Raw genomic sequence first — 56,448 nt, 5'->3', positions numbered from 1 at the left:
TGACAATCATTAATTTCTCGCCGCGCAACGGGCGCATATGGCTTAACGTTTCAACGGCGGAAAAAAGCTCGTGCGTATCCTGCACCCGCAGCAAACCCGCGCGCTGAATAGCGGCGTCCCAGGCGGGATCCATGCCGGAATGCGACTGCAGCAGACGCTGAGCCGCAGGGCTGCGCCCACTTTTGATTACCAGGATCGGCTTATTGCGCGACGCGCTTCGCGACGCCGAGACAAAACGACGCGCGTCGCTGAGGTGCTCAAGATAAAGCAGAATCGCACTGGTTTTACCGTCGCGCGCCAGAAAATCCAGCAGCTCATCAACGTCGATATCCAGACTGTCGCCGAGAGCAATGAAGTAGGAGAATCCCATTTCACGCTGCTGCGCCCAGTCGAGGATGGTGTTCGATACCGCAGCCGACTGCGAGATAAACGCGAGCTTGCCTTTGCGGATCGGAACCGGAGAGAAGCTGGCATTTAAGCCCTGCCAGGGGGCGAGCAGGCCGAGACTGTTTGGTCCAAGAATGCGCATTTGATAGCGGCTGGCGCAGGCCAGAAGCTCGGCTTTCTGTTCAGGCGGAGACGAGAGAATAATGCAGGTTTTACAGCCTTTCTTGCCTAGCGATTCCAGCAGCTCCGGATTCCGTTTCGCGTTTGTACACAGTACGGCCAGATCCGGTACGAAAGGCAGGCTCTGTACATCAGGCCATGCAAGCACTCCCTGAACTGCCTTATACGCGGGCGTGACGGGCATGACGGGTCCATTAAATCCTCCGGCCAGCAGGTTGCGCATCATCAGATAGCCAGCACGATCCGGTTTCATTGATGCGCCGATGACGGCAATGGATTTAGGACGAAGTAGCGCTTCTAACCCTCGCTGGCTCATGCAGGCCTCCTGTGAATGCAAGCGACCTGATGATTTTAAACGCTTTCCGTCTCGGCTGCTGTGACGCTGCCCTTATGAACGGTTTTTCCTGCCAGATAGCGTTCCCGGAAACAGGAGAAATGGTTGCCCAGGGCGCCAGCCGCAGCGGTATCACCCGCCAGATCCAGAAGCGCAATGGCCACTTCGGCGGTGCAGTATTGCCCGTCAGCATGCGCTTCACGCAGACGATAGGCGGAGACGCGGGAAAGATCGACAGAAATCACCGGCAGTGCGTCGAGATAAGGGCTTTTGCGAAACATTTTTCGCGCTTCGGTCCAGGTGCCGTCCAGCATAATAAACAACGGCGGTTTACCGGATGGCGGCGTCGAAAGCACCTCGCGATCGACACCTGCATATGACGCAGGGAAAACGACCATCGGCTGATAGTCCGGGTTTGCCACTAAGTCGAGCAGGGCCTGAGGGGGCTCCGTGCGGGACCACTGAAACGCCGCGGTATCCGGCAGAATATCGGCAATCAGGCGACCAGTATTGCTGGGCTTCATCGGCTCGGTATCAAACATGACCAGACAAAAACGGCTCTGGGCCGTACTCGGCGCCAGCGTCTCGCACAGGCAAACCTTCAGCGGCAGCAGGCAACGCTGACAGCGGCGAATACGGTTTCCGCGCGCGAGGAACGGACGGGTGGCGCGCGCAAGGCGTTCGGCGCGTAATTGAAGAACAGCGTTATCAGTCATGGGCGAAATGCAGGAAAAACCCTATTTTCGCAGAGGCGGGAACGGGGCACAAGATGTGCCCCGTGAATGTTACAGCGACTCGTTTAACCAGCTGTCAAAAGGTGCTTTAGGCACCGCACCGTTGAGCATGTCGACCACTTCACCCTTTTTGAAAATCATAATCGTCGGGATGCTGCGAATGCGAAAACGGGCGCTCAATTCAGGTTCAGCTTCAGTATTGACCTTAACGAAACGTATTTTCCCGCTGCGTTCTTCGGCCACGTCTTCGAAGATCGGCGCGAAGCTTCGGCATGGGCCACACCAGGGCGCCCAGAAATCCACTACGACAGGCAGATCGTCCTTGAGGAGTTTGTCCAGCGTAGCACCCGTCGCGTTAATGACATCGCCATCAAACAATTCATGGCCACAACGTCCGCATTTCGCACCATCTTCAATCCGATCGTCCGGAATGCGGTTAAGAGCCTGACAGTTGGCACATACGGTATTCATAACTAACCTCTGATAGAGCCGTGGGACAGCGGCAAGACGCCGATAATGTTTCTAATATGTTACATATTATCAATGAGCCTGTTTGAAACAACAATGCGTTTTATTCAATGAGAACAATAGTCACAGGCTTTTGTACGAAATTATGGCTATGCGCTGGCACATCGGGTAATCTGCGCGCTTCGCGCAGCGCTGGTGGAGAAAAGCATGAACGACGAAATGAAAAACAAAAGCGGCAAGGTCAAAGTGATGTATGTCCGCAGTGATGATGACTCTGATAAACGCACCCAAAATCCGCGTACCGGAAAAGGTGGCGGGCGTCCGGCGTCTTCTCGTGCAGACGGTGGCCGTCGCCCCGCCCGCGATGACAGAAACAACCGCGGTGATGACCGCAAACGTGATGACCGCAAGCGTGACGATCGCAAACGCGATGACCGTCCGCGGGATGACTTCTCACGTGATAACGCCTCCCCGTGGCGCACCGTTTCTCGAGCCCCTGGCGACGAAACGCCAGAAAAGGCCGATCACGGCGGTATCAGCGGTAAAAGCTTTATCGACCCGGAAGTGCTGCGCCGTCAGCGTGCGGAAGAGACCCGCGTGTATGGCGAGAACGCCTGCCAGGCGCTGTTCCAGAGCCGTCCTGAATGTATCGTCCGCGCCTGGTTCATCCAGAGCGTAACCCCGCGCTTTAAAGAAGCGCTGCGCTGGATGGCGGCAAACCGCAAAGCCTACCACGTGGTTGATGATGCCGAGCTGACCAAAGCATCCGGTACCGAACACCACGGCGGCGTCTGCTTCCTGATCAAAAAACGTAACGGTACGACCGTTCAGCAGTGGGTCAGTCAGGCGGATGCCGATGACTGCGTGCTGGCGCTGGAAGACGTGGGCAACCCGCATAACCTGGGCGCAATGATGCGCAGCTGCGCGCACTTTGGCGTGAAAGGCGTGCTGTTGCAGGATGCCGCGCTGCTTGAATCCGGTGCCGCGATCCGTACTGCGGAAGGCGGAGCCGAACACGTACAGCCGATCACCGGCGACAGCGTGCTGGATGCCCTTGAGCAGTTCCGTAAAGCGGGTTATTCCATCGTGACCACCTCGAGCCATGCCGGTACGCCGCTGTTTAAAGCGACGCTGCCACGCAAAATGGTGCTGGTGCTGGGTCAGGAACGCGATGGTCTGTCTGATGCGGCCCTCTCCAGTGCGGATCTGAGCGTCTCTATTGATGGGACAGGCAATGTGGAAAGTCTGAACGTATCCGTTGCTACCGGTGTACTGCTGGCCGAGTGGTGGCGTCAGAATAAGGCATAAGCCTCTTCATGTGCCGGGGCCGACCCGGCACATTCAAATACTATTCGCTCTCTGCCGGTAACACAGGCATCCAGTCAATGGGCGTTTCGCCACGTTTTTCCAGCCATTCGTTCGCCAGAACAAAATGATTACTGCCAAAGAAACCGCGATGTGCAGACAGCGGTGACGGGTGCGGCGCTTTCAACACGTGATGACGCTGACGGTCAATAATCGCCCCTTTCTTCTGCGCGTGCGATCCCCACAGTAAAAACACGACCCCTTCACGGTGTTCGTTGATCAGGCTGATGACTTTATCGGTGAACGTCTCCCAGCCCAGGCTGGCATGCGAGTGCGCCTGGCCGGCCCGCACGGTGAGTACCGTGTTCAATAACAGCACGCCCTGGCGCGCCCAGCTTTCCAGGTAGCCGTGGTTTGGTCGGGTAAACCCGGGCACGGTTCCTTCAAGCTCTTTATACATATTGAGCAGAGAAGGGGGGATCGCCACGCCCGGACGTACGGAAAACGCCAGCCCATGCGCCTGGCCCGGACCGTGATAGGGATCCTGGCCAAGAATGACCACTTTCACATCGCTCAGCTCGGTGTAGCGAAAGGCGTTGAACACATCTTTCTGCGGCGGGTAAATCGTCTGTCCGGACTGACGCTCAGCCGCAACGGTGTTGAGCGTATTGATAAAATAGGGCTGCTGCTTTTCTTCTGCCAGCACGTCATGCCAGGTTAAAGGTGTCGTCATCTCGCTCTCCTGCGAATCTCAATCTCTGACTAGCTTACCTGCTAAAGCCCGGTGAGCAAAATTCCACGCCGAAATGTGCGCTAAGTAGCTAAATTTATGTTGAAAATGTGCAGGATAAATTGAATTGGTAAGGTCATAAAATTGATCTAAAGCAATAAATTCAAACCACACTCTTTATGTGGTTGGCATTTTTATTGATTTAAATCAATAAATCGCCGGGGTGTGAATGATATATATACACACAAGAAACAATGGTTTTACCAATTGGCCGCGAGAGGCCGACATCAGTTAATGTAGCCTAAGGGAGGCAACACATGATTACAGGTATCCAGATTACTAAAGCTGCAAATGACGATCTGCTCAACTCTTTCTGGCTGCTGGACAGCGAGAAAAACGAAGCGCGCTGTGTCGTCGCGAAAGCGGGTTTTGCTGAAGATGAAATCGTGCCGGTGAGCAAACTGGGCGAAATCGAGTACCGTGAAATTCCAATGGAAGTGAAGCCAGAAGTGCGCGTGGAAGGTGGTCAGCACCTGAACGTAAACGTACTGCGTCGCGAAACGCTGATGGACGCGGTTGAGCACCCAGAAAAATACCCGCAGCTGACCATTCGCGTGTCCGGCTATGCGGTACGCTTCAACTCTCTGACCCCAGAACAGCAGCGCGACGTTATCGCGCGTACCTTTACTGAAAGCCTGTAAGGCTTCAGCTACGGGGGTGAATAAAAAAGCCGGGGATTGTCCCCGGCTTTTTTTTACTCTTCCGTTTTTGTCTCTGATGCGGCAGAGCTTGGCTTACGGCGTTTACCAATATTTTTGGTATCGCGGTGACGCTGCTTCACGCGCGGTTTCTCTTTTTCTTTCTCTTTTCTCTCAGCACGTTTCGCGAGCGCTTTCTTGGACGGTTTACCCGTCATTTTTTCACTCGGCGCACGTGTGGTTGGGCGCAAGCCATCAATAACCCGCGCTTTCAGCGGCTCGTCAACATAGCGGCCAATTTTCTGCAGCAGCAGGTAGTCATGCGCTTCGACCAGTGAAATCGCAATACCTTTGCGGCCCGCGCGGCCGGTACGGCCAATACGGTGCAGATAGGTATCGCCGCTGCGCGGCATATCGAAGTTAATGACGTGGCTGACGTCCGGAATGTCGATCCCGCGAGCGGCCACGTCTGTGGCAACCAGCACGTTAACGCGACCGTCGGTCAGACGCTTAATGCCTTCGGTACGCTTGATCTGCGCCATCTCGCCTTCAAGATAGCAGTTATTGATCCCGGCGTTACGCAGCATTTCTGCCAGCTCGTGCACGCGCTCGCGCTTACGCACAAACACGATTGTGCGCAGCGCATCTTCCTGCTTCAGCAGGTGTTTCAGCAATTCGACCTTGTGCTCAAGGTTGTCCGCGCGGTAGTACCACTGGTGGATTTTCTTACGCTCACGGGTAGACGGCGTGGCTGATACTTCCACCGGATCTTCCAGCAGACGCTCTGCGAAGTCTTTAATCGCTTCCCCTTCAAGGGTGGCAGAGAACAGCATGGTCTGGTTACGCCAGCGCGTTTCACCCGCAATATGCTCGATATCCTGTGCGAAGCCCATGTCCAGCATGCGGTCGGCTTCGTCGAGGATCAGCGTTTCAACCGCGCGGCAGTCGAAGTTCTCTTCTTTAATATACTGCAGCAGGCGGCCCGTCGTCGCAACGACGATGTCCTGGTTTTCGCTGAACACTTCGGCGTGGTTCATATACGCAACGCCGCCGGTGATGGTAGCGATATCCAGATGGGTATTTGCCGCGAGTTCACGCGCGTGATCGGCCACCTGCATGGCCAGTTCGCGCGTCGGCGTCAGGATTAAAATACGCGGCGGGCCAGATTTTTTGCGTGGGAAGTCGAGCAGATGCTGCAACACAGGCAGCAAATAGGCTGCAGTCTTCCCCGTACCGGTTGGCGCAGAACCGAGCACATCGCGGCCCTCAAGCGCAGGCGGAATGGCCGCTGCCTGAATGGCGGTCGGGCGTGTGAAGCCTTTGCTCTCAAGTGCATTGAGCAGGCTTTCATCGAGTTCAAGTTCGGAAAAAGTCGTTACAGTCATGTTCTACCTCTGTGTGGGGCGCTGATTATAGACGTTACGGCTGTAATCTTCATCTGTTTGTATGGATATCGCTTTTCGGCCACTTCGCTTTCCCCTATGCTACTCCAGTTTCACTTAGAAGGTTGCCCCGACATGTCTCAACTCAAAGCGCAGCTGCGCCGCGATGGTTTTACGTTTAAACAATTTTTTGTCGCTCACGATCGCTGTGCCATGAAGGTCGGTACAGACGGTATTTTACTGGGGGCGTGGGCGCCTGTCGCAGGGGTTAAGCGTATTCTTGATATCGGTACCGGCAGCGGGCTGGTGGCATTGATGCTGGCGCAGCGCACGGAAGAGCATGTCACCATTGATGCCGTCGAACTGGACGCGCAGGCGGCAGAGCAGGCGAGTGACAATATGGCCGAATCGCCCTGGGCAGCCCGCATGAAAGTGGAATGTGCGGATGTACTCGCCTGGGCGCCTGAACAAACCGCGCGTTACGACCTGATCGTCAGCAACCCTCCCTACTACGAGCCCGGCGTTGAGTGCGGGACACCCGAGCGCGAACAGGCGCGTTATACCCGTTCCCTCGATCATAAAGCGCTGCTCACCAGCGCGGCCGAGCTTATCTCCGAAGAGGGTTTTTTCTGCGTGGTCCTGCCTGAGAGTACGGGCAACACGTTCATCGGTATCGCGCAGGAGATCGGCTGGACGTTGCGTCTGCGTACCGACATTTCGGATACGGAAGGCCGACTGCCGCACCGCGTGCTGCTGGCGCTCTCGCCGAAAGAGGGGGAATGCTTTAACGATCGAATGGTGATCCGTGGGCCAGACCAGCGTTATTCCGAAGATTACACTGCCCTGACCCAGGCGTTTTATCTGTTTATGTAAACCTGCGGGGCGAGGATCGACGGGCCGGATTCAGCAAGCTGATCCGGGTAGTCCAGGGTATAGTGCAACCCGCGGCTCTCTTTACGCATCATCGCGCAGCGAACGATTAGCTCGGCAACCTGCACCAGGTTGCGCAGCTCCAGCAGATTATTCGATACGCGAAAATTGGCATAATACTCGTCAATTTCCTGCTGCAGCATAGTGATGCGGCGCAACGCGCGTTCAAGACGTTTCGTGGTGCGCACAATCCCGACGTAATCCCACATGAATAACCGTAGCTCATGCCAGTTATGCTGGATCACGACCAGTTCGTCCGGATTTTCCACACGGCTTTCATCCCAGGCAGGCAGGCGCTCTGTTTCGCGGGCGTAGGGCATGCGTTTCGTGATGTCTTCTGCGGCAGACCAGCCGTAGACCAGGCACTCCAGCAGCGAGTTAGAGGCCATACGGTTCGCGCCGTGAAGTCCGGTATAGCTGACCTCACCAATAGCATAAAGACCATCCACATCGGTACGCCCATGATCGTCAACCATCACCCCACCGCAGGTGTAGTGGGCGGCTGGCACAATGGGTACCGGATCGCGGGTTAAATCGATGCCAAGGTTGAGCAGTTTTTCGTAAATCATCGGGAAGTGCTGGCGAATAAACTCTGCTGGCTTGTGGCTGATATCAAGATACATGCAGTCCACGCCAAGACGCTTCATTTCATGGTCGATGGCGCGGGCAACGATATCGCGCGGGGCCAGTTCGCCACGGGCGTCAAAGTCCGGCATAAAGCGGGTGCCGTCAGGGCGTTTCAGATAGGCGCCTTCGCCGCGCAGAGCTTCCGTCAGCAGGAAGTTGCGCGCCTGAGGATGGAACAGGGCGGTTGGGTGAAACTGATTGAACTCAAGGTTCGCCACCCGGCAGCCGGCGCGCCAGGCCATCGCGATACCGTCTCCGGAGGCAATGTCCGGGTTCGTGGTGTACTGATACACTTTAGAGGCGCCGCCCGTAGCCAGCACCACAGCCTTCGCCTGGCAGGTTTCCACCTTCTCTTTATTGCGGTTCCACACCCAGGCGCCCACCACGCGACGCGTGCCCGGCAGGCCAATCTTGTCGGAGATAATCAGATCAACGGCATTGCTTCGTTCTAGCACCCGAATATTAGGATGGCTCAGCGCCTTGCCGACCAGCGTGGTCTCCACTTCTTTTCCGGTAGCATCCGCCGCGTGCAGGATGCGGCGGTGGCTATGGCCGCCTTCGCGCGTCAGGTGGTAGCTCTCTTCACCGTTGGGTTGAACCTGCGTATCGAATAAGACGCCCTGGTCGATGAGCCACTGCACGCAATGGCGGGCATTGCTGGCGACAAACTCTGCGGCGTGCGCATCCACGATCCCGGCCCCGGCAATCAGCGTATCGTCGACGTGGGAGGCAATGCTGTCTGTCTCATCAAACACGGCGGCAATCCCGCCCTGGGCATAAAACGTGGAACCCTCGCTTATCGGCCCTTTACTCAGAACGATAACGTTTTGATGCTCGGCCAGGCGTAGCGCCAGAGAGAGACCGGCAGCGCCGCTGCCGATGATCAGTACATCACAATGGAGTTCAGGTGTTGTGTTCATGATTGTTGTTTAATTTACTAAACAGTGTTGGCTCAGAATAGCACCTGAATGCGATTTATCGCACGTTTTTTTTAACGAGTGTTGCAATGGCTAAACGCATAAGCGGAGGTAAACGGAGGGTAAATGAGTGAAATTATTTTGCGAAGCAGATCGTTAGCGTCAGATTTTGTGATGAAATAAAGACTGGGTTGCGTTACTCTTCTGGCGGGAAAAAGATGTTTCTTGTCAGAAAGTGGTGCGTATCGTGAACAGACTTATAATGAGAGAAAATGAACAGTCTGCGGCGCGATGAACAAAAACAAAGGCGTTACGGAACTTATTGAAGATCAGACACTCTAATTCGGTGCTTGCTCAAAGTGCGGTATTTTTAGAGTGGCGTTTCGATAACGCGTGGAATTTAGGTTTGGGGAGACATTACCTCGGATGAGCGAGCAGTTAACGGACCAGGTCCTGGTTGAACGGGTCCAGAAGGGAGATCAGAAAGCCTTTAACTTACTGGTGGTGCGCTACCAGCATAAGGTGGCGAGCCTGGTTTCCCGCTATGTACCGTCAGGCGATGTGCCTGATGTGGTGCAAGAGTCTTTTATTAAGGCCTATCGCGCGCTGGATTCGTTCCGGGGAGATAGTGCTTTTTATACCTGGCTGTACCGTATTGCGGTCAATACGGCAAAGAATTATCTGGTCGCTCAGGGCCGTCGTCCGCCTTCTAGTGATGTGGACGCAATCGACGCCGAAAACTTCGAAAGTGGCGGCGCATTGAAAGAAATTTCGAACCCTGAGAACTTAATGTTGTCAGAAGAACTGAGACAAATCGTTTTTCGCACGATCGAGTCGCTCCCGGAAGATTTACGCATGGCAATTACGTTACGGGAGCTGGATGGTCTGAGCTATGAAGAGATAGCCGCTATCATGGATTGTCCGGTCGGCACGGTACGTTCACGAATTTTCCGTGCGCGAGAAGCTATTGATAATAAAGTTCAACCGCTTATCAGGCGTTGACGATAGCGGGATACTGGAAAAGGTATTAGGCATGCAGAAAGAAAAACTTTCCGCTTTAATGGATGGTGAAACGGTGGATAGTGAGCTGCTCAACGAGCTGTCTCATTCTCCCGAAATGCAAGAGACCTGGGAGAGTTACCATCTCATCCGTGACACCCTTCGCGGTGACACCGGCGAGGTTCTCCATTTCGATATCTCAGCCCGCGTCATGGCGGCGATTGAGAATGAGCCTGTTCATCAGACCACTCCGCTGATTCCTGAAGCTCAACCCGCACCTCACCAGTGGCAGAAAATGCCATTCTGGCAAAAGGTGCGTCCGTGGGCCAGCCAGCTTACCCAAATGGGTGTGGCTGCATGCGTATCGCTTGCAGTTATCGTTGGCGTCCAGCACTATAATACTCAGTCTGAAACTAATCAGCAGCCAGAAGCGCCAGTGTTTAACACACTGCCGATGATGGGCAAAGCCAGCCCGGTAAGCCTGGGCGTACCGGCTGATGCTTCCGCCAGCGGCGGCCAGCAACAGCAGGTTCAGGAGCAGCGCCGTCGCATTAATGCGATGTTGCAGGATTACGAGTTGCAGCGTCGTCTGCACTCTGAACAGCTTCAGTTTGAGCAGGCGCAGACACAGCAAGCTGCTGTGCAGGTGCCCGGAAACCAAACTTTAGGAACGCAATCGCAGTAATGAAGCAACTTTGGTTCGCCATGTCTCTGATGGCGGGTAGCCTGTTCTTCTCTGCCAACGCCTCGGCTGATGTATCATCCGGGGCGTTGTTGCAGCAAATGAATCTGGCCAGCCAGTCACTCAATTACGAGTTGGCATTTATCAGCATCAATAAGCAGGGCGTCGAGTCGTTACGCTATCGCCATGCCCGTCTTGATAATCAGCCGCTCGCCCAGCTTTTACAGATGGATGGCCCGCGTCGGGAAGTTGTCCAGCGTGGTAACGAAATCAGCTATTTCGAACCCGGCCTGGAGCCTTTCACGCTCAATGGCGACTATATCGTTGATTCTCTGCCGTCACTCATTTACACCGACTTCAAACGGCTTGCCCCTTACTACGATTTTATTTCGGTAGGGCGTACGCGTATTGCGGACAGACTGTGTGAGGTGATCCGCGTTGTCGCCCGGGATGGAACGCGCTACAGCTATATTGTCTGGATTGACGCGGAAACCAAACTCCCCATGCGTGTAGACCTGCTTGACCGTGACGGTGAAACGCTGGAACAGTTTCGCGTTATCTCCTTTAGCGTGAACAACCAGGTTGGCAACAGCATGCAGAATCTGGCTAAGGCCAGCCTGCCGCCGCTGCTTTCCGTTCCGGCAGGCGATTCCGTTAATTTCAACTGGGTACCTGCCTGGATCCCGCAAGGATTTAGCGAAGTGTCCAGCAGCCGTCGCCAGCTGCCAACGATTGAAACGCCGGTGGAATCACGCCTCTATTCCGATGGTTTGTTCAGCTTCTCGGTGAATATCAATCGCGCAACGGCAAACAGCACTGAACAAATTCTGCGTACCGGGCGCCGTACGGTGAGCACAACGGTGCGCGATAATGCAGAGATCACCATTGTGGGGGAACTTCCTCCGCAAACGGCGAAGCGCATCTCCGACAGCATTAAATTCAGGGCCGCACAATGATCAAAGAATGGGCGACGGTAGTCTCGTGGCAAAACGGCATTGCGCTGGTGAGCTGCGATGTAAAAGCCTCATGCAATAGCTGCGCTTCCCGAGCCGGTTGCGGCAGCCGCGTGCTGAATAAGCTCGGGCCGCAAACCTCGCACACGATTTCTGTACCGAGCGAACAGCCGCTGATGGCCGGGCAGAAAGTTGAACTCGGCATCGCGGAAGGCAGCCTGCTCAGTTCCGCCATGCTGGTCTATCTCTCTCCGCTGCTCGGGCTGTTTATCATGGGCGGCGTTTTCCAGATGCTGTTTGGCACCGACGGTGCCGCCATGTGCGGTGCCGCATTAGGGGGGCTGGGGGGATTCTGGCTTGCCAAAGGCCTCTCCCCGACGCTTGCCGCGCGCGAGGAGTGGCAGCCTGTCATTCTCAGCGTTGGGCTGGCGCCAGACCAGCTTCGCGTTGAGACGCTCTCTTCTGAGGCCCGGTGATTCATCGGGCTTTGTCATTTTTACGTCTTAAAACAGAAAACGTCCTTTCTTCACGCTATACCTGGCGCTAAGTCCATTTCCAGGTAGCGGAGATGTAGTGTAGAATGCTGCGTTTTCGCACTGAAAAACGTCAGGCTAAGAACAGCGGCCTCCAGGAATTCGTAAGGCATAATTATTTAACTATATGAAGAACATACGTAACTTTTCGATCATTGCTCACATTGACCACGGTAAGTCGACGCTGTCTGACCGTATTATCCAGATTTGCGGTGGCCTGTCTGATCGTGAAATGGAAGCCCAGGTTCTGGACTCCATGGACCTGGAACGCGAACGCGGTATCACCATCAAGGCGCAGAGCGTCACGCTGGATTACAAGGCGGCTGATGGCGAAACCTATCAGCTGAACTTTATCGACACCCCAGGCCACGTTGACTTCTCCTATGAGGTTTCACGCTCGCTCGCGGCCTGTGAAGGCGCGCTGCTGGTAGTCGATGCCGGGCAGGGCGTAGAAGCCCAGACCCTGGCAAACTGCTACACCGCGATGGAAATGGATCTCGAAGTTGTGCCGGTTCTGAACAAGATTGACCTGCCAGCCGCCGATCCTGAGCGCGTCGCGGAAGAGATTGAAGATATTGTCGGTATTGACGCGACCGATGCCGTGCGCTGCTCTGCGAAAACCGGCGTCGGCGTGACCGACGTTCTGGAACGTCTGGTACGTGATATTCCGGCCCCGGAAGGCGATCCGGATGCCCCGCTGCAGGCGCTGATTATTGACTCCTGGTTCGATAACTATCTGGGCGTTGTCTCCCTGGTGCGTATTAAAAACGGCACCATGCGCAAAGGCGACAAAATCAAGGTTATGAGTACCGGACAGGTCTATAACGCCGACCGTCTGGGTATCTTCACGCCAAAACAGGTTGACCGTACCGAGCTGACATGCGGCGAGGTAGGCTGGCTGGTGTGCGCCATCAAAGACATCCTCGGTGCGCCGGTGGGCGATACCCTGACAGGTGCGCGTAACCCGGCAGAAAAAGCGCTGCCAGGCTTTAAAAAGGTGAAACCGCAGGTTTACGCGGGCCTGTTCCCGGTCAGCTCTGACGACTACGAAAACTTCCGTGATGCGCTTGGCAAGCTGAGCCTGAACGATGCCTCCCTGTTCTACGAGCCAGAAAGCTCAACGGCGCTGGGCTTCGGCTTCCGCTGCGGCTTCCTCGGCCTGCTGCACATGGAGATCATTCAGGAACGTCTGGAGCGTGAATACGATCTGGACCTCATCACCACCGCGCCGACGGTAGTGTATGAAGTTGAAACCACCTCGAAAGAAGTGATCTACGTCGACAGCCCGTCCAAGCTGCCGCCGCTGAACAATATTCACGAGCTGCGTGAGCCTATTGCCGAATGTCACATGCTGCTGCCACAGGAATTCCTCGGTAACGTCATTACGCTGTGTATTGAGAAGCGCGGCGTGCAGACCAATATGGTTTACCACGGTAACCAGGTCGCACTGACCTACGAAATCCCGATGGCGGAAGTGGTACTCGACTTCTTCGACCGTCTGAAGTCCACCTCCCGTGGCTATGCGTCACTGGATTACAACTTCAAACGCTTCCAGGCCTCCAACATGGTGCGTGTGGACGTGCTGATCAACGGCGAGCGTGTGGATGCGCTGGCGCTGATCACCCACAACGACAATGCGCCATACCGTGGCCGCGAGCTGGTTGAGAAGATGAAAGATCTGATCCCGCGTCAGCAGTTCGATATCGCGATTCAGGCGGCCATTGGCAACCACATTATCGCGCGTTCTACCGTGAAACAGCTGCGTAAAAACGTTCTGGCGAAGTGCTATGGCGGTGACGTCAGCCGTAAGAAAAAGCTGCTGCAGAAGCAGAAAGAAGGTAAGAAGCGTATGAAGCAGGTCGGTAACGTCGAGCTGCCGCAGGAAGCATTCCTTGCCATCCTTCATGTTGGTAAAGACGGCAAATAACCCTAAGGAGTTGGCATGGCGAACATGTTTGCCCTGATCCTGGTCATTGCTACCCTGGTGACAGGTCTGCTGTGGTGTCTGGATAAGTTTATCTTCGCCCCAAAACGTCGTGAACGTCAGGCTGCCGCACAGGCAGCCACTGGCGATGGTATTGACGCGAAAACCCTGAAGAAAGTCGGTCCGAAACCGGGCTGGCTGGAAACGGGCGCCTCGGTGTTTCCGGTGCTGGCGATTGTGCTGGTGGTACGTTCGTTTATTTACGAACCGTTCCAGATCCCATCAGGTTCAATGATGCCAACGCTGCTGATTGGTGATTTTATTCTGGTAGAGAAGTTTGCCTACGGCATTAAAGATCCGATCTACCAGAAAACGCTGATCGAGACCGGTCATCCGAAACGTGGCGACATCGTGGTGTTCAAATATCCGGAAGATCCGCGCCTGGACTACATCAAGCGCGCGGTAGGTCTGCCGGGTGACAAAGTGACTTACGATCCGGTTGCGAAAGAAGTCACCGTTCAGCCAGGCTGCAGCTCCGGTACTGCATGTGAAAACGCGCTGCCAATCACTTACTCGAACGTTGAGCCAAGTGATTTTGTGCAGACCTTTGCCCGTCACAACGGCGGCGAAGCGAGTAGCGGATTCTTCCAGGTACCGAAAGGCGAAACCAAAGATAACGGTATTCGTCTGGTTGAGCGCAAAGAGACGCTGGGTGACGTGACGCACCGTATCCTCACCGTGCCAATCGCGCAGGATCAAGTGGGTATGTACTATCGTCAGCCGGGCCAGCAGCTGGCAAGCTGGATTGTACCGCCAGGCCATTACTTCATGATGGGTGACAACCGCGATAATTCTGCGGACAGCCGTTACTGGGGCTTTGTGCCGGAAGCGAATCTGGTCGGTAAAGCGACCGCAATCTGGATGAGTTTTGAGAAGCAGGAAGGCGAATGGCCGACCGGCGTACGCCTGAATCGTATTGGCGGAATCCATTAATTCTCACTAAATGAACGTGTAGCCGCGAATTAACGCGGCTACACGAATTATTTCACCGATAAATCTCTTCGAACTAACGACATCCCCTGTCGTTGTGTATAGAATATTCCCCCGAAGTTTAAGGTTGGCCCTGCAAGGGTGCCACGGCACACGAAACCGCGTTGGTTTTCTCAGGTCGGTTTCGTGTGCTGCATTTTTGACGCATTCATTTATTGGTATCGCATGAACCCCATCGTAATTAATCGGCTTCAACGGAAGCTGGGCTACACTTTTCATCATCAGGAGTTGTTGCAACAGGCATTAACCCACCGCAGTGCCAGCAGCAAACATAATGAGCGTCTCGAGTTTTTAGGCGACTCTATTTTAAGTTTCGTGATTGCGAATGCGCTTTATCATCGTTTCCCGCGCGTGGATGAAGGTGATATGAGCCGCATGCGTGCCACGCTGGTTCGGGGAAATACCCTTGCGGAAATCGCGCGCGAATTTGAGCTGGGCGAATGTCTGCGTCTTGGGCCGGGTGAACTGAAAAGCGGCGGCTTCCGTCGTGAATCTATTCTTGCCGATACGGTCGAAGCATTAATTGGTGGTGTGTTCCTGGACAGCGATATCCAGACCGTCGAAAAGCTGATCCTGAACTGGTATCAGACCCGTCTGGACGAAATCAGCCCGGGCGATAAACAAAAAGATCCCAAAACGCGTCTGCAGGAATATTTGCAGGGCCGTCATCTGCCGCTGCCATCTTATCTGGTGGTGCAGGTTCGTGGCGAAGCGCACGATCAGGAATTTACCATCCATTGCCAGGTCAGTGGCCTGAGTGAACCGGTGGTGGGCACAGGTTCAAGCCGTCGTAAGGCTGAACAGGCTGCCGCCGAACAGGCGTTAAAAATGCTGGAGCTGGAATGAGCGAAGAAAAGACCTATTGCGGATTTATTGCCATCGTCGGACGTCCGAACGTCGGCAAATCCACCCTGTTGAATAATCTGCTTGGGCAGAAGATTTCTATCACCTCGCGTAAGGCACAGACCACGCGTCACCGCATCGTCGGTATCCATACTGAAGGCGCGTATCAGGCGATCTACGTCGATACACCGGGCCTGCACATGGAAGAGAAGCGTGCCATCAACCGTCTGATGAACAAGGCGGCGAGCAGCTCGATTGGCGACGTGGAGCTGGTGATTTTCGTTGTGGAAGGCACCCGCTGGACGCCGGACGACGAGATGGTGCTGAACAAGCTGCGCGACGGCAAAACGCCGGTCATCCTCGCCGTTAACAAAGTGGACAACGTGCAGGAAAAGGCCGATCTGCTGCCGCATCTGCAGTGGCTCGGTAGCCAGATGAACTTCCTCGACATCGTTCCGCTGTCTGCGGAGACGGGGCTGAACGTGGATACCATCGCGGGCATCGTGCGCAAACATCTGCCGGAAGCGATTCATCACTTCCCGGAAGAGTACATCACCGATCGCTCTCAGCGCTTTATGGCGTCTGAAATCATCCGTGAAAAGCTGATGCGTTTCCTGGGCGCTGAACTGCCGTACTCTGTGACGGTGGAGATCGAGCGTTTCCAGAGCAACGAGCGCGGCGGCTACGACATCAACGGCCTGATCCTCGTTGAGCGTGAAGGGCAGAAGAAGATGGTGATCGGCAATAAAGGCGCCAAGATCAAAACCATCGGCATCGAAGCCCGAAAGGACATGCAGGAGATGTTCGAAGCGCCGGTTCACCTTGAACTGTGGGTGAAAGTGAAATCTGGCTGGGCCGATGATGAGCGAGCTCTGCGCAGCCTCGGTTACGGCGAAGACCAGTAACACAAGACGACGAGCATATGGATGGATGGCAGCGCGCCTTTGTCCTGCATAGTCGTCCCTGGAGCGAAACCAGCCTGATGCTGGACGTCTTCACGGAAGAGTCGGGCCGCGTGCGCCTGGTTGCAAAAGGCGCACGTTCAAAACGTTCTAACCTGAAAGGTGCCTTACAGCCTTTCACGCCGTTGCTGGTCCGCTTTGGTGGGCGAGGGGAAGTCAAAACCCTGCGCAGCGCCGAAGCCGTCTCCCTGGCGCTTCCTCTCTCCGGCATCACGCTCTACAGCGGTCTGTATGTCAACGAACTCATCTCACGCGTTCTTGAACATGAGACCCGCTTCTCTGAACTTTTCTTTGATTATCTGCACTGTATCCAGGCGCTGGCTGGCGCAACCGGTACGCCCGAGCCTGCGCTGCGGCGTTTTGAACTGGCGCTGTTGGGCCATCTTGGGTACGGGGTCGATTTTCTGCACTGTGCGGGCAGCGGTGACGAAGTGGAAGACACCATGACCTACCGCTACCGTGAAGAAAAAGGCTTCATTGCCAGCGTCGTGATCGACAACAGCACCTTTACCGGGCGTCAGCTCCGGGCGCTTTATGAGCGCGAGTTTCCCGATCAGGATACCCTGCGCGCAGCAAAACGCTTTACCCGGATTGCCCTCAAGCCGTATCTTGGCGGCAAGCCCTTAAAGAGCCGCGAATTATTCAGGCAGTTTGTGCCGAAACGTTAGACCACAGAATCGAAAAGAAAACCGAGGATTGTCATGGCTGAATTACTGTTAGGCGTCAACATCGATCACATCGCCACGCTGCGTAATGCGCGCGGCACGGCGTATCCCGATCCGGTTCAGGCGGCGTTTATCGCTGAACAGGCTGGCGCCGACGGCATTACCGTTCACCTGCGTGAAGACCGTCGCCACATCACTGACCGCGACGTTCGCATTCTGCGTCAGACGCTGGACACCCGTATGAATCTGGAGATGGCAGTCACCGAAGAGATGCTCGCCATTGCCTGTGAGACCCAGCCGCACTTCTGCTGCCTGGTGCCGGAAAAACGCCAGGAAGTCACGACCGAAGGCGGTCTGGACGTGGCCGGCCAGCTCGACAAAATGCGCGATGCCTGCAAGCGCCTGGCTGATGCCGGTATCCTGGTTTCGCTGTTTATTGACGCCGACTTCACCCAGATTAAAGCGGCAGCCGACGTGGGCGCGCCGTATATCGAAATTCACACCGGCTGCTATGCCGATGCCAAAAACGATGCCGAGCAGGCGAAAGAGCTGGAGCGTATTGCTAAAGCGGCCACCTACGCGGCGAGCCTGGGTCTGAAGGTCAATGCCGGTCACGGCCTGACCTACCATAACGTGAAGGCCATTGCCGCCATCCCGGAAATGCACGAGCTGAACATCGGTCACGCGATCGTTGGGCGCGCGGTGATGAGCGGCCTGAAAGAGGCGGTCGCGGAAATGAAACGCCTGATGCTGGAAGCGCGTCAGTAATGGCCATTCTGGGCTTAGGCACCGATATCGTGGAAATAGCCCGCATTGAAGCGGTGATCGCCCGCAGCGGCGATCGCCTCGCAAGGCGCGTGCTGAGCGATAACGAATGGGCCATCTGGGAAGCGCATCAGCAGCCGGTGCGTTTTCTGGCGAAGCGTTTTGCGGTAAAAGAGGCGGCCGCCAAAGCCTTCGGGACCGGCATTCGTAACGGTCTGGCGTTCAACCAGTTTGAAGTGTTTAACGATGAGCTGGGTAAGCCAAGCCTGCGTTTATGGGGCGAGGCGCAAAAGCTGGCAGAGAAGCTCGGCGTGAATCACGTCCACGTGACGATCGCGGATGAGCGTCACTATGCCAGCGCAACGGTGATCATCGAAAGTTAAAGTTTGTCCGCGTGGTGCATCAGGACAAACTTATCCCACAGCTGCTCTTCGCTCTCGACGTGTGCCGGATCCTTCAGGATGGTATTGGGGATCGGGCACACTTTCTGACAGGTCGGCGTCTCATAGTGGCCGATGCATTCGGTGCAGCGGTCGCTGTTAATCTCATAAATGCTGTCGCCCATCGAAATGGCCTGGTTCGGGCATTCGGGCTCGCACATATCGCAATTAATGCATTTTTTGGTAATTAACAGCGCCATCAGGAAATTCTCAGAAACAACACAAACTGGGCGGGCATTATACGCGTCAAACCAGTTTCTTTACCAGTTCTTCGCTGTGGCGAATGCGCTCGGGCGCACGCTCCAGATCCTGCTGCACCAGTGCCATAAACAGCAGGTCCGTCAGCATCATTTGTGCGCTGGTGGACGAGATAGCCGCGCTGCGCGTGGCCTGTTCCTCGGCAATGGTATATAAACAGCGCGTGGCCCGCTGCTGTAGGGCATTCGGCGTAAAACCGGTGATCGCCAGAATTTTACCGCCGACGCGCAGGACTTCGTCGGTGGCCATGTTGATCTCACGGCGCTCGCCGGAATAGGAGATCGCCAGCAGCAGATCGTCAGGATCCATCGCCTGTACGGTCGCCAGCAGGGCGTGCATATCCTGCTCGACGATGGCGTTAAGGCCAATTTTTGTCAGCTTCCAGCCAAAGTTACGCGCCACAAGTCCGGACGCGCCGATGCCGGTCAGAACGATCCGCCGCGCGCCGCGCAGCATCGCCACGCTCTCCAGCAGCTTCTCTTCCGTATTCACATCGAGCGTCGCATGCATGGCCGCCACGTTCTCTTTGATCAGATTTTCGCCGACCAGCCGCATCGGATCGTCTCCGCGGATCTGATTATGCACCGGCATGGACTGCGGGTTAGGGTTACTGACCAGCGCTTCACTGATCGCCAGCTTGAGGGCAGGGAATCCCTTAAAGCCAATCTTCTGCGCAAATTTCACCACGCTGGACTGGCTCACCCCGGCTTCACTCGCCAACTGCTGCGAGCTGAGATGGCGCGCGTGGTCGGGTTGAGAAAGCAGAAAATCCGCCAGCTTCTTGTCGCTTTGGGCAAAGCCTGCGTAGCGCTGACGAATGCGAATTAAACAGTTCATACGGTCTCCTGGCGAAAATGTGATTATCTGCGCAAATACGGATTTTGCTCGCCTGAATGAATTTTATATTCCATTATAGTGTGATTATTATGAATTAAAAATTCTTGAGGTACAAAAATGAATCTTGGCTCACTTGTTTCTGAAACACGTAACCCGCAAACCATGGATCTGGATGCGCTCTCCACCCTGGAGCTGGTTAACCGCTTTAATCAACAGGATACGCTGGTCGCGCAGGCAGTGAAAGAGACATTACCCGAGGTGGCGAAAGCGGTCGATGCGGCTGCGGACGCCCTCAAGGCCGGTGGACGCATTATTTACATGGGGGCGGGGACCAGCGGGCGTTTAGGGGTCCTGGACGCGTCAGAATGTCCGCCAACCTTTGGGGTCCCGCATGGTCTGGTAGTTGGGCTGATCGCCGGTGGCCCCGGTGCGCTGCTGAAAGCCGTTGAAGGGGCGGAAGACAACAAACAGCTGGGCGAGGATGACCTGAAGGATCTTAATCTGACCGCGAAGGATCTGGTGGTCGGGCTGGCGGCATCCGGGCGTACGCCGTACGTGATTGGCGGGCTGGAATACGCCAACCAGACCGGCTGCACGACGGTCGCCATCTCCTGCAACCCTGGCTCACCGATTGCGCAGGTGGCCACAATTGCTATCTCGCCAGTTGTCGGGCCGGAAGCGCTCACCGGCTCCACGCGCCTGAAATCCGGGACCGCGCAAAAGCTGGTGCTCAATATGATCTCCACCGGCGCGATGGTGAAGTTCGGCAAGGTGTATCAGAACCTGATGGTGGATATGCAGGCCACCAACGTCAAGCTGGTGGACAGAGCCTGCCGCATGGTGATGGAGGCGACGGGCGCAGGCCGCGAAGAGGCGGAAGCGGTACTCAAACAGACCGATCACGATGTTAAACCGGCCATTTTGATGATCTTAAGCGGGCTGGATGCGGCGGCCGCAAGAGCCAAACTCGATGCGCATAACGGTTTCTTACGGGCGGCATTAGAACACTAACAGAGGCGTGTATGGACAAAACAGCAGCGCTCGCCAGCGGTATCCTGCGGGGGATTGGTGGGGAACAAAATATTCAGCGTCTCGAAAACTGCATGACGCGCGTGCGCGTCGAGGTGCATGACGACGACCAGCTTGACGTGCCGGGTCTGAAGCAGCTTTCCGGCGTCAGCGGCTACGTGAAACAGGGGCAGCAGCACCAGCTGATCGTCGGCCCAGGGAAAGCGGCGCAGGTTGTCGATGCCATGCGCGCGCTGATGGGCGTGAGTGCGAGCGTATCGATTGACGATGCTGAGCGCACCAAAGCCCAGGCAAAGGCGAAATACAAAGCCCCGATGAGCGACGCGCTGCGACAGCTGGCAAACGTCTTTATTCCGCTGATCCCGGCGTTTATTGCCTCAGGCCTGATCACCGGGATCATCAATATCCTCAAGCGGCCGGATATTGTGGGGGATTTCGCCACGCAGTATCCGAACCTGCTGGGGATTCTCGGGATCTTCGGCAGCGCGGTGTTCGCCATCATGAACATTCTGGTCGGGGTGAATACCGCGAAGGTGTTTGGCGGATCGCTGGCGATGGGCGGGGTGATGGCGGGCATCTTGTCCAGCCCGCAGCTGGCGCAGATTACGCTGTTTGGTGAGGCGCTTCAGCCGGGCCGCGGCGGGGTGATCGCGGTGCTGCTGGTGGTCATACTGATGTGCTGGATCGAGAAACGGCTGCGCGCGGTTCTGCCCGGCTCGATTGAGCTTATCCTCAACCCGCTGCTGACCACGCTGATTACCGGTAGCGTAGCGATTGTGGCCCTCCAGCCGTTAGGCGGGTGGATCTCTGAAGCCATCGCCCACGGTGCTTCGCTGGCGATTGACCGCGGCGGCCTGTTAGTGGGCGCGGTGCTGTCGGGTACTTTCCTGCCGCTGGTGCTGACCGGCCTGCATCAGGGGCTGGTACCGATCCACGTCGAGCTGGTGCAGGCGCACGGCTATAACGCGCTGCTGCCTATCCTGTCGATGGCGGGTGTAGGGCAGGTCGGTGCGGCAATTGCGGTACTGATGAAAACCCGCAACGCGCGTCTGAAAAAAATGATTAAAGGCGCACTCCCGGTCGGGCTGCTCGGCATTGGCGAGCCGCTGATTTTCGGCGTTACGCTGCCGCTGGGTAAACCGTTCCTCGCGGCCTGTCTGGGCGGCGCGGTAGGCGGGGCGCTGATCAGCTACTGGAAAGTTGCCACCGTCATCACCTTTGGTCTCTCGGGGTTACCGCTGGCATTAACCATCGTGACCGGAAAAGTGGTGCTCTATCTGTTAGGCTATTTAGTAGCGGTGATCGCCGGGTTCCTGTTTACCTGGCTGTTAGGTTTCAACGACCCAGAGGAGTAAGGTTTGGCAAATCACGGGCGTCGCGTTGTCTTTTTCGACCTGGATGGCACGCTGCATCAGCAGGATATGTTTGGTACGTTTATGCGTTACCTGCTGCGGCGTCAGCCCCTGAATGCGCTGCTCGTGCTACCGCTCTTACCGGTTATTGGGATCGCGCTGCTGGTGAAAGGCCGTGCGGCGCGATGGCCGATGAGCCTGCTGCTGTGGGGATGTACGTTTGGGCACAGCGAAGCGCGGCTTAAACAGCTCGAGCAGGATTTTGCGCACTGGTTCCGCGGCCACGTTGCCGCATTCCCGGTGGTGCAGGCGCGCCTGACCGGCTACCTCGACGCGAACGATGCCGACATCTGGCTTATTACCGGCTCCCCGCAGACGCTGGTGGAGCAGGTCTACTTTGATACCCCCTGGCTTCCGCGCGTGAATCTTATCGCCACGCAAATTGCCCGCGGCTACGGCGGTTGGGTGCTGACGATGCGCTGCCTGGGGCATGAAAAAGTGGTCCAGCTGGAAAAACGTATCGGCACGCCACTGCGCCTGTACAGCGGCTACAGCGACAGCAAGCAGGACAACCCGCTGCTCTATTTTTGCCAGCACCGCTGGCGCGTCACGCCATCAGGTGAACTTCAGCAACTCGAATAGTCTTATCCATAAGGGGTGTGTATAATGCCGCCCGCTTTTCGACTGGAGTATCAACCGTTGTCCAACCCTGAATTCTCGCATGAATACTGGATGCGCCACGCGCTAACGCTCGCTCAGCGTGCCTGGGACGAGGGCGAAGTGCCCGTGGGCGCCGTGCTGGTCCACAATAACCAGGTGATTGGTGAAGGGTGGAACCGTCCCATTGGCCGCCACGATCCGACGGCGCACGCCGAAATCATGGCGCTTCGTCAGGGCGGTCTGGTGCTGCAAAACTATCGCCTGCTTGATACCACGCTGTATGTGACGCTGGAGCCGTGCGTAATGTGCTCCGGGGCGATGGTACACAGCCGGATCGGAACTCTGGTCTTCGGTGCGCGGGATGAAAAAACCGGTGCGGCCGGTTCGCTGATGGACGTGCTGGGTCACCCGGGGATGAACCACCAGGTGAAGACTATCGGCGGGGTGCTTGCACCAGAGTGTTCGGGGCTATTAAGCGATTTCTTTCGAATGCGCCGTCAGCAGAAAAAGCAGCAAAAGGCAGAATTGAAGCCGACGGACGGTTAAGCTCGTCCGGCGCCACGACAGGGTAGCTTTGGGCCAGCCGTTTGGCCTCTGTCGCCTCTTTCTCTTTCTCCAGCAGATAACCGACCAGGCTAATCTGATATTTACGGATATTTTCCACGTAGGCGTAGGCTTCATGCCCGCGCGCGTAGCCGTACGTCAGCTTGTGATACCATGGCTTCTGGCTCAGCAGCGGCAGGCGCTGCTTTACGTCTGACCAGCTGTCCGGGTTGCCTTTCGTTTTGGCCGTCAGCGCTCGCGCATCCAGCATATGCGCATAGCCCATATTGTAGGCCGCCAGCGCGAACCAGATCCGCTCCTCTTCCGGCACCGTTTCCGGGACTTTGGCCATCATATCCTGCAGGTAACGCGCGCCGCCGCTGATGCTCTGTTCCGCATCGGTACGGTCATTGACGCCCAGGCTCAGCGCGGTATTTTTGGTTAACATCATCAAACCACGTACGCCAGTCGGAGACGTGGCCTGGGTATCCCAGTGGGATTCCTGATAAGAAATAGCCGCCAGCAGTTTCCAGTCAATTTCCTGGGCGTATTTTTCGAACAGCGGCTGCAGGTCCGGCAGGACGCTGTCTACCGCACGCAGGAAGCTGCGGGTATCAACGTAGTCAAAGTCATCACCATGCCCGAGGTACTTCTCCTCCAGGCGCGCCAGCGTACCGTCTTCATTCATGGTGTTGAAGAAATCGAGCATCGCGGCAGAGAGGGTCTGATCGTCGTCGAGCTGAGTAAACCAGGTCACTGGCTGCTCGTCGGTGACGTCCAGCGCCACGGCGATTTCAGGATGCACCCGCTGGAACAGGCTGATCGCGACCGAATCGGCGATGGTGTAGGGGACTTTCTGATCTTTTACCTGCTCCAGCAGCTCCGTCGTGCCGAGTTTCGCATCCACCGTCCAGCTCAGGTCGGGATATTTCTTCTCCTTGAGCTCGCGCAGATCGTCAATCACCACGTGGCCGGGGGCAATCGTCAGCTGCCGATCGTTAATCGACGCCAGCGAGCGCGGGCGCAGGCTCCCGACGCGGTAAACCAGCTGCTGCGAAACGGAGTAGTAGGTCGGGCCCGGCTGATAGTTTTTGCTGCGCTCGCTGTTATACACCAGCCCGGCGGCCAGCATATCGGCATCGTCGTTATCGAGGTCGTCAAACAGCTGGTTGATATTCTGGCGGACGGTGATTTTTAGCTTCACGCCAAGATAATCGGCGAACTGTTGTGCCAGTTCATAATCCAGACCAATGATTTTGCCGTTGATGTCGCTGTAAATCAGCGGAGAGTTAAGGGTACTGACGCGCAATTCCCCCCGCTCCTGAATGGCGGCGATACGGTTTTCGGCTTTGCCGATCCAGGGGATGGAAGGCCAGAGGGCCACTGCCAACAGCAACGTTACAATGCCGATGAGCAGATAATTAATCTTTAATTTTTTCAATTAGTTAATTCTCTGCGACGCCGGTTGCCTCAGTCTGCTGTAGCCATGTTAACAATAAGGTTTGCCATTGAATGAGCGGCATTTTGCGTAAACTTGCGCCACTTGGCAACCAATTAGAGAGACAGGTCACATCTATTGTTAAATCTCTTTGCCAATTTTATTTCGACGCAAACGGTTTCGTCGGCGCTCAGGATTCTCTATAATGACGCCCGTTTTCCCCCCTTGCGCACACTGTAAGCGCCCCGGCGCTTCGAAGACGAGAGACTTATGATGGAAATTCTGCGTGGTTCGCCTGCACTGTCTGCCTTCCGTATTACCAAACTGCTGGCACGTTTTCAGGCGGCCGACCTTCCGGTAAGCAATATTTACGCTGAGTATGTCCATTTTGCTGACCTGAATGCCCCCCTGAATGCAGAGGAGCGCGTACAGCTGGAACGCCTGCTCAAGTATGGCCCAAGCCTCAGCAGCCATACGCCAACCGGCAAACTGATCCTTGCGACGCCGCGTCCGGGCACCATCTCCCCCTGGTCTTCCAAAGCCACCGACATCGCCCACAACTGTGGCCTGAGCCAGATTAACCGTCTGGAGCGCGGCGTAGCGTACTACGTGGAAGCCTCTACCCTGAGCGACGCGCAGTGGCAGGCGGTTGCGGCTGAACTGCACGACCGCATGATGGAGAGCGTATTTGCCTCTCTTGATGACGCGCAGAAGCTTTTCTCCCACCATCAGCCTGCGCCGGTACAGAGCGTGGACCTGCTGGGACAGGGCCGTCAGGCGCTGATTGACGCCAACCTGCGTCTCGGCCTGGCGCTGGCAGAAGACGAAATCGACTACCTGCAGGATGCGTTCGTTAAGCTCAACCGTAACCCGAACGACATCGAACTTTATATGTTCGCGCAGGCGAACTCTGAGCACTGCCGCCACAAGATTTTCAATGCCGACTGGATTATTGACGGCGAACAGCAGCCAAAGTCGCTGTTCAAAATGATCAAAAACACCATGGAGCAAACCCCTGACCACGTGCTGTCTGCCTATAAAGACAACGCCGCGGTGATGGAAGGTTCCGAGGTGGGCCGCTTCTTCGCCGATCGCGAAGCAGGGCGCTATGACTTCCATCAGGAGCCCGCGCATATCCTGATGAAGGTTGAAACCCACAACCACCCGACGGCGATCTCCCCGTGGCCGGGTGCGGCGACCGGCTCCGGCGGTGAAATCCGTGACGAAGGGGCGACCGGTCGTGGTGCAAAACCCAAAGCGGGTCTGGTCGGTTTCTCCGTCTCCAACCTGCGTATCCCGGGCTTTGAACAGCCGTGGGAAGAAGATTTCGGCAAGCCAGAGCGCATTGTGACCGCGCTGGATATCATGACCGAAGGCCCGCTGGGCGGCGCGGCGTTTAACAACGAATTTGGTCGTCCGGCGCTGAACGGTTACTTCCGTACCTATGAAGAGAAAGTGGACAGCCACAACGGCGAAGAGCTGCGCGGCTACCACAAACCGATCATGCTGGCGGGCGGGATCGGCAACATCCGTGCCGATCACGTGCAGAAAGGCGAGATCGTCGTCGGCGCGAAGCTGATCGTGCTCGGCGGCCCGGCGATGAACATCGGTCTGGGCGGCGGTGCGGCCTCTTCGATGGCCTCAGGCCAGTCTGATGCGGATCTCGACTTCGCGTCCGTGCAGCGTGACAACCCGGAGATGGAGCGTCGCTGCCAGGAAGTGATCGACCGCTGCTGGCAGCTGGGCGATGCTAACCCGATCCTCTTTATCCACGACGTGGGCGCGGGCGGTCTGTCCAACGCCATGCCGGAACTGGTGAGCGACGGCGGCCGCGGTGGCCGTTTCAATCTGCGCGACATCCTGAGCGATGAGCCTGGCATGAGCCCGCTGGAAATCTGGTGTAACGAATCCCAGGAGCGCTACGTGCTGGCCGTTGCGGCGGATCAGCTGCCGCTGTTTGACGAGCTGTGCCGCCGCGAGCGAGCGCCGTATGCCGTCATCGGTGAAGCGACCGAAGAGCAGCACCTGACTCTGAGTGACACCCATTTCGACAACCAGCCGATCGATCTGCCGCTCGACGTCCTGCTCGGAAAAACGCCGAAGATGACCCGCGACGTGCAGACCCGTAAGGCGGCGGGCAAAGCGCTGGATCGTCAGGGCATTACCGTGGCTGAAGCCGTTAACCGCGTGCTGCACCTGCCAGCTGTGGCGGAGAAAACCTTCCTGGTGACCATCGGCGACCGTACCGTGACCGGTATGGTATCCCGCGATCAGATGGTTGGCCCGTGGCAGATCCCGGTGGCGAACTGCGCCGTGACCACCGCGAGCCTCGACAGCTACTACGGCGAAGCGATGGCGCTGGGTGAACGCACCCCGGTCGCGCTGCTGGACTTCGCGGCTTCTGCCCGTCTGGCGGTCGGTGAAGCGCTGACCAACATCGCCGCGACGCAGATTGGCGATATCAAACGTATTAAGCTCTCCGCAAACTGGATGGCCGCTGCCGGTCACCCAGGCGAAGACGCGGGCCTGTATGAAGCCGTGAAGGCGGTGGGTGAGGAGCTGTGTCCTGCCCTCGGCCTGACCATTCCGGTGGGCAAAGACTCCATGTCGATGAAAACCCGCTGGCAGGAAGGCAACGAGCAGCGCGAGATGACCTCTCCGCTGTCGCTGGTGATCACCGCGTTTGCCCGCGTGGAAGACGTGCGCCACACCGTTACGCCGCAGCTGGTGACCGAAGATAACGCCCTGCTGCTGATTGACCTGGGTAAAGGCCACAACGCGCTGGGCGCCACCGCGCTGGCGCAGGTTTACCGTCAGCTCGGCGATAAGCCAGCCGACGTGCGCGACGTGGCGCAGCTGAAAGGCTTCTACGACGCGATTCAGGCGCTGGTGGCGCAGCGTAAGCTGCTGGCCTACCACGACCGTTCCGACGGCGGCCTGCTGGTGACCCTGGCAGAGATGGCCTTCACCGGCCACTGTGGCGTGGAAGCGAACATTGCGACGCTTGGCGAAGACCGTCTGGCTGCGCTGTTTAACGAAGAGCTGGGCGCCGTGATTCAGGTGCGTGCGGCGGATCGCGATGCGGTTGAAGCGATTCTGGCGCAGCATGGCCTGGCTGACTGCGTGCACTATCTGGGTAAAGCCGTTCAGGGCGACCGCTTCGTCATTGAAGCTGACGGTCACGCCGTGTTCAGCGAAAGCCGCACCACGCTGCGCATGTGGTGGGCGGAAACCACCTGGCAGATGCAGCGCCTGCGTGATAACCCGGAATGTGCCGATCAGGAGCACAACGCGAAGGCCAATGACCAGGATCCTGGCCTGAACGTGAAGCTCTCCTTCGACATCAACGAAGACATCGCCGCGCCGTACATTGCGACCGGCGCGCGTCCGAAAGTGGCGGTGCTGCGCGAGCAGGGCGTTAACTCCCACGTTGAGATGGCGGCTGCCTTCCACCGCGCGGGCTTTGACGCTATCGACGTCCACATGAGCGACCTGCTGGCCGGACGTACCGGTCTGGAGGATTTCCATGCGCTGGTAGCGTGCGGCGGTTTCTCCTACGGGGACGTGCTGGGCGCGGGCGAGGGCTGGGCGAAGTCCATTCTGTTCAACAGCCGCGTGCGCGATGAGTTCGAAACCTTCTTCCACCGTCCGCAAACGCTGGCGCTGGGCGTGTGCAACGGCTGCCAGATGATGTCTAACCTGCGCGAGCTGATCCCAGGCAGCGAAGCCTGGCCGCGCTTTGTGCGTAACCAGTCAGACCGCTTCGAAGCGCGCTTTAGCCTGGTGGAAGTGACCCAGAGCCCGTCTCTGCTGCTGCAGGGGATGGTCGGGTCGCAAATGCCAATCGCCGTTTCCCACGGTGAAGGTCAGGTAGAGGTGCGTGATGCTGCGCATCTGGCTCAGCTGGAGAGCAAAGGTCTGGTAGCGCTGCGCTTTGTCGATAACTTCGGCAAGGTAACAGAAACCTATCCGGCTAACCCGAACGGTTCCGTCAACGGTATTACGGCGGTGACCAGCGAAAGCGGTCGTGCCACCATCATGATGCCGCACCCGGAACGCGTGTTCCGCACCGTGAGCAACTCCTGGCACCCGGAAAACTGGGGCGAGGACAGCCCGTGGATGCGCATCTTCCGCAACGCCCGTAAACAGCTGGGTTAAGTTTCAGCATCCTGACTGTAGGCCCGGTAGGCGCGAGCGCCACCGGGCTTTTTTGTCTCTGTCGCAAAATCGCGACAACCCTCCGGTTTGAGTGTCTCCAAAAGGAGACATTTAACCTATTGATTTATATGTGGCAGAAAAGGTTCCCGTTAAGGTGTTGCTGAACAGCGACACTTAGCCTGGAAATCATTCAACCGATAATGAACGGGTTAAGCGAATAAAAAGCATACATTTCAATGTGTTAATATTTTGTTTTGCATTTTGGCATGGGTGTTGCATAATATTAACCAGTGGCTCATTCACCTTCTTATGTCAGCCCCTTCGGGACGTGCTACATAAACTTCGAATGACGCACAAAAAGGTGCCTGCCGTCCAACTACTGATCATAGCGATGCTTTATCAGGCCAGGGCGAAACGTCGAGTTAGGCACCGCCTCATTTCATGACAAAGCCGGGTTTTTACCCGGCTTTGTTGTATCTGAAGGGCAGACTCAGTTACGCTCTGCGTATATCCCCATTAAGAGAGTAATGCGTTGAAACGCTGGCCCGTTTTTCCCCGTTCCCTGCGACAGCTCGTGATGATGGCCTTCCTGCTGATCCTGCTGCCGTTGCTGATCCTTGCCTGGCAGGCCTGGCAAAGCCTGAACGCGTTGAGTGCCCAGGCGGCACTGACGAACCGCACGACGCTTATTGACGCAAGACGCAGTGAAGCCATGACCAACGCCGCGCTTGAGATGGAGCGTAGCTATCGTCAGTACTGCGTGCTTGACGATCGCACGCTGGAAAAGGTGTACCAGAGCCAGCGCAAGCGCTACAGCGAAATGCTGGACGCTCACGCGGGGGTACTGCCTGACGACAAACTGTATCAGGCGTTACGTCAGGATCTGAACGATCTTGCGCAGCTGCAGTGCCACAACAGTGGACCCGATGCCGCCGCCGCCGCGCGCCTGGAAGCCTTCGCCAACGCCAATACCGAGATGGTGCAGTCAACCCGCACGGTAATTTTCTCTCGTGGCCAGCAGCTTCAGCAGGAGATTGCCGAGCGCGGCCAGTTCTTCGGCTGGCAGGCGCTGGTGCTGTTCCTTGTGAGCCTCGGGCTGGTGCTGCTCTTTACCCGCATGATCATCGGCCCGGTGAAGGGTATCCAGCGGATGATCAACCGCCTGGGGGAGGGGAAATCGCTCGGGGATACGGTCGCTTTTAAAGGTCCCCGCGAATTGCGTTCCGTCGGTCAGCGTATTATCTGGCTGTCCGAGCGCCTGGCGTGGCTTGAATCACAGCGTCATCAGTTCCTGCGCCATATCTCCCATGAGCTTAAAACGCCGCTGGCCAGCATGCGCGAAGGGACGGAGCTGCTGGCGGATGAAGTGGCTGGGCCGCTTACGCCCGAACAGAAAGAAATTGTCGAGATCCTGGATAACAGCAGCCGCAATCTGCAGAAGCTGATTGAGCAGCTGCTGGATTACAACCGCAAGCTGGCTGACGGAGCGGTCGTACTGGAAAACGTCGACATTGAACCGCTGGTGGATATGGTGATCTCCGCCCATAGCCTGCCAGCAAGAGCTAAAATGATGCATACCGGTGTAGAGCTGAATGCGCCGACCTGTCTTGCTGAACCCATGCTGCTAATGAGCGTGCTGGATAATCTTTATTCCAATGCGGTGCACTATGGTACTGAATCCGGTAACATTTATATCCGAAGCTATACGAAGGGTTCCCGGGTGTTTTTAGACGTCGCTAACACCGGCACCCCGATCCCCGATGACGAAAAAACCATGATCTTCGAGCCCTTTTTCCAGGGGAGTCATCAGCGGAAAGGTGCGGTGAAAGGCAGTGGTCTGGGCTTAAGCATCGCCCGGGACTGCATACGACGCATGCAGGGTGAGCTTAACATCGCCACGGACGAACGTTCGGATGTTTGCTTCCGTATTGAACTGCCCCTGAGCCGGAAAAATCAATAAAATGAATCTATGTCTGGTGAGTATGTCACACGTCTTTTCCCGCGCCGTACGCGCGGTGTTTTCCCGCAGCACGCTTCGCCTGAGCCTGCCCTGTGTATTTCTGGCAGGGTGTGTTTCCCATGTGCCGCAAAGTGCGATTAGCGATAAACAAGAAGATAAATGGCCCGATAACCAGTTGGCTGATTTCCTCTCAACCCGCTGTGACGACATCTGGAACCTCTCAGGCCATGACATCGAAACTAACCCGCTGTTCTGGCTGCGCGGGATAGATTGCGCGCAGCGTCTGGCGCCGGTCGACGCCCGCGCGAAAGCGGCGATGCTGGATGATGACACCTGGCAGGACGCGTTCAAGCGTGGGATTTTGCTGGCGGATGCGAAAATCACTCCCGTCGAACGCCGCACCAACGTGACCCGGCTGGACACGTTTGTCGTCAATCTTCCGGTACAGATCCGCCCGGTATACCAGCTCTGGCGCGAGGGACAGACGCTACAGCTTCAGCTTTCTGAAGAGCGCTCCCGCTACAGCAAGCTGCAACAGTCAACCGACAGCGAGCTGGATACGCTGCGTCAACAGCAGCAACATTTACGTACCCAGTTGGATACCACGACGCGCAAGCTGGAGAACCTGACCGATATCGAAAGACAGCTCTCGTCGCGTAAATATCAGCCGGGGAGTTCATCCGCTGCGCCGGACAGCGATACGCCGAAACAAGAGGATGTGAAGCATGACGAGCCGTAAACCAGCCCATCTCTTACTGGTGGATGACGATCCCGGGCTGTTAAAGCTGCTGGGGATGCGTCTGGTGAGTGAGGGCTACAGCGTCGTGACCGCGGAAAGCGGGCTGGAGGGGCTGAAAATTCTCAGCCGCGAGAAAATCGATCTGGTGATAAGCGACCTGCGGATGGATGAAATGGACGGCCTGCAGCTGTTCGCGGAGATCCAGAAGCAGCAGCCGGGTATGCCCGTGATTATCCTGACCGCGCACGGGTCGATCCCGGATGCGGTTGCCGCGACGCAGCAGGGGGTGTTCAGCTTCCTGACCAAGCCGGTGGACAAAGACGCACTGTATAAGGCTATCGACAGCGCGCTGGAACATGCCGCTCCGGCGGGGGATGAAGCCTGGCGGGAATCTATCGTCACGCGCAGCCCCGTGATGCTGCGTCTGCTGGAACAGGCGAGGATGGTGGCGCAGTCGGACGTCAGCGTGCTCATCAACGGCCAGAGCGGAACCGGGAAAGAGATCCTCGCGCAGGCAATTCATAACGCCAGCCCGCGCAGCAAGAACGCCTTTATTGCGATTAACTGCGGCGCGCTCCCGGAGCAGCTGCTTGAATCCGAACTGTTTGGTCATGCCCGCGGCGCATTCACCGGTGCGGTAAGCAGCCGTGAAGGGTTGTTCCAGGCGGCGGAAGGCGGCACGCTGTTCCTGGACGAGATTGGCGACATGCCCGCGCCGCTGCAGGTCAAGCTGCTGCGCGTGCTGCAGGAGCGCAAAGTGCGCCCGCTGGGCAGCAACCGCGATATCGATATTAACGTGCGAATTATCTCCGCTACCCACCGCGATCTGCCAAAAGTGATGGCCCGCAACGAGTTCCGCGAAGATCTCTACTACCGCCTGAACGTGGTCAACCTGAAGATCCCGGCGCTGGCCGAACGTGCGGAAGACATTCCGCTGCTGGCGAACCATCTTTTACGCCAGGCGGCCGATCGCCATAAACCGTTCGTGCGCGCGTTTTCCACCGATGCGATGAAGCGGCTGATGGCCGCAAGCTGGCCGGGTAACGTCCGTCAGCTGGTCAACGTGATTGAGCAGTGCGTGGCGCTGACCTCCTCACCGGTCATCAGCGACGCGCTGGTGGAGCAGGCGCTGGAAGGGGAAAACACGGCCTTGCCGACGTTTGCCGAAGCGCGTAACCAGTTCGAGCTGAACTATCTGCGCAAGCTATTGCAGATCACCAAAGGCAACGTGACCCACGCGGCGCGCATGGCCGGACGCAACCGCACCGAGTTTTATAAACTGCTGTCACGCCATGAGCTGGAAGCAAACGATTTTAAAGAGTAATGCCGTATGGTACTGTGAGCAACCGATTACGAAGCAGCTTACAGGCAAGAGTTTAAGGACCCACCATGAAAAAGATTGATGCGATTATTAAACCTTTCAAACTGGATGATGTGCGTGAAGCGCTGGCGGAAGTCGGCATCACCGGGATGACCGTGACGGAAGTGAAAGGTTTTGGTCGTCAGAAAGGTCACACCGAGCTTTACCGTGGCGCAGAGTACATGGTCGACTTTCTGCCGAAAGTGAAAATTGAAATCGTGGTCAGCGACGATATCGTCGATACCTGTGTGGACACCATTATCCGCACGGCGCAGACCGGCAAGATTGGCGATGGTAAAATCTTCGTCTTTGACGTGGCGCGCGTGATCCGTATCCGTACCGGCGAAGAAGACGACGCCGCGATTTAAACATTTTCCAGGCCGGGTAAGGCGCAGCCGCCACCCGACGAAAAAAAGCCCCTCAAACGAGGGGCTTTTTGTATTACAGCACCTTATGCGGCCCGAAGCATTCGTAATGAATGTTGTCTTTGTTCACGCCCAGCTCAACCAGCTGCTTCGCGGCATACTGCATAAACGCCACCGGTCCACAGACGTAGAACTGCATCTCCGGTGCGCTGAACGCACCTTCATGCTGGCGTAAATCCATCAACCCTTCGCTGTCAAATTGCGCGGCAGCGCGATCCGCTTCCGTCGGCAGACGATACCAGGTATGCGCGGTGAAACGCGGCAGGGAGGCTCCGAGCGTTTTCACCTCATCCGCAAAGGCGTGCACGTCGCCGTTTTCGGCGGCATGGAACCAGTTAACCTGCGCACCGTGGTGTGATTTTGCCAGCGTATCGAGCATCGCCAGCATTGGCGTCTGGCCGACACCCGCAGAGATCAGCGTCACCGGGGTATTCGCTTCAACGGCCATGAAGAAGTCGCCCGCCGGCGCGGCCAGATGGACCACGTCGCCCACGTTAGCTTCGTTGTGCAGCCAGCTGGAAACCTGACCGCCGTCCTCACGCTTCACCGCAATGCGGTAGGCTTTGCCGTTTGGCTTGCGGGTAAGAGAATACTGGCGGATCTCCTGATGCGGGAAACCTTCAGGCTTCAGCCACACGCCCAGATACTGTCCTGGCTGGTAATCGGCTACCGGCTTACCGTCCACCGGCTCAAACTCGAAGCTGGTGATTAACGCGCTGCGCGGCGTTTTCTCAACGATGCGGAATGCGCGGGTACCTTCCCAGCCGCCGTTCTTGCTGGCGTTTTCGCTGTAAATCTGTGCTTCACGGTTGATAAACACGTTTGCCAGCACCCCGTAGGCTTTACCCCACGCGTCCAGCACCTCCTGACCTGGGCTGAACATTTCGTCCAGCGTCGCCAGCAGGTGAGTGCCGACGATGTTGTACTGCTCGGGTTGGATCTGGAAGCTGGTATGTTTCTGCGCGATTTTTTCCACCGCGGGCAGCAGCGCAGCCAGGTTTTCAATATTGCTGGCGTAAGCCGCGATGGCGTTGAACAGCGCTTCACGCTGATCGCCGTTACGCTGGTTGCTCATGTTGAAAATCTCTTTGAGCTCCGGGTTGTGCGTGAACATGCGATCGTAGAAATGGGCGGTGAGTTTAGGGCCGGTTTCCACCAGCAGGGGAATAGTGGCTTTTACGGTAGCGATGGTTTGAGCGTCGAGCATGAGCGCGTCCTTCTGATGTTATTTTAATGGTGTATTTTAAATGCATCTTATAAAAAATACCCCTGTGTTGTAAATGGTTCTTTGCAAGATGAAAAATATGCATCACAAACCTGAAAAGAAATCCGCTGGAAAGGGCGAGCGCTTTATTCCTCAAACCCTTGCGTGGCGGGTAGGAAAACGTTTGCGTAAAATCGTTTGTCAAGACCTGTTATCACAGAACTAATCAGTTATACTGTTGCCCGTCGTCCAACAGGACTGCCTTTTCAGGCCAAAATTTACTTGTTAGCTGAGTCAGGAGATGCGGATGTTAAAGCGTGAAATGAACATTGCCGATTATGATGCCGAACTGTGGCAGGCTATGGAGCAGGAAAAAGTACGTCAGGAAGAGCACATCGAACTGATCGCCTCCGAAAACTACACCAGCCCGCGCGTGATGCAGGCGCAGGGTTCTCAGCTGACCAACAAATACGCTGAAGGTTACCCGGGCAAACGCTATTACGGCGGTTGCGAGTACGTTGATATCGTTGAGCAGCTGGCTATCGATCGTGCGAAAGAACTTTTTGGCGCTGACTATGCAAACGTCCAGCCGCACTCTGGCTCTCAGGCTAACTTCGCGGTCTACACCGCGCTGCTGCAGCCGGGCGATACCGTTCTGGGTATGAACCTGGCGCAGGGCGGCCACCTGACTCACGGCTCCCCGGTTAACTTCTCCGGCAAACTGTACAACATCATCCCTTACGGTATTGATGAGTCCGGTAAAATTGACTACGAAGACATGGCGAAGCAGGCTAAAGAGCACAAGCCGAAGATGATCATCGGTGGCTTCTCTGCTTACTCCGGTATCGTTGACTGGGCAAAAATGCGTGAAATCGCTGACAGCATCGGCGCGTACCTGTTCGTCGACATGGCGCACGTTGCCGGTCTGATTGCCGCTGGCGTTTACCCAAACCCGGTTCCGCATGCGCACGTTGTGACCACCACCACCCACAAAACCCTGGCGGGTCCACGCGGTGGCCTGATCCTGGCGAAGGGCGGTGACGAAGAGCTGTACAAAAAACTGAACTCCGCGGTGTTCCCAAGCGCGCAGGGCGGCCCGCTGATGCACGTTATCGCGGCAAAAGCGGTCGCGCTGAAAGAAGCGATGGAGCCAGAGTTCAAGGTTTACCAGCAGCAGGTTGCTAAGAACGCCAAAGCGATGGTGGAAGTGTTCCTGAGCCGTGGCTACAAAGTGGTATCCGGCGGGACTGAAAACCACCTGTTCCTGCTGGATCTGGTTGATAAGAACCTGACCGGTAAAGAAGCTGACGCAGCCCTGGGCCGCGCCAACATCACCGTGAACAAAAACAGCGTGCCAAACGATCCGAAGAGCCCGTTCGTGACCTCCGGTATCCGTATCGGTTCTCCGGCCGTGACTCGCCGCGGCTTCAAAGAAGCGGAAGTAAAAGAGCTGGCGGGCTGGATGTGTGACGTTCTGGACAACATCAATGACGAAGCGGTTATCGAGCGCGTCAAAGGTAAAGTTCTGGATATCTGCGCACGCTTCCCGGTATACGCATAATTCCTCTGCTTTGCAGAAATAAAAAAGGCCGCGCATGCGGCCTTTTTTTATGGCTTAACGCCGGTCCAGGGAGATGGCGCCAGGTCCGACAATCGCCAGCAAAATAAAGGCGCCAGCAATACTGACGTTTTTGTAGAAGTTAATCATATTCGGTACGACCGCATCACCGGTCATATCCCAGTAGTGATGCCCAATCACCGCCGTTCCGAGGGTGTAGAACACAAACAGTACCGCGAGAGGGCGGGTGAAAAAGCCCAGTACGATCAGGATCGCAGCAGGCACTTCCATCACCACCGCAATAATGGCCGCCAGCATGGGCATCGGCGTACCCAGCGAGGTCATATACTGTACGGTACCGCTAAACCCCGTCAGTTTCGGGTAACCAAAGATAATAAACAGCACGACAAGCGCGATGCGGCCAATGAGCAGCAGCAGATGACGCGACTGACCAAAATCGAGATAACGTAGTGAGTTCATGGCAGAAATACCTCTGCAAGTGGAGTAATTTAAACGTAATACACATTTTCATTCCCTGCCATAAGCCAGACGACTGCACAAGATGTTAATTTTTCGTTAATTTATAGCAGGCTATCTACTTGCTTAATTTTTATATTCTCGCCAGACTATGGCCTCGATTTCGGGAGGGATTCATGGTCTTGCATTCCACGCGCTGGCTGGCGCTCAGTTATTTCACCTATTTCTTTAGCTACGGCATTTTTCTGCCTTTCTGGAGCGTCTGGCTTAAGGGTATCGGCCTGACGCCTGAGACCATCGGCGTCCTGCTGGGGGCCGGGCTGGTGGCGCGTTTCCTCGGCAGCCTGCTGATCGCCCCGCGCGTCAGCGATCCCTCCTTACTGATCAAGGCCGTACGCATTCTGGCTCTGCTGACCCTGGTCTTTGTGGCCTGCTTCTGGGTCAGCCATCAGTTTGCCTGGCTGATGGTGGTGATGGTTGGCTTTAACCTGTTCTTCTCACCGCTGGTGCCTTTAACGGATGCCCTGGCGAACACCTGGCAGAAACAGATCACCATGGACTACGGTCGCGTGCGCCTGTGGGGCTCTATCGCCTTTGTGATTGGCTCGGCGCTGGTGGGCAAACTGGTCAGCCTTTACGATTACCGCGCCATTCTTGCCCTGCTGAGCATCGGTATTGCCTCAATGCTGCTGGGTATGCTGCTGCGACCGTCGGTGATGCCGCAGGGGGAAAGCCGCCATCAGGAGAGCGCGGGCTGGCCCGCCTGGCGGAGCCTGGTCGCACAGAGCTGGCGTTTTCTGGCGTGCGTATGCCTCCTTCAGGGGGCACATGCGGCGTACTATGGTTTCAGCGCCATCTACTGGCAAGGCGCAGGATATTCCGCTTCCGCCGTGGGCTATCTGTGGTCGCTGGGCGTGGTGGCCGAAGTCATTATCTTTGCCCTGAGCAAAAAACTGTTCCGCCGCTTTGGCGCGCGTGACCTGCTGCTGCTTTCCGCCGTGTGCGGCGTGGCGCGCTGGGGGATTATGGGCTGGACGACCGATCTGCCGTGGCTGATTGTGGCGCAAATTCTTCACTGCGGCACCTTTACCGTGTGCCATCTGGCGGCCATGCGCTATATCGCAGCGCGCGAGGGCGGGGACGTGATTCGCCTGCAGGCCGTCTATTCGGCAGTGGCAATGGGGGGCAGTATCGCGATCATGACGGTGTTTGCGGGGTTCCTTTACCAGCACCTGGGGCACGGCGTCTTCTGGGTGATGGCGCTCGTCGCCTTGCCCGCCATTGTTGTTCGACCTAAAGTGGCCGCCCGCGCGTCGCTATGATTCCAGCATGGCGCGAATATGTTCTTGCTGCTGCGCGTTCAGTGTCTCAACGGCATGGATCAGCGGCGGCGAGAACAGCGGCAGGGCCGTAGGGTAGGGGCTGATAACCAGCGCGGCTTCGCGCGGCGCCCCCTCTTTCTGAAAAGCCTGCAGCGTCAGGTAGCGTATGTTGAGCGGCAGCAGCGTCAGCTCGCGAAGCTGCTGTTCGATCTGCTCCTCACTGGCTTTATCGTCTCCCGTCAGCAGGATCACCTGTTTTTCATGCAGATCGGTCTCCTGCATCAACCAGGCACCGAAAATTACCGCCACCAGGCTCATCTCTTCGTCGGAAAAACGCAGCCCGAATTCTGCCTCCAGCTCAAACAGCGCCTCTTTCGTGGTGCGTAACAGCCGGGGATAAAGGCGATGGATCTCCTCCGGCAGGCTGTTGTCGATGCCGATCTCAAACAGCGAACGGTCCAGCGCCTGAGCCAGATGGATATACAGCTGATCGGTCAGCCCCTGCTCATCGCTGAAGTTCATTCCGGTCTGCGAGCGAAAACGGGCCACCATGCGCACGATGGCCCGGCGTAGACGCTGATCCTGCTGGTGCTTATCGAGCACCGGATCGGGCGTGCGGAGCATCATAAACAGCAGCGCCAGAAACAGCTGTTCATCCACGTGCGCGCCCTGCGGCACGCGCCGCTTCCAGTGGCGGACAATCTCCTGCGCCGTAAAATACTCTCCCCGCGACTGGGTCCAGCTGCGCTGGGCATGCGAAAACTGCGGCGTATTCCCGAGCTGGTGCTGAATAAGACAATATTGCAGATAGAGCTGTAAAAACTGCACATCGCGGCATTCAAACTGGCGCTGCAGCTTGCGTGAGCAGAAGCCGATCAGCGCCCGCAGGTTCGCATCGTCGTAAAGCGGGCGCGCGATGCCGAGTTGTTTAAGCGCGGTTTTTAATGCGGGGGTAAACTGGTGCGAGACAAACTGCGGGCAGAGCCGCAGCGCCCGACGCAGCCAGTGCAGCAGGCATAAACGCTGATTCAGGGCTGTGCCTTCAATCCGGTAGCAGCCGTCGTGGTGCGTGACGATATCCAGCCGGTGATAGCGCTGGATTTCATCGCGCGTCTCGGCTATATCTTGCCGTGCCATCGCGTCGTCCACGCCGTTGGCAGCGATTATGCTCTGTGCGGTGACGGCAGCATCGGGCAGGTAAAGCATCAAAAGCACCTGGCAGCGGCGCTGCGAACTGGAAAGCACAGATGGAATTTCAAGCGTCGTCATCATCTGTCGGGTATCCAGTGTGAATGTTTGATAAGAATAGCTAAAGGATGAGCGCTGAAAAGCGCGCCGGCAGGCCTTTCACTCAGGATTGCAGGGGAACATCACAGAATTTTTGACGTGAGGAATTGATGCAAACAGTTAAACAAAGTGCGATGGCGTTATTTTTGGCGGTTATCACCTTCACCGCCAGCGCCCACCCTCACAGTTTTATTGGCCTCCAGACCGAGCTGGTCACCGACGGCACGCAGCTGAGCGGCCTGAAAATGCGCTGGACGATGGACGAAATCACCTCGGCTGACCTGCTCTATGATGCGGGAAACGCGAAGCCCGGCGACGACATCTGGAAAAAGCTGGCGGCGGAAGTAATGGCCAACGTGCTCGGCCAGCACTACTTCACCGAATTCTGGCATAACGGACAAAAGGTCAAATTTCAGAACCGTCCAACGGAATACGGGATGATGCGTGACGGGCATCAGGCGGTGCTGACGTTCGTGCTTCCGCTGGCGCATCCTCAGCCGCTGGCCGGGCAAACGTACCGCTTTTCCACTTTTGACCCTACCTACTATGTCGACATGCGCTATGACAAAGACAGCGACGTACGGCTGCCGGACGCGCTGCAAAAAAGCTGCAAAATTGGCGTGCACACCCCGAAACCCAGCGAAGAGACGCTGAACTTTGCGATCTCGCTGGATAAAGCAGATGCCCCGCCTGAGGACATGGAGCTGGGTAAACAGTTCGCGCAGGAGGTGACGTTACAATGTCAGTGATCTCCTCTCCAGTTCGGAAGTCTCGCCGCTGGCTTCACCTCTGGCCGCTGGCGCTCTTTTTGCTGTTCGCGGTTTGCGGGGCGCTGTGGCTGTGGCAGGCCTGGCCGCAGGTGATGATGAAAAGCATTATCTGGCAGCGTGAGGTCAACCAGCAGATGAGCGGACTGCTGAAGGCGGTGGCCGAGAACCCGGCCAAAGCGGGCGGCTCGCTGCTGGCGTTCAGTTTTGTCTATGGCGTTCTGCACGCGCTGGGGCCGGGGCACGGCAAAATCGTCATCACCACCTGGCTTGCCACCCATCCGTCTAAGCTGAAATCGAGCATCGGCCTGACGCTGGCCTCTTCGCTGCTTCAGGGCGGCGTGGCGATTGCGCTGGTCGTGGTGGTGCTTTCGCTGTTACAGCTTCCGGCGCGCCAGCTGCACATGAGCAGCTTCTGGCTGGAGAAGGGCAGCTATGCGCTGGTGGGCGTGCTGGGGCTAATCCTCTGCTGGCGGGCGCTGAAAAAACTGCGCGCGCTGCTGAAAAAGCCCACGTTCAAATCCTTTACGCCGCACCACGTTCATGATGAACACTGCGGCTGCGGTCATCAGCATGTGCCCACGCAGGAACAATTACAGAACGGCGACGACTGGCGCGCCCGGCTGATGATTATTCTCTCGATGGGGATGCGCCCGTGCTCGGGTGCCATTATGGTGCTGCTGTTCAGTAAGATAATAGGTGTCTTTGGCTGGGGAATGCTCTCGGCGCTGGCGATGGCGGCAGGAACCTCTCTCACCATTTCGTCTTTAGCGCTGCTGGTTCACAGCTTCCGTCAGCTGGCGGTCAAACTCAGCGGCAGTAAAACGCCGGTGCTCTGGCGACAGATAGGGTGGACAACGCTTGCGCTGGCGGGGGGAGTGATTCTGCTGGTGGCGGCGGTGACGATGTGGATGAGCGCGGTGCCGGTGGGAAGGGGATTGCGGCCTTTCTAGCGTACTGAGGGATTTTGTAGGCCCGGTAAGCGTAGCGCCACCGGGCTTAACAAACTGGATTAACGCTTCAGCGCATCGCTCAGTTCATCACGCATGTTGGCCAGCATGGCTTTAACAACGCGTGGGTTACCCGCAACAATGTTGCCGGTAGACATATAGTTATGGCCGCCGGTGAAGTCACACACAATGGCGCCTGCTTCACGCGCGATCAGCTCGCCCGCTGCAAAATCCCATGGCTTCAGTGAGAGTTCGAAGTAACCGTCAACGCGGCCGGTGGCAACGTAGGCCAGATCCAGCGCAGCAGAACCGGTGCGACGGAAGTCCGCGCATTCGGTGAACAGTTTGCCGAGGATATTCATATAGGTGGTCGCGTGCTGTTTCGCCTTGAACGGGAAACCGGTCGCCAGGATGGTGCCGTCCAGATCGCGTGCGTTGCTGCAGCGCAGACGGTAGCCGTTCAGCTGTGCGCCCTGACCGCGGGTCGCGGTGAACAGTTCGTTACGCATTGGATCGTACACAACGGCGACTTCGGTACGGCCTTTAATGCGTACGGCGATAGACACAGAGAAGTGTGGCAGGCGTTTGACGAAGTTGGTGGTGCCATCCAGTGGATCGATAACCCATTGAACATCCTGATCGGTACCTTCATGTTCACCGCTTTCTTCGGTGATGATGGTGTGCTGTGGGTAAGATTTGCGGATCGTTTCGATAATAATCGCTTCTGCGGCTTTATCGACGTTCGTCACGAAATCATTGCTGCCTTTCTGGCTGGTTTCTACGGAGTCTGGCGTTTCGTAGTGTTTGGCAATTACATTACCCGCCTTGCGCGCTGCGCGCACGGCGATGGTCAGCATCGGATGCATCGGTCTCTCTCACTGGATGTTAAAGAACAGGAAAATCGGCGCAGAGTATAGCAGCGGGATCGGATTATGTCTCCCGTTTATGATAATATGCCCGAATATTCTTCAGACACTGAATCCAGACATTAAAAATTATGCTGCAAAACATTCGAATCGTGCTGGTCGAAACATCGCACACCGGCAACATGGGCTCCGTTGCCCGCGCTATGAAAACCATGGGCTTAACGAACCTGTGGCTGGTTAACCCGCTGGTGAAGCCAGACTCGCAGGCCATCGCCCTGGCGGCCGGAGCCAGCGACGTAATCGGCAACGCCCAGATCGTCGATACCCTTGACGAAGCGCTGGCCGGCTGCAGCCTCGTTGTCGGTACCAGCGCGCGTTCGCGCACGCTGCCGTGGCCAATGCTCGATCCGCGTGAATGCGGCCTGAAAAGTGTCTCTGAGGCTGAACAAGCACCGGTTGCGCTGGTGTTCGGCCGCGAGCGCGTTGGCCTGACCAACGACGAGCTGCAGAAGTGTCATTATCACGTGGCAATTGCGGCAAACCCGGAGTACAGCTCGCTGAACCTGGCAATGGCGGTGCAGGTTATCGCCTATGAAGTGCGTATGGCGTGGCTGGCAACGCAGGAAAAAGAGGTTGAGCCTAAAGAAGAGACGGCTTACCCGCTGGTGGACGACCTTGAGCGTTTCTACGGTCACCTGGAGCAGACGCTGCTCTCGACCGGCTTTATCCGCGAAGGCCACCCGGGTCAGGTGATGAACAAGCTGCGCCGTCTGTTCACCCGCGCGCGTCCGGAAAGCCAGGAGCTGAACATCCTGCGCGGGATCCTGGCGTCGATTGAGCAGAAAAATAAAGAGTAGTGTCGTCTGTTCGCCGGGTGGCGCTCCGCTTACCCGGCCTACAAAACCGCAGCTCGGGTAAGCGAAGCGCCACCCGACAAAAAACGGCACAGAAGGTTAAATACCTGACTAAAACAGTCAAGTAAATAGTTGACCATTTTAGTCAGGAATGTCAGACTTGGCCCTGCTATGCAATACCCCATTTTACAATAAAAAACCCCGGGCAGGGGCGAGTTTGAGGTTAAGTAAGACATGAGACTGACATCTAAAGGGCGTTATGCCGTGACCGCGATGCTGGACGTTGCGCTCAACTCCGAAGCGGGCCCGGTTCCGTTGGCTGATATTTCTGAACGACAAGGGATCTCCCTCTCTTATCTGGAACAGCTGTTCTCCAGACTGCGTAAAAATGGACTGGTTTCCAGCGTTCGTGGCCCAGGCGGCGGTTATTTGCTGGGTAAAGACGCGGGCAGTATTGCAGTTGGCGAAGTGATCAGCGCAGTTGACGAATCCGTTGACGCGACCCGTTGCCAGGGTAAAGGCGGCTGCCAGGGCGGCGATAAGTGCCTGACCCACGCGCTGTGGCGCGATCTGAGCGACCGTCTGACCGGCTTCCTGAACAACATCACCCTCGGTGAGCTGGTGAATAACCAGGAAGTTCTGGACGTATCGGGCCGTCAGCACGGCCATGATTCCCAACGCAGCACCCGCGCGCAGGACGCTATCGACGTCAAATTACGCGCGTAATAAAACGATAAGTATTTCAGAATCAGGCCGGGGCGAAGACTCGCCCCGTGTACTCGGTCGTACATCCAGCCGGTTGCCTGATTCCTTGCATTGAAGCGATGTACGGAGTTTATAGAGCAATGAAATTACCGATTTATCTCGACTACTCCGCAACCACGCCGGTGGACCCGCGTGTTGCCGAGAAAATGATGCAGTGTCTGACCCTGGACGGAAACTTTGGTAACCCAGCTTCCCGTTCACACCGTTTTGGCTGGCATGCTGAAGAGGCGGTTGATATCGCCCGTAATCAGATTGCTGACCTGGTGGGTGCCGACCCGCGTGAGATTGTTTTCACCTCCGGTGCGACCGAATCCGACAACCTGGCGATCAAAGGTGCAGCCAACTTTTATCAGAAAAAAGGCAAGCACATCATCACCAGCAAAACCGAACACAAAGCCGTGCTGGACACCTGCCGTCAGCTGGAGCGTGAAGGGTATGAAGTCACCTACCTGGCGCCACAGAGCAACGGCATCATCGATCTGAAAGAGCTCGAAGCGGCCATGCGTGATGACACCATTCTGGTCTCCATCATGCACGTCAACAACGAAATCGGCGTGGTACAAGACATCGCGACCATCGGTGAAATGTGCCGTGCGCGCGGTATCATCTACCACGTGGACGCGACCCAGAGCGTGGGCAAACTGCCTATCGACCTGAGCCAGCTGAAAGTGGACCTGATGTCCTTCTCCGGCCACAAAATCTATGGCCCGAAAGGGATTGGCGCGCTGTACGTTCGTCGTAAACCCCGTATCCGCATCGAAGCGCAGATGCACGGTGGTGGTCACGAGCGCGGCATGCGTTCCGGTACGCTGCCTGTTCACCAGATCGTGGGCATGGGCGAAGCCTACCGCATTGCAAAAGAAGAGATGGAAACCGAGATGGCACGCCTGCGCACGCTGCGTAACCGTCTGTGGGACGGCGTGAAAGATATGGAAGAAGTGTATCTGAACGGCGATCTCGAGCAGGGCGCACCGAACATCCTCAACGTCAGCTTCAACTATGTTGAAGGCGAGTCGCTGATCATGGCGCTCAAAGACCTGGCGGTTTCTTCCGGTTCTGCCTGTACGTCTGCAAGCCTTGAGCCATCCTACGTGCTGCGTGCGCTGGGTATGACTGACGAGCTGGCACACAGCTCTATCCGTTTCTCTTTAGGTCGTTTCACTACCGAAGAAGAGATTGACTACACCATCAAGCTGGTTCGCAACTCCATTGGCCGTCTGCGCGACCTTTCTCCACTGTGGGAAATGTTCAAGCAGGGCGTGGATCTGAACAGCATTGAATGGTCACATCACTAATCGGTACATAAGGAGAATTCAATCATGGCATACAGCGAAAAAGTCATCGATCATTACGAAAACCCACGCAACGTTGGCTCTTTTGACAACAGCGATGAATCTGTTGGTAGCGGCATGGTCGGTGCGCCAGCGTGTGGCGACGTGATGAAGTTGCAGATTAAAGTCAACAATGAAGGTATCATTGAAGACGCGCGCTTCAAGACCTACGGCTGCGGTTCTGCTATCGCGTCCAGCTCCCTGGTCACCGAATGGGTGAAGGGCAAGTCTCTGGACGAAGCACAGGCAATCAAGAACACGGATATTGCTGAAGAACTCGAACTGCCACCGGTGAAAATTCACTGCTCAATTCTGGCAGAAGATGCGATCAAAGCCGCTATTGCGGATTACAAAAGCAAACGTGAAGCAAAATAATTGAGGTTTGAGTATGTCGATTACCCTTAGCGACAGCGCTGCCGCGCGAGTAAGCTCTTTTCTGGCGAACCGTGGTAAAGGCTTTGGCCTGCGACTGGGCGTACGTACCTCCGGCTGTTCTGGTATGGCTTACGTACTGGAGTTTGTTGACGAACCGGCGTCTGACGACACCGTGTTTGAAGACAAGGGCGTGAAGGTGGTGGTCGATGGCAAAAGCCTGCAATTCCTCAACGGCACTCAGCTGGACTTCGTTAAAGAAGGCCTGAACGAAGGGTTCAAATTCACGAACCCGAACGTCAAAGACGAGTGTGGTTGCGGCGAAAGCTTCCACGTTTAACCGCGCGTCATCCGAAACCCCACCGTGGCGTTACCCGCTACGCGTGGGGTTTGTTTTAACAGGCTACCCCTGAGATTGTTATGGATTACTTCACTCTCTTCGGACTACCCGCTCAATACCCGATTGATCTCCAGGCGTTGACGATCCGTTTTCAGGATCTGCAGCGTCAGTACCATCCGGACAAATTCGCGAGCGGTACTCAGGCAGAGCAGCTGGCTGCGGTTTCCCACTCTGCCACCATCAACCAGGCCTGGCAGACGCTGCGCCATCCGCTGGCGCGCGCTGAATATCTGCTCTCGCTCCACGGTTTTGATCTGGCGAGCGAACAGCACACCGTGCGCGACACGGCGTTTCTGATGGAGCAGCTGGAGCTGCGCGAAGAGCTCGATGAGATTGAACAGGCCAAAGACGAAGCGCGTCTGGAAAGCTTTATTACGCGCGTGAAGGGCATGTTCGATACCCGCCATCAGCAGATGGTGGAGCAACTGAACAACGAGACCTGGGACGTGGCGGCAGATACTGTGCGCAAACTCCGTTTTCTCGATAAACTGCGAAGCAGTGCTGAACAACTCGAAGAAAAGCTGCTCGATTTTTAATTTCGGAAGCAATTATGGCCTTATTACAAATTAGTGAGCCTGGCTTAAGTGCCGCACCGCACCAGCGTCGTCTGGCGGTGGGTATTGATCTGGGCACCACCAATTCCCTCGTGGCGACCGTGCGCAGCGGCCAGGCGGAAACGCTGGCTGACGAGCAGGGGCGCCATCTGCTGCCTTCCGTGGTCCACTACCAGCAGCAGGGTCACGCGGTAGGCTATGACGCCCGCGCTAATGCCGCGCGCGATCCGGCGAATACCATCAGCTCCGTCAAGCGCATGATGGGCCGCTCGCTGGCCGATATTCAGACCCGCTACCCGCATCTGCCGTATCAGCTGCAGGCCAGTGAAAACGGCCTGCCGATGATCGCGACCGCGGCCGGTCTGCTGAACCCGATCCGTGTTTCTGCTGACATCCTCAAAGCGCTGGCTGAGCGCGCTACGGCAACGCTCGGTGGCGATCTGGACGGCGTGGTGATTACCGTTCCGGCCTACTTTGACGATGCACAGCGTCAGGGCACCAAAGACGCCGCGCGTCTGGCGGGCCTGCATGTGCTGCGTCTGCTGAACGAACCGACGGCGGCGGCGATTGCCTACGGCCTCGATTCCGGTCAGGAAGGGGTGATCGCGGTTTATGATCTTGGCGGCGGGACGTTTGATATCTCTATCCTGCGCCTGAGCCGCGGGGTGTTTGAAGTGCTGGCGACCGGCGGGGATTCCGCGCTGGGCGGTGATGACTTCGACCATCTGCTGGCGGACTACATCCGCGAGCAGGCGGGCATCAGCGATCGCAGCGATGCGCGCGTACAGCGTGAACTGCTGGATGCGGCCATCGACGCCAAAATCGCCCTGAGCGATTCGCAGACGGTTACCGTCAATGTTGCGGGCTGGCAGGGTGAGATCTCTCGCGATCAGTTCAGCGATCTGATCGCCCCACTGGTGAAACGCACCTTACTGGCCTGCCGTCGCGCATTGAAAGATGCGGGCGTTGAGGCGAACGAGGTGCTGGAAGTGGTCATGGTGGGCGGTTCGACCCGCGTGCCGCTGGTGCGCGAGCGCGTGGGCGAATTCTTTGGCCGCACGCCGCTGACCTCCATCGACCCGGACAAAGTGGTTGCCGTCGGCGCCGCGATTCAGGCCGATATTCTGGTCGGCAACAAGCCGGACAGCGAAATGCTGCTGCTGGACGTCATCCCGCTGTCGCTGGGCTTAGAAACCATGGGCGGCCTGGTGGAGAAAGTGATCCCGCGTAACACTACCATTCCGGTGGCGCGCGCGCAGGAGTTCACCACCTTTAAAGACGGCCAGACCGCGATGTCCATCCACGTGATGCAGGGCGAACGCGAGCTGGTGCAGGACTGCCGTTCTCTGGCGCGCTTTGCGCTGCGCGGTATCCCGGCGCTGCCTGCGGGCGGGGCGCATATTCGCGTCACCTTCCAGGTGGATGCCGACGGCCTGCTGAGCGTCACGGCGATGGAAAAATCCACCGGCGTGGAATCGTCCATCCAGGTGAAGCCGTCCTACGGCCTGACCGATGGCGAAATCGCCTCCATGATTCAGGACTCAATGAGCTACGCCGAGCAGGATGTGAAGGCGCGTATGCTGGCGGAACAAAAAGTGGAAGCCGCACGCGTGCTGGAGAGCCTGAACGGCGCGCTCGCTGCCGACGCCGCGCTGTTAAGCGCCGCTGAGCGTCAGGTGATTGACGATGCTGCCGCGCGCTTAAGCGCCGTGGCCGAAGGTAATGACGCTGACGCAATAGAAGAAGCCATTAAAAACGTTGATAAACAAACCCAGGACTTTGCTGCTCGCCGCATGGACAAATCTGTCCGCGTCGCGCTGAAAGGCCAGTCCGTGGACGAGGTTTAATATGCCAAAGATTGTAATTTTGCCTCATGCGGACCTCTGTCCGGATGGCGCTGTTCTGGAAGCGAAGACCGGTGAAACCATTCTCGATGTTGCCCTGCGTGCAGGTATCGAAGTGGAACACGCCTGTGAAAAATCCTGTGCCTGCACCACCTGCCACTGCATCGTGCGTGAAGGTTTTGACTCTCTCGCCGAGAGCACCGAAGACGAAGACGACATGCTGGATAAAGCATGGGGTCTGGAGCCAGACAGCCGCTTAAGCTGCCAGGCTGCGGTGACCGATGAAGATCTGGTCGTGGAGTTCCCACGCTACACCATCAACCACGCACGCGAGCATTAATATGGGACTGAAGTGGACAGACAGCCGTGAAATCGGCGAAGCGCTCTACGACGCGAACCCGGATCTCGATCCGAAGACCGTACGATTCACCGATATGCATCAGTGGATCTGCGATCTGGAAGATTTCGACGACGATCCAAACGCATCCAATGAAAAAATTCTGGAGGCGATTCTGTTAGTCTGGTTAGATGAAGCAGAATAAATAACAAAACGGGCTGCCTTCAGGCGGCCCGTTTGCTAGTTGCTAATAAGGAAAAATAAAATGACCGAAGCGATGAAGATTACGCTCTCTACCCAGCCTGCTGACGCACGCTGGGGCGAGAAAGCCAGCTACAGCATCAACAACGACGGTATTACCCTGCACCTGACGGGCAACGATGATTTGGGCCTGATCCAGCGCGCCGCGCGTAAAATTGACGGTCTGGGCATTAAGCATGTCTCGCTGGAAGGCGAAGGCTGGGACACCGACCGCAGCTGGGCGTTCTGGGCGGGTTACAAAGGGCCGAAAGGCACCCGCAAAATTGAGTGGGCGAACCTCGACGAAGCCGGTCAGAAAGAGCTGGAAAGCCGTCTGCAAATCATCGACTGGGTACGCGACACCATTAACGCTCCGGCGGAAGAGTTAGGCCCCGAGCAGCTGGCGCAGCGCGCCGTTGACCTGCTGTGCGGCGTGGCGGGCGACAAGATGTCCTACCGCATCACCAAGGGTGAAGACCTGCGCGAGCAGAACTACATGGGTATCCACACCGTGGGCCGCGGCTCCGAGCGTCCTCCGGTGCTGCTGGCGCTGGACTACAACCCAACCGGCGATAAAGACGCCCCTGTCTTTGCCTGCCTGGTAGGTAAAGGTATCACCTTCGACACCGGCGGCTACAGCCTGAAGCAGAGCGCGTTCATGGACTCCATGAAGTCCGACATGGGCGGCGCGGCCACCATCACCGGTGCGCTGGCGTTTGCCATCACCCGCGGTCTGAAAAAGCGCGTGAAGCTGTACCTGTGCTGCGCGGACAACATGGTCAGCGGTAACGCCTTCAAGCTGGGCGACATCATTCGCTACCGTAACGGCAAAAACGTTGAGGTGATGAACACTGACGCCGAAGGCCGTCTGGTGCTGGCCGATGGCCTGATCGACGCGTCTGCCCAGAAGCCTGAGCTGATCATCGACATGGCGACTCTGACCGGTGCGGCGAAAACCGCGCTGGGTAACGACTACCACGCGCTGTTCAGCTTTGACGACAAGCTGGCCGCACGCCTGCTGGCCAGCGCTGCGGCGGAAAACGAACCGTTCTGGCGTCTGCCGCTGGCCGAGTTCCACCGTAGCCAGCTGCCGTCCAACTTTGCCGAGCTGAATAACACCGCCAGCGCGGCGTACCCGGCGGGTGCAAGCACCGCAGCAGGCTTCCTGTCTCACTTCGTTGAGAACTACCACGAGGGCTGGCTGCACATTGATTGCTCTGCAACGTACCGCAAAGCGGCGGTTGAGCAGTGGTCTGCGGGTGCGACCGGTCTGGGCGTGCGTACCGTGGCGAACCTGCTGACGGCTGAGTAATCTTTTTTGCCGGGTGGCGCTACGCTTACGCGCGCCTTCGGAGTCATCATATTGCCCGGCGGCGCTGCGCTTGCACGGGCCTACGGTTTTGTAGGCCGGGTAAGCGAAGCGCCACCCGGCGTTTTTTGAAGTAGCCAAACTATGTCAGATACCAAAAACGAATTAGAGACCCTGCTGGAGCAGGCGGCGACCGAGCCCGCCCACCGTCCGGCATTTTTCCGCACGCTGCTGGAGTCCACCGTCTGGGTGCCGGGTACCGCCGCGGAAGGTGAGCAGGTCGTGGAAGACAGCGCGCTGGATCTGCTGCACTGGGAGAAAGACGACGGCACGTCGGTGATCCCGTTCTTCACCTCGCTGGAAGCGCTGCAGGAAGCGGTTGAAGACGAACAGGCGTTCGTGGTGATGCCGGTGCGTACCCTGTTTGAAATGACGCTCGGCCAGACGCTGTTCCTCAACGCCAAGTTGCCGACCGGGAAAGAGTTTACGCCGCGTGAAATCAGCCACCTGATTGGCGAAGAGGGCAACCCGCTCAGCACGCAGGAAGTGCTGGAAGGGGGCGAAACGCTGCTGCTGTCTGAAGTGGCCGAGCCGCCCGCGCAGATGATTGATTCTCTGACGACGTTGTTCAAAACGCTCAAGCCCGTCAGGCGCGCGTTTCTCTGCTCCATCAAAGAGCGCGCGGACGAAAAGCCGGTGCTGTTGATCGGTATTGAAGCCGATGGCGATTTCGACGAGATCGTTCAGGCGGCGGGCAGCGTGGCGACCGACACGCTACCGGGCGATGAACCAATTGATATCTGTCAGGTGAAAAACGGTGAGAAGGGCATCAGCCACTTTATTACCGAGCACATCACGCCGTTCTATGAGCGTCGCTGGGGCGGGTTCCTGCGCGATCTCAAAACCAACCGCATCATCTGATTTCTGCGGGGTGAATGTCACCCCGTTGCTTCCAGCAGCAGTAAATCCATCAGCAGCACCAGATTCGACTCAAACGACGTCACCCCTGCGGCTTCGGCGGCGTAGTGCACCGCTTCGTCATAGAGCGCAAAGTGAACGTCGGCCATCTCCGCCAGCGTGTTGGCCGAGGCGCGGGTAAACGCGACGATGGTCATGCCGATGTTTTTGGCTATCCGCGCTTTATCCAGCACCTGCTCCGTTTCGCCGCTGCGCGAGACGGCAATAAACACCTGATAGCGGGCGGCATTGCTGAGAAAAATGTTCCGGCTGTCGCCCGGTCCGGAGATAAACGCCGTTTTGCCCATTACCTGTAGCTTCTTGGTCAGGTACTCCGCAAACAGATAAGAAAACCCGGCCCCGTAGAGAAAGAAGCTCTCTTTCTGGCGCAGCAGGTCGGAAAACTGCTGGCGTTTGTCTTGGGTAACCCACTGAAAGGTGTGCTGATAGTTGGCGATAAACTGGTTAAACAGCACCGGGAGTTCAGGGCGCGACTGCGCCTGAGCGGCAATATGCGGCGTGTCGGAGAGCAGCTGCTTGCAGTGCCAGATGAATTCGCTAAAGCCGCTGAACCCCAGCTTCTGGCACAGCCGCATGATGGTGGCGGTAGAAACGAACGTCGCCTGTGCCAGCTCGCGAACCGTAATATTGCCCACCAGCAGAGGATGCTCCGTGAGGTGGGCGAGGACGCGATACTCCGCGCGGGTCAATGACGCTCCGCGCGTTAACAGCGTGGCCAGGCGGTTATCCATTATTTCGCGGGTTCGACAGGCAGATCGTCTCGCGCACCCCATTCGCTCCAGGCGCCGTCGTAGAGCGTGACGTCGCTTACGCCGAGCGTGGCGAGCGCCAGAATGACCACGCAGGCCGTTACGCCGGAACCGCAGCTGGCAATCACTGGACGATGTAAATCAACCCCTGCCCGGTCAAAAATGGCGCGCAGTTCGTCGGTAGTTTTCAGCTCGCCCTCAAACACCAGGTCGCCCCACGGCACGTTCAGCGCGCCCGGAATATGTCCGCGCTTCAGCCCCGGACGCGGTTCATCCGCTTCGGCATTGAAGCGAGGAGCAGGGCGGGCATCGACGATTTGCGCCGTTTTTTCATGGCTCACGACCAGCACGTCGGTCAGGCGTTTTACCACGTGGGTGTCAAAGGTCGCGTCGAATTCACCTTCCGGCAGCGTGACGTCACCCTGCTGAAGCGGCAGCTCGTCGCGCTTCCACCCCGCCAGCCCACCGGCAAGAATCGAGACTTTTTCCACGCCGAAGTTTTTCAGCATCCACCACGCACGCGGCGCGGAGAAGAGGTTACCTTCATCATAGACAACGAGGTGTTTGTCTTTGCTGATGCCCAGCTCGCGCATCGCCACGGAAAACGCTTCCGGGCGCGGCAGCATGTGCGGCAGGGGAGAGGTGTGATCGGAGAGGGCTTCAATATCAAAAAATACCGCACCCGGCAGATGCCCGGCACGGTATTCACCGGGCACGTCACGATGCTCTTGTCCCGGAGGGGCCATACGCGCGTCGATAATCTGAACTTCCGGATCGTCGCCGTGCTCAATCAGCCAGTCGGCAGCGACAAAATATGAGGTGGACATGGGTTGCCTCCATTCTTTTCCGTAAAAAAGGATTGTCGGTGTTTTTTCTGACACCGACAAGCAAACCACGTTCAACTCGCGAGCAAGCCCCTATTTTTTCACCGGTTCGCCGTCCTGCCAGGCTTTTTGCAGCGCTGGCCAGTAGTCACGGTTGGCCTCAATCATCTCATCCAGAATGGCTTTTGCATGTTCCATGGTCGGCACGGTGCGGTTGAGGGTAAACGCCTGCAAGGCTTTCTCATAGCTGCCTTCGATAGTCGCCTCCACCAGCAGCTGTTCAGATGCGAGCTGCTGTTGCAAAAGCGTCTGATGGAACAGCGGCACCTGACCAATACGGATCGGTTCTGGGCCCTCGGAGGTGATATAAGCGGGAACTTCTACCACCGCATCGTACGGCAGGTTGGTAATCGCCCCGCGGTTTTCCACCATCACCAGATGGCGGCTTCGCAGGTTAAAGGCCAGCGAGCAGGCCACATCGACGATAAACTCGCCGTGGACGCCCACGTGGAAGGCATCCGGTAAAATTCCGGTGCGTTGATATTCTTCGGCGGCGGCGAACAGCTTTTTCTCGCGCCCGTCCATCACTTCATTAGCGCGGGTATAGTCCGGGTTCTGGTGCGCCACAATCTGGTTCGGCATCAGGTAATACTGCAGATACGGGTTCGGCAGATACTCGGGGAAATTGTCCATGATCGGCTTGATGTTGCGCCAGGTTTTCACCCAGGAGGGGTCGGAATGCTGCGGATCGGTTTTAGCCGCATCTTCCGTCAGCAGGCCAAACTTCGCGATATGCTTACGCAGCGCCGGGAGCTTGTCTTCGCCGTCCACCAGCACGCGGGTAAACCAGCCGAAGTGGTTCAGACCGAAGTAGTCCACTTCCAGCTTGCGGCGATCGACACCCAGAATCGCCCCCATATTGCGCATAGCGGCCACCGGCATATCGCAGATGTTCAGCACCCGCGCATTTGGCCGCAGACGGCGCACGCCCTCCGCGACGATCGCCGCCGGGTTGGAGTAGTTCACGATCCAGGCTTTTTCATGCGCGTAGCGATCGACCAGATCGATAAGCTCCACCATCGGCAGGATCGTGCGCAGGCCGTAGGCCAGCCCGCCGGGGCCGCACGTTTCCTGGCCCACCACGCCGTGACGCAGCGGGATCTTCTCATCCTGCTCGCGCATTTTGTACTGGCCGACGCGCATCTGGGCGAAGACAAAATGCGCGCCGCTGAAGGCCACTTCCGGGTCGCTGGTGACGGTAAATTTGATGTGCTGACTGTGGTCGCGAATGACCTTCTCGACGACCGGCGCAATGGTGTTCTGACGCGCCTCGTCGATATCGTACAGGCGAATTTCGGCCAGCGGGAAATCCTGCAGGCGCACCATCAGGCTTTTCACAATGCCCGGCGTGTAGGTGCTGCCGCCGCCGGCAATCGACAGAATGAATGGGGGTGTAAACATCTTTAGCTCCTTTCAGAGAAACGTCTCAACGGCTTCTCGCATTTTTTTGACATGCAGCCCATAGACCACCTGAACGTTGTTACCTTGTTTGATAATCCCTTTCGCGCCGGTCGCCTTCAGACGCGGCTCGTCGATAATGGCGACGTCCTTTACCGTGACGCGTAAGCGGGTGTAGCAGTTGTCCACCACTTCAATATTTTCCCGGCCGCCCAGCCCCACCACGATGGACTCGCCCAGCCCGTCGTTATTGCCCTTCGCCTGGTACTCCTGCTTGCTGTAGAGGCGCGTCTCCTGGTCCTCATCTTCACGGCCCGGCGTTTTCATGTTGAAGCGCAGGATCAGGAAGCGGAACACCACGAAGTAGAGGGCGAACATGATCAGCCCGACCAGGGTGTACATCGGCCAGTTGGACTTGGTCGTGCCGAGCGGCAGGTTGTAGAGGATGAAGTCGATAATCCCGTTGGCGCCGATGGCGTGAACGCCCAGCAGGGAGAACAGCATCATGCCGATGCCGGTCAGCACCGCGTGCACCACGAACAGCAGCGGGGCGACGAACAGGAAGGAGAATTCAATCGGCTCGGTGACGCCGACCAGCAGCGAGGTCAGCGCCGCCGGGATCAGAATCGCTTTCGCCGCCGCTTTACGCTCTGGCCTGGCGGTCATATACATCGCCAGCGCCGCGGCGGGCAGGCCAAACATTTTGCTGATGCCGCGTGCGTCCCACACCACGGTGCTGCTGAGTTGCTTCACGTCCGGGCAGGCCATCTCGGCAAAGTAGATATTGCGCGCGCCCTGATAGGTTGCGCCGCATACCTCCTGCGTGCCGCCCAGCTCGGTATAGAGGAACGGCGTATAAACCAGATGGTGCAGGCCGGTGGGGACCAGAATGCGTTCCAGGAAACCGTAGATGGCCACGCCAAACGGCCCGGAGCCTTTGATGGCCAGCGCCAGGGCGCTGATGCCGTGCTGGGCAAAGGGCCACAGTTCGCTCATCACCACGCCGAGCAGCATGGAGACGGGGAGCATGACGATGGCGACAAAACAGTGGCCGGAGTAAATCGCCATCGCGCCGTTAAACTGTACGCCGGAGTATTTGTTGTACAGATAGCCGGAAAGCGCTCCGGTCAGTATCCCGGCAAAGACCCCCATCTCCAGCACATGCACGCCCAGTACCATCGTCTGTCCGGCCGCTTTCATCTGCGCCGCTGGCGCCAGCGCGCCCTGCAGCTGCAGCGTGACGTTCATGGCGTTGATGAATACGACAAAGGTGACCAGGCCAATCAGCGCGGCATAGCCTTTATCGCGCGTCGCCAGGCCAATCGGAATACCGACGGCAAACACCAGCGCCAGGTTAACCAGCACCGACACGGCAGATTTTGCGATCAACTGACCAAGATGCTGAATCAGCGGATGACTGAGAAACGGCAGGTACTCGGCGAGATTACCGTTACCCAGCACGTTACCAAAGGCGATAAACAGACCGACGATCGGTAAGATAAGCACCGGTCCGTACAATGATTTTCCGAAATTTTGTAGGGCGTTCACGGCTCGTTTCATGGCTTTCTCTCTTTTTGAACCGCGCACTCGGGGTGCGTCATGGTCATAAAACTAGCAGTCTTCAGATGTGTTTATCCAGCTATCTTCTTGTTTTAAAAACAAATGACGTGAAAGGTAACATGTGACGTTATGCGCTGTGATCGCGGTTCCATCACGGCGTAGCGGCGTGATGCCATTCTGCGAGGCGCTTTCCAGATTCTAAAATTGGACTTTTTGAATTAATGAAACTTGCGGATAATACTTATCCGGACGACGACCAACAGGCCCCCTCTGGGCCAGGGACAAAGGATGAAACCGTTTCGCTTAGCCGCGCTCTCTCTTGCGCTGCTTACCACGTTTACGCTTGTCGGCTGTGATAACAGCGACGATAAACCTCAGGCTGCGGCTCCCGCGGCATCCACTGCATCCACACCAAAAGCCGCGGAAAAGCCAAATGCTGAAACGCTGGCTAAGCTAGCCGCCCAGAGTCAGGGAAAAGCGCTGACCCTGCTGGATGCCTCTGAAGTTCAGCTCGACGGTGCCGCCACGCTGGTGGTGACATTCTCGGTTCCGCTGAATCCCGATCAGGATTTCGCGAAAACCGTGCATGTCGTGGACAAAAAAAGCGGCAAAGTTGACGGGGCGTGGGAACTTGCGCCTAACCTGAAAGAGCTTCGCCTGCGTCATCTGGAGCCCAACCGCAACCTGGTCGTCACCGTTGAACGGGGCCTGCAGGCGCTGAATAAGGCGACGTTCGGCATTGATTATGAAAAAGCCCTCACCACCCGGGACGTCGAGCCTACCGTCGGGTTTGCCAGCCGCGGCTCGCTGCTGCCGGGCAAGGTGGTGGAAGGGTTGCCGGTGATGGCGCTTAACGTCAACAATGTTGACGTGAACTTCTACCGCGTGAAGCCGGAATCGCTGGCCTCTTTTGTCAGCCAGTGGGAATACCGCAACTCCCTCACCAACTGGGAATCCGACAACCTGCTAAAGATGGCGGAGCTGGTTTACACCGGTCGCTTCGATCTTAATCCGGCGCGCAACACGCGCGAAAAATTGCTGTTGCCCCTGAAGGATATTAAACCGCTCCAGCAGTCTGGGGTTTACATCGCGGTCATGAACCAGGCCGGGCACTATAACTACAGCAACGCCGCAACGCTCTTTACCTTAAGCGATATTGGCCTGTCCGCTCACCG

Annotated in this window: 57 protein-coding genes (2 of these 57 running past the window's edge); 40 read left to right on the top strand and 17 right to left on the bottom strand. The window is 57.0% G+C overall.

The window, feature by feature from the left end:
- The 3 genes from pat to trxC form a co-directional block, all read right to left on the bottom strand.
- Positions 1-883: the start of a bifunctional acetate--CoA ligase family protein/GNAT family N-acetyltransferase gene (gene pat, locus FHC52_RS10715; RefSeq protein WP_032675356.1), read on the bottom strand. 1,781 nt of this gene lie to the left of the window's left edge; the window shows 883 of its 2,664 coding nt (coding positions 1-883); its start codon is at positions 881-883; its stop codon lies beyond the left edge, outside the window.
- Between the two features lie 35 nt (positions 884-918).
- A complete protein-coding gene (gene tapT / locus FHC52_RS10710; RefSeq protein ID WP_126289458.1) occupies positions 919-1,617 on the bottom strand; it encodes a tRNA-uridine aminocarboxypropyltransferase in 699 nt (232 codons plus the stop codon).
- Positions 1,618-1,686: 69 nt separating this feature from the next.
- Positions 1,687-2,106, bottom strand: a complete 420-nt coding sequence (trxC, locus tag FHC52_RS10705) for a thioredoxin TrxC (RefSeq protein WP_021241886.1) — start codon at positions 2,104-2,106, stop codon at positions 1,687-1,689.
- A 204-nt stretch (positions 2,107-2,310) separates the two neighbouring features.
- Here trxC and FHC52_RS10700 point away from each other — a divergent pair, with 204 nt between their 5' ends.
- Positions 2,311-3,411: a tRNA/rRNA methyltransferase gene (locus FHC52_RS10700; protein ID WP_008502192.1), complete on the top strand. Its 1,101-nt coding sequence runs from the start codon at positions 2,311-2,313 to the stop codon at positions 3,409-3,411.
- Positions 3,412-3,451: 40 nt separating this feature from the next.
- Here FHC52_RS10700 and ung read toward each other — a convergent pair whose 3' ends face one another.
- Complete coding sequence (gene ung / locus FHC52_RS10695) at positions 3,452-4,141, bottom strand: uracil-DNA glycosylase (RefSeq protein ID WP_023294333.1); 690 nt, start codon at positions 4,139-4,141, stop codon at positions 3,452-3,454.
- A 314-nt stretch (positions 4,142-4,455) separates the two neighbouring features.
- On the opposite strand from ung, the gene grcA reads away from it, so the two are divergent.
- Entirely contained in the window at positions 4,456-4,839 is a 384-nt protein-coding gene (gene grcA / locus FHC52_RS10690) for an autonomous glycyl radical cofactor GrcA (RefSeq protein ID WP_008502190.1), read from the top strand.
- A gap of 53 nt (positions 4,840-4,892) precedes the next feature.
- On the opposite strand, the gene srmB is transcribed toward grcA, so the two are convergent.
- Positions 4,893-6,221 (bottom strand): ATP-dependent RNA helicase SrmB, encoded by a 1,329-nt coding sequence (gene srmB, locus FHC52_RS10685; RefSeq protein WP_008502189.1) that lies wholly within the window; start codon positions 6,219-6,221, stop codon positions 4,893-4,895.
- A 132-nt stretch (positions 6,222-6,353) separates the two neighbouring features.
- On the opposite strand from srmB, the gene FHC52_RS10680 reads away from it, so the two are divergent.
- On the top strand, positions 6,354-7,091 hold the full coding sequence (locus FHC52_RS10680) for a tRNA(1)(Val) (adenine(37)-N(6))-methyltransferase TrmN (protein WP_032675352.1): 738 nt from the start codon (positions 6,354-6,356) through the stop codon (positions 7,089-7,091).
- Here the strand turns inward: FHC52_RS10680 and nadB are convergent.
- Positions 7,076-8,695, bottom strand: a complete 1,620-nt coding sequence (gene nadB, locus FHC52_RS10675) for an L-aspartate oxidase (protein ID WP_025912839.1) — start codon at positions 8,693-8,695, stop codon at positions 7,076-7,078. The two genes, FHC52_RS10680 and nadB, sit on opposite strands and share 16 nt — an antisense overlap.
- Before the next feature lie 343 nt (positions 8,696-9,038).
- Between nadB and rseD the strand changes: the two genes are divergently transcribed.
- The 12 genes from rseD to acpS all read left to right on the top strand — a co-directional run bounded on the left by rseD (position 9,039) and on the right by acpS (position 18,451).
- Positions 9,039-9,122 (top strand): rpoE leader peptide RseD, encoded by an 84-nt coding sequence (gene rseD / locus FHC52_RS23020; protein ID WP_223605340.1) that lies wholly within the window; start codon positions 9,039-9,041, stop codon positions 9,120-9,122.
- On the top strand, positions 9,119-9,694 hold the full coding sequence (gene rpoE, locus FHC52_RS10665) for an RNA polymerase sigma factor RpoE (RefSeq protein ID WP_006176728.1): 576 nt from the start codon (positions 9,119-9,121) through the stop codon (positions 9,692-9,694). Before rseD ends, rpoE begins: the two co-directional genes overlap by 4 nt.
- A 31-nt stretch (positions 9,695-9,725) precedes the next feature.
- Entirely contained in the window at positions 9,726-10,376 is a 651-nt protein-coding gene (gene rseA, locus FHC52_RS10660; RefSeq protein ID WP_008502186.1) for an anti-sigma-E factor RseA, read from the top strand.
- On the top strand, positions 10,376-11,329 hold the full coding sequence (gene rseB, locus FHC52_RS10655; protein WP_008502185.1) for a sigma-E factor regulatory protein RseB: 954 nt from the start codon (positions 10,376-10,378) through the stop codon (positions 11,327-11,329). Before rseA ends, rseB begins: the two co-directional genes overlap by 1 nt.
- Positions 11,326-11,802, top strand: a complete 477-nt coding sequence (gene rseC / locus FHC52_RS10650; RefSeq protein WP_008502184.1) for a SoxR-reducing system protein RseC — start codon at positions 11,326-11,328, stop codon at positions 11,800-11,802. Before rseB ends, rseC begins: the two co-directional genes overlap by 4 nt.
- Positions 11,803-11,986: 184 nt before the next feature.
- Positions 11,987-13,786 (top strand): translation elongation factor 4, encoded by a 1,800-nt coding sequence (gene lepA / locus FHC52_RS10645; protein ID WP_008502183.1) that lies wholly within the window; start codon positions 11,987-11,989, stop codon positions 13,784-13,786.
- Positions 13,787-13,801: 15 nt separating this feature from the next.
- Positions 13,802-14,776, top strand: coding sequence for a signal peptidase I (gene lepB / locus FHC52_RS10640; protein ID WP_008502182.1), 975 nt, complete (start codon positions 13,802-13,804; stop codon positions 14,774-14,776).
- 222 nt (positions 14,777-14,998) lie between these two features.
- Positions 14,999-15,679, top strand: a complete 681-nt coding sequence (gene rnc, locus FHC52_RS10635) for a ribonuclease III (protein ID WP_003860711.1) — start codon at positions 14,999-15,001, stop codon at positions 15,677-15,679.
- Positions 15,676-16,581, top strand: coding sequence for a GTPase Era (gene era, locus FHC52_RS10630; protein WP_008502181.1), 906 nt, complete (start codon positions 15,676-15,678; stop codon positions 16,579-16,581). The genes rnc and era overlap by 4 nt, the downstream gene beginning before the upstream one ends.
- Positions 16,582-16,598: 17 nt before the next feature.
- Positions 16,599-17,306, top strand: a complete 708-nt coding sequence (recO, locus tag FHC52_RS10625) for a DNA repair protein RecO (protein WP_008502180.1) — start codon at positions 16,599-16,601, stop codon at positions 17,304-17,306.
- Positions 17,307-17,339: 33 nt separating this feature from the next.
- The gene (gene pdxJ / locus FHC52_RS10620) at positions 17,340-18,071 is read left to right on the top strand and encodes a pyridoxine 5'-phosphate synthase (protein ID WP_023325885.1); all 732 of its coding nucleotides are present in this window, start codon (positions 17,340-17,342) and stop codon (positions 18,069-18,071) included.
- Entirely contained in the window at positions 18,071-18,451 is a 381-nt protein-coding gene (acpS, locus tag FHC52_RS10615) for a holo-ACP synthase (RefSeq protein WP_008502178.1), read from the top strand. Before pdxJ ends, acpS begins: the two co-directional genes overlap by 1 nt.
- Here acpS and FHC52_RS10610 read toward each other — a convergent pair.
- Together FHC52_RS10610 and FHC52_RS10605 are read right to left on the bottom strand one after the other, a co-directional pair.
- Complete coding sequence (locus tag FHC52_RS10610; RefSeq protein ID WP_008502177.1) at positions 18,448-18,708, bottom strand: YfhL family 4Fe-4S dicluster ferredoxin; 261 nt, start codon at positions 18,706-18,708, stop codon at positions 18,448-18,450. The genes acpS and FHC52_RS10610 overlap by 4 nt on opposite strands.
- A 46-nt stretch (positions 18,709-18,754) precedes the next feature.
- Positions 18,755-19,603, bottom strand: coding sequence for a MurR/RpiR family transcriptional regulator (locus FHC52_RS10605; protein WP_220420067.1), 849 nt, complete (start codon positions 19,601-19,603; stop codon positions 18,755-18,757).
- A 117-nt stretch (positions 19,604-19,720) separates the two neighbouring features.
- Between FHC52_RS10605 and murQ the strand changes: the two genes are divergently transcribed.
- From murQ to tadA, 4 genes are read left to right on the top strand one after another with little or no spacing between them, the layout of a single operon-like run.
- Entirely contained in the window at positions 19,721-20,614 is an 894-nt protein-coding gene (murQ, locus tag FHC52_RS10600) for an N-acetylmuramic acid 6-phosphate etherase (protein WP_126289461.1), read from the top strand.
- An 11-nt stretch (positions 20,615-20,625) separates the two neighbouring features.
- Positions 20,626-21,987 carry a PTS transporter subunit EIIC gene (locus tag FHC52_RS10595; protein WP_045335344.1) on the top strand — a complete coding sequence of 454 codons (1,362 nt, stop codon included), beginning with the start codon at positions 20,626-20,628 and terminating at the stop codon, positions 21,985-21,987.
- 3 nt (positions 21,988-21,990) lie between these two features.
- A complete protein-coding gene (gene yfhb / locus FHC52_RS10590; protein WP_032653055.1) occupies positions 21,991-22,626 on the top strand; it encodes a phosphatidylglycerophosphatase C in 636 nt (211 codons plus the stop codon).
- A 24-nt stretch (positions 22,627-22,650) separates the two neighbouring features.
- The gene (gene tadA / locus FHC52_RS10585) at positions 22,651-23,190 is read left to right on the top strand and encodes a tRNA adenosine(34) deaminase TadA (RefSeq protein ID WP_008502172.1); all 540 of its coding nucleotides are present in this window, start codon (positions 22,651-22,653) and stop codon (positions 23,188-23,190) included.
- Here tadA and mltF read toward each other — a convergent pair.
- Positions 23,078-24,628, bottom strand: coding sequence for a membrane-bound lytic murein transglycosylase MltF (gene mltF / locus FHC52_RS10580; RefSeq protein ID WP_044597789.1), 1,551 nt, complete (start codon positions 24,626-24,628; stop codon positions 23,078-23,080). The genes tadA and mltF overlap by 113 nt on opposite strands.
- 267 nt (positions 24,629-24,895) lie before the next feature.
- On the opposite strand from mltF, the gene purL reads away from it, so the two are divergent.
- The 5 genes from purL (at position 24,896) to glnB (ending at position 33,210) form a co-directional block, all read left to right on the top strand.
- Positions 24,896-28,783 (top strand): phosphoribosylformylglycinamidine synthase, encoded by a 3,888-nt coding sequence (gene purL / locus FHC52_RS10575; protein WP_126289463.1) that lies wholly within the window; start codon positions 24,896-24,898, stop codon positions 28,781-28,783.
- Between the two features lie 532 nt (positions 28,784-29,315).
- The gene (gene qseE, locus FHC52_RS10570) at positions 29,316-30,743 is read left to right on the top strand and encodes a two component system sensor histidine kinase QseE/GlrK (protein ID WP_164552880.1); all 1,428 of its coding nucleotides are present in this window, start codon (positions 29,316-29,318) and stop codon (positions 30,741-30,743) included.
- Position 30,744: 1 nt separating this feature from the next.
- Positions 30,745-31,482: a two-component system QseEF-associated lipoprotein QseG gene (gene qseG, locus FHC52_RS10565; RefSeq protein WP_126289465.1), complete on the top strand. Its 738-nt coding sequence runs from the start codon at positions 30,745-30,747 to the stop codon at positions 31,480-31,482.
- Complete coding sequence (glrR, locus tag FHC52_RS10560; protein ID WP_021241871.1) at positions 31,469-32,806, top strand: two-component system response regulator GlrR; 1,338 nt, start codon at positions 31,469-31,471, stop codon at positions 32,804-32,806. Before qseG ends, glrR begins: the two co-directional genes overlap by 14 nt.
- A 65-nt stretch (positions 32,807-32,871) precedes the next feature.
- Positions 32,872-33,210, top strand: a complete 339-nt coding sequence (glnB, locus tag FHC52_RS10555; RefSeq protein ID WP_003860685.1) for a nitrogen regulatory protein P-II — start codon at positions 32,872-32,874, stop codon at positions 33,208-33,210.
- A 73-nt stretch (positions 33,211-33,283) separates the two neighbouring features.
- Here the strand turns inward: glnB and hmpA are convergent, their stop codons facing one another.
- Positions 33,284-34,474, bottom strand: coding sequence for an NO-inducible flavohemoprotein (gene hmpA, locus FHC52_RS10550; protein ID WP_032663020.1), 1,191 nt, complete (start codon positions 34,472-34,474; stop codon positions 33,284-33,286).
- Positions 34,475-34,778: 304 nt separating this feature from the next.
- Between hmpA and glyA the strand changes: the two genes are divergently transcribed.
- Positions 34,779-36,032, top strand: coding sequence for a serine hydroxymethyltransferase (gene glyA / locus FHC52_RS10545; RefSeq protein WP_046888197.1), 1,254 nt, complete (start codon positions 34,779-34,781; stop codon positions 36,030-36,032).
- Between the two features lie 54 nt (positions 36,033-36,086).
- On the opposite strand, the gene FHC52_RS10540 is transcribed toward glyA, so the two are convergent.
- Positions 36,087-36,509: a DoxX family protein gene (locus FHC52_RS10540; protein ID WP_008502164.1), complete on the bottom strand. Its 423-nt coding sequence runs from the start codon at positions 36,507-36,509 to the stop codon at positions 36,087-36,089.
- 173 nt (positions 36,510-36,682) lie between these two features.
- Here FHC52_RS10540 and FHC52_RS10535 point away from each other — a divergent pair, with 173 nt between their 5' ends.
- On the top strand, positions 36,683-37,828 hold the full coding sequence (locus tag FHC52_RS10535; protein ID WP_008502163.1) for a 3-phenylpropionate MFS transporter: 1,146 nt from the start codon (positions 36,683-36,685) through the stop codon (positions 37,826-37,828).
- Here the strand turns inward: FHC52_RS10535 and csiE are convergent.
- The gene (gene csiE / locus FHC52_RS10530) at positions 37,823-39,100 is read right to left on the bottom strand and encodes a stationary phase inducible protein CsiE (protein ID WP_126289467.1); all 1,278 of its coding nucleotides are present in this window, start codon (positions 39,098-39,100) and stop codon (positions 37,823-37,825) included. The two genes, FHC52_RS10535 and csiE, sit on opposite strands and share 6 nt — an antisense overlap.
- Before the next feature lie 125 nt (positions 39,101-39,225).
- Here csiE and FHC52_RS10525 point away from each other — a divergent pair, with 125 nt between their 5' ends.
- Complete coding sequence (locus FHC52_RS10525) at positions 39,226-39,864, top strand: DUF1007 family protein (RefSeq protein WP_126289470.1); 639 nt, start codon at positions 39,226-39,228, stop codon at positions 39,862-39,864.
- On the top strand, positions 39,855-40,835 hold the full coding sequence (locus tag FHC52_RS10520; RefSeq protein ID WP_126289472.1) for a nickel/cobalt transporter: 981 nt from the start codon (positions 39,855-39,857) through the stop codon (positions 40,833-40,835). The genes FHC52_RS10525 and FHC52_RS10520 overlap by 10 nt, the downstream gene beginning before the upstream one ends.
- A 59-nt stretch (positions 40,836-40,894) precedes the next feature.
- On the opposite strand, the gene suhB is transcribed toward FHC52_RS10520, so the two are convergent.
- The gene (gene suhB / locus FHC52_RS10515) at positions 40,895-41,698 is read right to left on the bottom strand and encodes an inositol-1-monophosphatase (protein ID WP_003860668.1); all 804 of its coding nucleotides are present in this window, start codon (positions 41,696-41,698) and stop codon (positions 40,895-40,897) included.
- A gap of 131 nt (positions 41,699-41,829) precedes the next feature.
- Between suhB and trmJ the strand changes: the two genes are divergently transcribed.
- The 11 genes from trmJ (at position 41,830) to sseB (ending at position 50,625) form a co-directional block, all read left to right on the top strand.
- Positions 41,830-42,555, top strand: coding sequence for a tRNA (cytosine(32)/uridine(32)-2'-O)-methyltransferase TrmJ (gene trmJ, locus FHC52_RS10510; protein WP_008502159.1), 726 nt, complete (start codon positions 41,830-41,832; stop codon positions 42,553-42,555).
- A 231-nt stretch (positions 42,556-42,786) separates the two neighbouring features.
- Entirely contained in the window at positions 42,787-43,278 is a 492-nt protein-coding gene (gene iscR / locus FHC52_RS10505) for a Fe-S cluster assembly transcriptional regulator IscR (RefSeq protein WP_045399615.1), read from the top strand.
- Positions 43,279-43,397: 119 nt separating this feature from the next.
- Entirely contained in the window at positions 43,398-44,612 is a 1,215-nt protein-coding gene (gene iscS, locus FHC52_RS10500) for a cysteine desulfurase (RefSeq protein ID WP_008502157.1), read from the top strand.
- 24 nt (positions 44,613-44,636) lie between these two features.
- The gene (iscU, locus tag FHC52_RS10495) at positions 44,637-45,023 is read left to right on the top strand and encodes a Fe-S cluster assembly scaffold IscU (protein ID WP_003860661.1); all 387 of its coding nucleotides are present in this window, start codon (positions 44,637-44,639) and stop codon (positions 45,021-45,023) included.
- A 13-nt stretch (positions 45,024-45,036) separates the two neighbouring features.
- The gene (gene iscA / locus FHC52_RS10490) at positions 45,037-45,360 is read left to right on the top strand and encodes an iron-sulfur cluster assembly protein IscA (protein WP_003860659.1); all 324 of its coding nucleotides are present in this window, start codon (positions 45,037-45,039) and stop codon (positions 45,358-45,360) included.
- Between the two features lie 80 nt (positions 45,361-45,440).
- Entirely contained in the window at positions 45,441-45,956 is a 516-nt protein-coding gene (hscB, locus tag FHC52_RS10485) for a co-chaperone HscB (protein WP_024908642.1), read from the top strand.
- Positions 45,957-45,970: 14 nt separating this feature from the next.
- On the top strand, positions 45,971-47,821 hold the full coding sequence (gene hscA / locus FHC52_RS10480; RefSeq protein WP_126289474.1) for a Fe-S protein assembly chaperone HscA: 1,851 nt from the start codon (positions 45,971-45,973) through the stop codon (positions 47,819-47,821).
- Between the two features lies 1 nt (position 47,822).
- Positions 47,823-48,158, top strand: a complete 336-nt coding sequence (gene fdx / locus FHC52_RS10475) for an ISC system 2Fe-2S type ferredoxin (protein WP_003860652.1) — start codon at positions 47,823-47,825, stop codon at positions 48,156-48,158.
- Between the two features lies 1 nt (position 48,159).
- Positions 48,160-48,360, top strand: a complete 201-nt coding sequence (gene iscX / locus FHC52_RS10470; protein ID WP_003860650.1) for a Fe-S cluster assembly protein IscX — start codon at positions 48,160-48,162, stop codon at positions 48,358-48,360.
- A 60-nt stretch (positions 48,361-48,420) separates the two neighbouring features.
- Positions 48,421-49,707 carry an aminopeptidase PepB gene (gene pepB / locus FHC52_RS10465; RefSeq protein ID WP_024908644.1) on the top strand — a complete coding sequence of 429 codons (1,287 nt, stop codon included), beginning with the start codon at positions 48,421-48,423 and terminating at the stop codon, positions 49,705-49,707.
- 141 nt (positions 49,708-49,848) lie between these two features.
- The gene (sseB, locus tag FHC52_RS10460; RefSeq protein WP_032648693.1) at positions 49,849-50,625 is read left to right on the top strand and encodes an enhanced serine sensitivity protein SseB; all 777 of its coding nucleotides are present in this window, start codon (positions 49,849-49,851) and stop codon (positions 50,623-50,625) included.
- 17 nt (positions 50,626-50,642) lie between these two features.
- On the opposite strand, the gene FHC52_RS10455 is transcribed toward sseB, so the two are convergent.
- The 4 genes from FHC52_RS10455 to FHC52_RS10440 all read right to left on the bottom strand — a co-directional run bounded on the left by FHC52_RS10455 (position 50,643) and on the right by FHC52_RS10440 (position 55,273).
- Complete coding sequence (locus tag FHC52_RS10455) at positions 50,643-51,413, bottom strand: MurR/RpiR family transcriptional regulator (RefSeq protein ID WP_220420066.1); 771 nt, start codon at positions 51,411-51,413, stop codon at positions 50,643-50,645.
- Complete coding sequence (gene sseA / locus FHC52_RS10450) at positions 51,413-52,258, bottom strand: 3-mercaptopyruvate sulfurtransferase (RefSeq protein ID WP_032675337.1); 846 nt, start codon at positions 52,256-52,258, stop codon at positions 51,413-51,415. Before sseA ends, FHC52_RS10455 begins: the two co-directional genes overlap by 1 nt.
- 90 nt (positions 52,259-52,348) lie before the next feature.
- Positions 52,349-53,716, bottom strand: coding sequence for a 6-phospho-alpha-glucosidase (locus FHC52_RS10445; protein WP_045908553.1), 1,368 nt, complete (start codon positions 53,714-53,716; stop codon positions 52,349-52,351).
- A gap of 12 nt (positions 53,717-53,728) precedes the next feature.
- A complete protein-coding gene (locus FHC52_RS10440) occupies positions 53,729-55,273 on the bottom strand; it encodes a PTS transporter subunit EIIC (RefSeq protein WP_126289483.1) in 1,545 nt (514 codons plus the stop codon).
- 288 nt (positions 55,274-55,561) lie between these two features.
- On the opposite strand from FHC52_RS10440, the gene FHC52_RS10435 reads away from it, so the two are divergent.
- Positions 55,562-56,448, top strand: partial view of an alpha-2-macroglobulin gene (locus FHC52_RS10435; protein WP_220420065.1) — the 5' portion only. It continues 4,066 nt past the right edge of the window; the window shows 887 of its 4,953 coding nt (coding positions 1-887); its start codon is at positions 55,562-55,564; the stop codon falls past the right edge of the window.

Source organism: Enterobacter sp. EC_64, from assembly GCF_019584165.1.
Taxonomy (GTDB): Bacteria; Pseudomonadota; Gammaproteobacteria; order Enterobacterales; family Enterobacteriaceae; genus Enterobacter; species Enterobacter roggenkampii.
The sequence above is the reverse complement of the archived record's forward strand: the minus strand, read 5'-3'. Positions and strand labels throughout refer to the sequence as shown.

Excerpts from the sequence above, each read along its gene's own strand:
- tapT (WP_126289458.1), bottom strand. The coding sequence starts at position 1,617 with ATGACTGATAACGCTGTTCTTCAATTACGCGCCGAACGCCTTGCGCGC.
- trxC (WP_021241886.1), bottom strand. The coding sequence starts at position 2,106 with ATGAATACCGTATGTGCCAACTGTCAGGCTCTTAACCGCATTCCGGAC.
- FHC52_RS10700 (WP_008502192.1), top strand. The coding sequence starts at position 2,311 with ATGAACGACGAAATGAAAAACAAAAGCGGCAAGGTCAAAGTGATGTAT.
- ung (WP_023294333.1), bottom strand. The coding sequence starts at position 4,141 with ATGACGACACCTTTAACCTGGCATGACGTGCTGGCAGAAGAAAAGCAG.
- grcA (WP_008502190.1), top strand. The coding sequence starts at position 4,456 with ATGATTACAGGTATCCAGATTACTAAAGCTGCAAATGACGATCTGCTC.
- srmB (WP_008502189.1), bottom strand. The coding sequence starts at position 6,221 with ATGACTGTAACGACTTTTTCCGAACTTGAACTCGATGAAAGCCTGCTC.
- FHC52_RS10680 (WP_032675352.1), top strand. The coding sequence starts at position 6,354 with ATGTCTCAACTCAAAGCGCAGCTGCGCCGCGATGGTTTTACGTTTAAA.
- nadB (WP_025912839.1), bottom strand. The coding sequence starts at position 8,695 with ATGAACACAACACCTGAACTCCATTGTGATGTACTGATCATCGGCAGC.
- rpoE (WP_006176728.1), top strand. The coding sequence starts at position 9,119 with ATGAGCGAGCAGTTAACGGACCAGGTCCTGGTTGAACGGGTCCAGAAG.
- rseA (WP_008502186.1), top strand. The coding sequence starts at position 9,726 with ATGCAGAAAGAAAAACTTTCCGCTTTAATGGATGGTGAAACGGTGGAT.
- rseB (WP_008502185.1), top strand. The coding sequence starts at position 10,376 with ATGAAGCAACTTTGGTTCGCCATGTCTCTGATGGCGGGTAGCCTGTTC.
- rseC (WP_008502184.1), top strand. The coding sequence starts at position 11,326 with ATGATCAAAGAATGGGCGACGGTAGTCTCGTGGCAAAACGGCATTGCG.
- lepA (WP_008502183.1), top strand. The coding sequence starts at position 11,987 with ATGAAGAACATACGTAACTTTTCGATCATTGCTCACATTGACCACGGT.
- lepB (WP_008502182.1), top strand. The coding sequence starts at position 13,802 with ATGGCGAACATGTTTGCCCTGATCCTGGTCATTGCTACCCTGGTGACA.
- rnc (WP_003860711.1), top strand. The coding sequence starts at position 14,999 with ATGAACCCCATCGTAATTAATCGGCTTCAACGGAAGCTGGGCTACACT.
- era (WP_008502181.1), top strand. The coding sequence starts at position 15,676 with ATGAGCGAAGAAAAGACCTATTGCGGATTTATTGCCATCGTCGGACGT.
- recO (WP_008502180.1), top strand. The coding sequence starts at position 16,599 with ATGGATGGATGGCAGCGCGCCTTTGTCCTGCATAGTCGTCCCTGGAGC.
- pdxJ (WP_023325885.1), top strand. The coding sequence starts at position 17,340 with ATGGCTGAATTACTGTTAGGCGTCAACATCGATCACATCGCCACGCTG.
- acpS (WP_008502178.1), top strand. The coding sequence starts at position 18,071 with ATGGCCATTCTGGGCTTAGGCACCGATATCGTGGAAATAGCCCGCATT.
- FHC52_RS10610 (WP_008502177.1), bottom strand. The coding sequence starts at position 18,708 with ATGGCGCTGTTAATTACCAAAAAATGCATTAATTGCGATATGTGCGAG.
- FHC52_RS10605 (WP_220420067.1), bottom strand. The coding sequence starts at position 19,603 with ATGAACTGTTTAATTCGCATTCGTCAGCGCTACGCAGGCTTTGCCCAA.
- murQ (WP_126289461.1), top strand. The coding sequence starts at position 19,721 with ATGAATCTTGGCTCACTTGTTTCTGAAACACGTAACCCGCAAACCATG.
- FHC52_RS10595 (WP_045335344.1), top strand. The coding sequence starts at position 20,626 with ATGGACAAAACAGCAGCGCTCGCCAGCGGTATCCTGCGGGGGATTGGT.
- tadA (WP_008502172.1), top strand. The coding sequence starts at position 22,651 with ATGCCGCCCGCTTTTCGACTGGAGTATCAACCGTTGTCCAACCCTGAA.
- purL (WP_126289463.1), top strand. The coding sequence starts at position 24,896 with ATGATGGAAATTCTGCGTGGTTCGCCTGCACTGTCTGCCTTCCGTATT.
- qseG (WP_126289465.1), top strand. The coding sequence starts at position 30,745 with ATGAATCTATGTCTGGTGAGTATGTCACACGTCTTTTCCCGCGCCGTA.
- glrR (WP_021241871.1), top strand. The coding sequence starts at position 31,469 with ATGACGAGCCGTAAACCAGCCCATCTCTTACTGGTGGATGACGATCCC.
- glnB (WP_003860685.1), top strand. The coding sequence starts at position 32,872 with ATGAAAAAGATTGATGCGATTATTAAACCTTTCAAACTGGATGATGTG.
- hmpA (WP_032663020.1), bottom strand. The coding sequence starts at position 34,474 with ATGCTCGACGCTCAAACCATCGCTACCGTAAAAGCCACTATTCCCCTG.
- glyA (WP_046888197.1), top strand. The coding sequence starts at position 34,779 with ATGTTAAAGCGTGAAATGAACATTGCCGATTATGATGCCGAACTGTGG.
- FHC52_RS10540 (WP_008502164.1), bottom strand. The coding sequence starts at position 36,509 with ATGAACTCACTACGTTATCTCGATTTTGGTCAGTCGCGTCATCTGCTG.
- FHC52_RS10535 (WP_008502163.1), top strand. The coding sequence starts at position 36,683 with ATGGTCTTGCATTCCACGCGCTGGCTGGCGCTCAGTTATTTCACCTAT.
- csiE (WP_126289467.1), bottom strand. The coding sequence starts at position 39,100 with ATGATGACGACGCTTGAAATTCCATCTGTGCTTTCCAGTTCGCAGCGC.
- FHC52_RS10525 (WP_126289470.1), top strand. The coding sequence starts at position 39,226 with ATGCAAACAGTTAAACAAAGTGCGATGGCGTTATTTTTGGCGGTTATC.
- FHC52_RS10520 (WP_126289472.1), top strand. The coding sequence starts at position 39,855 with ATGTCAGTGATCTCCTCTCCAGTTCGGAAGTCTCGCCGCTGGCTTCAC.
- suhB (WP_003860668.1), bottom strand. The coding sequence starts at position 41,698 with ATGCATCCGATGCTGACCATCGCCGTGCGCGCAGCGCGCAAGGCGGGT.
- trmJ (WP_008502159.1), top strand. The coding sequence starts at position 41,830 with ATGCTGCAAAACATTCGAATCGTGCTGGTCGAAACATCGCACACCGGC.
- iscR (WP_045399615.1), top strand. The coding sequence starts at position 42,787 with ATGAGACTGACATCTAAAGGGCGTTATGCCGTGACCGCGATGCTGGAC.
- iscS (WP_008502157.1), top strand. The coding sequence starts at position 43,398 with ATGAAATTACCGATTTATCTCGACTACTCCGCAACCACGCCGGTGGAC.
- iscU (WP_003860661.1), top strand. The coding sequence starts at position 44,637 with ATGGCATACAGCGAAAAAGTCATCGATCATTACGAAAACCCACGCAAC.
- iscA (WP_003860659.1), top strand. The coding sequence starts at position 45,037 with ATGTCGATTACCCTTAGCGACAGCGCTGCCGCGCGAGTAAGCTCTTTT.
- hscB (WP_024908642.1), top strand. The coding sequence starts at position 45,441 with ATGGATTACTTCACTCTCTTCGGACTACCCGCTCAATACCCGATTGAT.
- hscA (WP_126289474.1), top strand. The coding sequence starts at position 45,971 with ATGGCCTTATTACAAATTAGTGAGCCTGGCTTAAGTGCCGCACCGCAC.
- fdx (WP_003860652.1), top strand. The coding sequence starts at position 47,823 with ATGCCAAAGATTGTAATTTTGCCTCATGCGGACCTCTGTCCGGATGGC.
- iscX (WP_003860650.1), top strand. The coding sequence starts at position 48,160 with ATGGGACTGAAGTGGACAGACAGCCGTGAAATCGGCGAAGCGCTCTAC.
- pepB (WP_024908644.1), top strand. The coding sequence starts at position 48,421 with ATGACCGAAGCGATGAAGATTACGCTCTCTACCCAGCCTGCTGACGCA.
- sseB (WP_032648693.1), top strand. The coding sequence starts at position 49,849 with ATGTCAGATACCAAAAACGAATTAGAGACCCTGCTGGAGCAGGCGGCG.
- FHC52_RS10455 (WP_220420066.1), bottom strand. The coding sequence starts at position 51,413 with ATGGATAACCGCCTGGCCACGCTGTTAACGCGCGGAGCGTCATTGACC.
- sseA (WP_032675337.1), bottom strand. The coding sequence starts at position 52,258 with ATGTCCACCTCATATTTTGTCGCTGCCGACTGGCTGATTGAGCACGGC.
- FHC52_RS10445 (WP_045908553.1), bottom strand. The coding sequence starts at position 53,716 with ATGTTTACACCCCCATTCATTCTGTCGATTGCCGGCGGCGGCAGCACC.
- FHC52_RS10440 (WP_126289483.1), bottom strand. The coding sequence starts at position 55,273 with ATGAAACGAGCCGTGAACGCCCTACAAAATTTCGGAAAATCATTGTAC.